The organism is Rhodococcus sp. A14 (genome assembly GCF_011603105.1).
GTDB lineage: Bacteria > Actinomycetota > Actinomycetes > Mycobacteriales > Mycobacteriaceae > Rhodococcus_F > Rhodococcus_F opacus.
The window spans coordinates 1-52,978 of record NZ_JAAOQS010000062.1; the positions used below are offsets into that span (position 1 = coordinate 1).

At 66.7% G+C, this 52,978-nt stretch carries 50 protein-coding genes and 9 pseudogenes; 37 read left to right on the forward strand and 22 right to left on the reverse strand.

Translation table 11 applies throughout. The features are described 5' to 3' along the window. Positions 1 to 224, forward strand: a 224-nt coding sequence (locus G9373_RS45940) for a hypothetical protein (protein ID WP_206032681.1), incomplete at its 5' end; no start/stop codon positions are given. A 402-nt stretch (positions 225 to 626) separates the two neighbouring features. Here G9373_RS45940 and G9373_RS27365 read toward each other — a convergent pair. Genes G9373_RS27365 through G9373_RS27375 form a run of 3 tightly spaced genes read right to left on the reverse strand, consistent with a single transcriptional unit; the run spans position 627 to position 3,495 of the window. After that, the gene (locus G9373_RS27365; protein ID WP_005568801.1) at positions 627 to 1,772 is read right to left on the reverse strand and encodes a hypothetical protein; all 1,146 of its coding nucleotides are present in this window, start codon (positions 1,770 to 1,772) and stop codon (positions 627 to 629) included. Beyond that, positions 1,769 to 2,119, reverse strand: coding sequence for a hypothetical protein (locus G9373_RS27370; RefSeq protein ID WP_167117755.1), 351 nt, complete (start codon positions 2,117 to 2,119; stop codon positions 1,769 to 1,771). The genes G9373_RS27365 and G9373_RS27370 overlap by 4 nt, the downstream gene beginning before the upstream one ends. An 11-nt stretch (positions 2,120 to 2,130) precedes the next feature. After that, positions 2,131 to 3,495 (reverse strand): plasmid pRiA4b ORF-3 family protein, encoded by a 1,365-nt coding sequence (locus G9373_RS27375; RefSeq protein ID WP_167117758.1) that lies wholly within the window; start codon positions 3,493 to 3,495, stop codon positions 2,131 to 2,133. 583 nt (positions 3,496 to 4,078) lie between these two features. Here G9373_RS27375 and G9373_RS27380 point away from each other — a divergent pair. From G9373_RS27380 to G9373_RS27390, 3 genes are all read left to right on the forward strand, one after another. Continuing rightward, the gene (locus G9373_RS27380) at positions 4,079 to 4,678 is read left to right on the forward strand and encodes a hypothetical protein (RefSeq protein ID WP_005568807.1); all 600 of its coding nucleotides are present in this window, start codon (positions 4,079 to 4,081) and stop codon (positions 4,676 to 4,678) included. Between the two features lie 9 nt (positions 4,679 to 4,687). Next, on the forward strand, positions 4,688 to 5,323 hold the full coding sequence (locus G9373_RS27385; protein WP_167117762.1) for an RES family NAD+ phosphorylase: 636 nt from the start codon (positions 4,688 to 4,690) through the stop codon (positions 5,321 to 5,323). 106 nt (positions 5,324 to 5,429) lie between these two features. Next, on the forward strand, positions 5,430 to 5,843 hold the full coding sequence (locus G9373_RS27390; protein ID WP_005568811.1) for a helix-turn-helix domain-containing protein: 414 nt from the start codon (positions 5,430 to 5,432) through the stop codon (positions 5,841 to 5,843). Positions 5,844 to 5,888: 45 nt separating this feature from the next. On the opposite strand, the gene G9373_RS46710 is transcribed toward G9373_RS27390, so the two are convergent. Together G9373_RS46710 and G9373_RS27400 are read right to left on the reverse strand one after the other, a co-directional pair. After that, positions 5,889 to 6,719, reverse strand: a complete 831-nt coding sequence (locus tag G9373_RS46710; RefSeq protein ID WP_346842852.1) for an RES family NAD+ phosphorylase — start codon at positions 6,717 to 6,719, stop codon at positions 5,889 to 5,891. Positions 6,720 to 7,263: 544 nt separating this feature from the next. Continuing rightward, positions 7,264 to 8,116: pseudogene (locus G9373_RS27400) on the reverse strand (ATP-dependent DNA ligase). 306 nt (positions 8,117 to 8,422) lie between these two features. Here G9373_RS27400 and G9373_RS27405 point away from each other — a divergent pair. From G9373_RS27405 to G9373_RS27425, 5 genes are all read left to right on the forward strand, one after another. Beyond that, positions 8,423 to 10,261 (forward strand): AMP-dependent synthetase/ligase, encoded by a 1,839-nt coding sequence (locus G9373_RS27405; protein ID WP_005568814.1) that lies wholly within the window; start codon positions 8,423 to 8,425, stop codon positions 10,259 to 10,261. 95 nt (positions 10,262 to 10,356) lie between these two features. Beyond that, on the forward strand, positions 10,357 to 11,457 hold the full coding sequence (locus tag G9373_RS27410) for a patatin-like phospholipase family protein (RefSeq protein ID WP_043790750.1): 1,101 nt from the start codon (positions 10,357 to 10,359) through the stop codon (positions 11,455 to 11,457). A gap of 139 nt (positions 11,458 to 11,596) precedes the next feature. Then, the gene (locus G9373_RS27415; RefSeq protein WP_005568816.1) at positions 11,597 to 12,991 is read left to right on the forward strand and encodes a wax ester/triacylglycerol synthase domain-containing protein; all 1,395 of its coding nucleotides are present in this window, start codon (positions 11,597 to 11,599) and stop codon (positions 12,989 to 12,991) included. Positions 12,992 to 13,030: 39 nt separating this feature from the next. Then, a complete protein-coding gene (locus tag G9373_RS27420) occupies positions 13,031 to 13,216 on the forward strand; it encodes a hypothetical protein (protein ID WP_005568817.1) in 186 nt (61 codons plus the stop codon). Positions 13,217 to 13,542: 326 nt separating this feature from the next. Further along, positions 13,543 to 13,926: a hypothetical protein gene (locus G9373_RS27425; RefSeq protein ID WP_005568818.1), complete on the forward strand. Its 384-nt coding sequence runs from the start codon at positions 13,543 to 13,545 to the stop codon at positions 13,924 to 13,926. 141 nt (positions 13,927 to 14,067) lie between these two features. Here G9373_RS27425 and G9373_RS47770 read toward each other — a convergent pair whose 3' ends face one another. Further along, entirely contained in the window at positions 14,068 to 14,199 is a 132-nt protein-coding gene (locus G9373_RS47770) for a hypothetical protein (protein WP_257237487.1), read from the reverse strand. Between the two features lie 210 nt (positions 14,200 to 14,409). Here G9373_RS47770 and G9373_RS27430 point away from each other — a divergent pair, with 210 nt between their 5' ends. From G9373_RS27430 to G9373_RS27435, 3 genes are all read left to right on the forward strand, one after another. Further along, positions 14,410 to 16,767, forward strand: coding sequence for an arylsulfatase (locus G9373_RS27430; RefSeq protein WP_167117765.1), 2,358 nt, complete (start codon positions 14,410 to 14,412; stop codon positions 16,765 to 16,767). 335 nt (positions 16,768 to 17,102) lie between these two features. Next, positions 17,103 to 17,225 (forward strand): hypothetical protein, encoded by a 123-nt coding sequence (locus tag G9373_RS47775; protein ID WP_257237486.1) that lies wholly within the window; start codon positions 17,103 to 17,105, stop codon positions 17,223 to 17,225. A gap of 16 nt (positions 17,226 to 17,241) precedes the next feature. Then, positions 17,242 to 17,688, forward strand: a complete 447-nt coding sequence (locus G9373_RS27435) for a DUF6325 family protein (RefSeq protein ID WP_133984042.1) — start codon at positions 17,242 to 17,244, stop codon at positions 17,686 to 17,688. Positions 17,689 to 17,992: 304 nt separating this feature from the next. Here G9373_RS27435 and G9373_RS27440 read toward each other — a convergent pair whose 3' ends face one another. Next, positions 17,993 to 18,172 carry a hypothetical protein gene (locus tag G9373_RS27440; RefSeq protein ID WP_155756154.1) on the reverse strand — a complete coding sequence of 60 codons (180 nt, stop codon included), beginning with the start codon at positions 18,170 to 18,172 and terminating at the stop codon, positions 17,993 to 17,995. 844 nt (positions 18,173 to 19,016) lie between these two features. On the opposite strand from G9373_RS27440, the gene G9373_RS27445 reads away from it, so the two are divergent. From G9373_RS27445 to G9373_RS46715, 4 genes and pseudogenes are all read left to right on the forward strand, one after another. Further along, the gene (locus G9373_RS27445) at positions 19,017 to 19,304 is read left to right on the forward strand and encodes a hypothetical protein (RefSeq protein ID WP_246859945.1); all 288 of its coding nucleotides are present in this window, start codon (positions 19,017 to 19,019) and stop codon (positions 19,302 to 19,304) included. Positions 19,305 to 19,529: 225 nt separating this feature from the next. Then, positions 19,530 to 20,188, forward strand: a pseudogene (locus tag G9373_RS27450) (ScbR family autoregulator-binding transcription factor). 284 nt (positions 20,189 to 20,472) lie between these two features. Further along, positions 20,473 to 20,628, forward strand: a complete 156-nt coding sequence (locus G9373_RS27455) for a hypothetical protein (protein WP_005568823.1) — start codon at positions 20,473 to 20,475, stop codon at positions 20,626 to 20,628. A gap of 10 nt (positions 20,629 to 20,638) precedes the next feature. Then, positions 20,639 to 20,771, forward strand: a pseudogene (locus G9373_RS46715) (xanthine dehydrogenase family protein subunit M); the annotation flags it as partial. Between the two features lie 408 nt (positions 20,772 to 21,179). Here G9373_RS46715 and G9373_RS27460 read toward each other — a convergent pair. Beyond that, positions 21,180 to 21,329: a hypothetical protein gene (locus G9373_RS27460; protein ID WP_164709532.1), complete on the reverse strand. Its 150-nt coding sequence runs from the start codon at positions 21,327 to 21,329 to the stop codon at positions 21,180 to 21,182. A 345-nt stretch (positions 21,330 to 21,674) separates the two neighbouring features. Between G9373_RS27460 and G9373_RS27465 the strand changes: the two genes are divergently transcribed. Next, positions 21,675 to 22,559 (forward strand): class I SAM-dependent methyltransferase, encoded by an 885-nt coding sequence (locus G9373_RS27465; protein ID WP_054246522.1) that lies wholly within the window; start codon positions 21,675 to 21,677, stop codon positions 22,557 to 22,559. A 269-nt stretch (positions 22,560 to 22,828) separates the two neighbouring features. Here G9373_RS27465 and G9373_RS27470 read toward each other — a convergent pair whose 3' ends face one another. Genes G9373_RS27470 through G9373_RS27480 form a run of 3 tightly spaced genes read right to left on the reverse strand, consistent with a single transcriptional unit; the run spans position 22,829 to position 25,005 of the window. Further along, a complete protein-coding gene (locus G9373_RS27470) occupies positions 22,829 to 23,458 on the reverse strand; it encodes a cytochrome b (protein WP_167117768.1) in 630 nt (209 codons plus the stop codon). Then, the gene (locus tag G9373_RS27475) at positions 23,448 to 24,554 is read right to left on the reverse strand and encodes a catalase family peroxidase (RefSeq protein ID WP_167117771.1); all 1,107 of its coding nucleotides are present in this window, start codon (positions 24,552 to 24,554) and stop codon (positions 23,448 to 23,450) included. The genes G9373_RS27470 and G9373_RS27475 overlap by 11 nt, the downstream gene beginning before the upstream one ends. Continuing rightward, positions 24,547 to 25,005 (reverse strand): hypothetical protein, encoded by a 459-nt coding sequence (locus G9373_RS27480; protein WP_120661054.1) that lies wholly within the window; start codon positions 25,003 to 25,005, stop codon positions 24,547 to 24,549. Before G9373_RS27480 ends, G9373_RS27475 begins: the two co-directional genes overlap by 8 nt. 209 nt (positions 25,006 to 25,214) lie before the next feature. On the opposite strand from G9373_RS27480, the gene G9373_RS27485 reads away from it, so the two are divergent. Together G9373_RS27485 and G9373_RS27490 are read left to right on the forward strand one after the other, a co-directional pair. After that, complete coding sequence (locus tag G9373_RS27485; RefSeq protein ID WP_169695577.1) at positions 25,215 to 25,772, forward strand: sigma-70 family RNA polymerase sigma factor; 558 nt, start codon at positions 25,215 to 25,217, stop codon at positions 25,770 to 25,772. After that, positions 25,759 to 26,427, forward strand: a complete 669-nt coding sequence (locus G9373_RS27490; RefSeq protein WP_005575345.1) for an anti-sigma factor — start codon at positions 25,759 to 25,761, stop codon at positions 26,425 to 26,427. The genes G9373_RS27485 and G9373_RS27490 overlap by 14 nt, the downstream gene beginning before the upstream one ends. Positions 26,428 to 26,451: 24 nt before the next feature. Here the strand turns inward: G9373_RS27490 and G9373_RS27495 are convergent, their stop codons facing one another. Next, on the reverse strand, positions 26,452 to 27,150 hold the full coding sequence (locus G9373_RS27495; RefSeq protein WP_240960761.1) for an amidohydrolase family protein: 699 nt from the start codon (positions 27,148 to 27,150) through the stop codon (positions 26,452 to 26,454). Between G9373_RS27495 and G9373_RS48265 the strand changes: the two genes are divergently transcribed. Next, positions 27,088 to 27,285 (forward strand): FCD domain-containing protein, encoded by a 198-nt coding sequence (locus tag G9373_RS48265; RefSeq protein ID WP_005575342.1) that lies wholly within the window; start codon positions 27,088 to 27,090, stop codon positions 27,283 to 27,285. The genes G9373_RS27495 and G9373_RS48265 overlap by 63 nt on opposite strands. A gap of 179 nt (positions 27,286 to 27,464) precedes the next feature. On the opposite strand, the gene G9373_RS27505 is transcribed toward G9373_RS48265, so the two are convergent. Continuing rightward, entirely contained in the window at positions 27,465 to 27,740 is a 276-nt protein-coding gene (locus G9373_RS27505; RefSeq protein WP_043794386.1) for a WhiB family transcriptional regulator, read from the reverse strand. A gap of 217 nt (positions 27,741 to 27,957) precedes the next feature. On the opposite strand from G9373_RS27505, the pseudogene G9373_RS27510 reads away from it, so the two are divergent. Both G9373_RS27510 and G9373_RS27515 read left to right on the forward strand, forming a co-directional pair. Next, positions 27,958 to 28,293, forward strand: a pseudogene (locus G9373_RS27510) (pyridoxal-phosphate dependent enzyme); the annotation flags it as partial. Between the two features lie 29 nt (positions 28,294 to 28,322). Next, positions 28,323 to 29,088, forward strand: a pseudogene (locus G9373_RS27515) (LLM class flavin-dependent oxidoreductase); the annotation flags it as partial. A gap of 162 nt (positions 29,089 to 29,250) precedes the next feature. Here the strand turns inward: G9373_RS27515 and G9373_RS27520 are convergent. After that, positions 29,251 to 29,611 (reverse strand): annotated as a pseudogene (locus G9373_RS27520) (aldo/keto reductase); the annotation flags it as partial. Positions 29,612 to 29,862: 251 nt separating this feature from the next. On the opposite strand from G9373_RS27520, the gene G9373_RS27525 reads away from it, so the two are divergent. Together G9373_RS27525 and G9373_RS27530 are read left to right on the forward strand one after the other, a co-directional pair. Then, positions 29,863 to 30,735 (forward strand): methyltransferase, encoded by an 873-nt coding sequence (locus G9373_RS27525; RefSeq protein ID WP_259465744.1) that lies wholly within the window; start codon positions 29,863 to 29,865, stop codon positions 30,733 to 30,735. Positions 30,736 to 30,892: 157 nt separating this feature from the next. After that, positions 30,893 to 31,096, forward strand: coding sequence for a cold-shock protein (locus G9373_RS27530; RefSeq protein ID WP_005242781.1), 204 nt, complete (start codon positions 30,893 to 30,895; stop codon positions 31,094 to 31,096). A 123-nt stretch (positions 31,097 to 31,219) separates the two neighbouring features. Here G9373_RS27530 and G9373_RS27535 read toward each other — a convergent pair whose 3' ends face one another. Then, the gene (locus G9373_RS27535) at positions 31,220 to 32,563 is read right to left on the reverse strand and encodes an NAD-dependent succinate-semialdehyde dehydrogenase (RefSeq protein WP_167117774.1); all 1,344 of its coding nucleotides are present in this window, start codon (positions 32,561 to 32,563) and stop codon (positions 31,220 to 31,222) included. Between the two features lie 503 nt (positions 32,564 to 33,066). Here G9373_RS27535 and G9373_RS27540 point away from each other — a divergent pair. Continuing rightward, on the forward strand, positions 33,067 to 33,225 hold the full coding sequence (locus G9373_RS27540) for a hypothetical protein (RefSeq protein WP_164709533.1): 159 nt from the start codon (positions 33,067 to 33,069) through the stop codon (positions 33,223 to 33,225). A 144-nt stretch (positions 33,226 to 33,369) separates the two neighbouring features. Here G9373_RS27540 and G9373_RS27545 read toward each other — a convergent pair whose 3' ends face one another. After that, positions 33,370 to 33,729 carry a hypothetical protein gene (locus tag G9373_RS27545; protein ID WP_005575325.1) on the reverse strand — a complete coding sequence of 120 codons (360 nt, stop codon included), beginning with the start codon at positions 33,727 to 33,729 and terminating at the stop codon, positions 33,370 to 33,372. 221 nt (positions 33,730 to 33,950) lie between these two features. On the opposite strand from G9373_RS27545, the gene G9373_RS27550 reads away from it, so the two are divergent. Continuing rightward, a complete protein-coding gene (locus G9373_RS27550) occupies positions 33,951 to 35,597 on the forward strand; it encodes an alpha/beta fold hydrolase (RefSeq protein WP_005575324.1) in 1,647 nt (548 codons plus the stop codon). A 118-nt stretch (positions 35,598 to 35,715) separates the two neighbouring features. Further along, positions 35,716 to 37,008, forward strand: coding sequence for a wax ester/triacylglycerol synthase domain-containing protein (locus G9373_RS27555; RefSeq protein WP_167117777.1), 1,293 nt, complete (start codon positions 35,716 to 35,718; stop codon positions 37,006 to 37,008). Positions 37,009 to 37,061: 53 nt separating this feature from the next. Here the strand turns inward: G9373_RS27555 and G9373_RS27560 are convergent, their stop codons facing one another. Further along, a complete protein-coding gene (locus G9373_RS27560; RefSeq protein WP_005575322.1) occupies positions 37,062 to 37,505 on the reverse strand; it encodes a DoxX family protein in 444 nt (147 codons plus the stop codon). A gap of 290 nt (positions 37,506 to 37,795) precedes the next feature. Here G9373_RS27560 and G9373_RS27565 point away from each other — a divergent pair. Then, positions 37,796 to 38,284 (forward strand): annotated as a pseudogene (locus G9373_RS27565) (GvpL/GvpF family gas vesicle protein); the annotation flags it as partial. Between the two features lie 86 nt (positions 38,285 to 38,370). Here G9373_RS27565 and G9373_RS27570 read toward each other — a convergent pair. Continuing rightward, on the reverse strand, positions 38,371 to 38,733 hold the full coding sequence (locus G9373_RS27570) for a cupin domain-containing protein (protein WP_005261941.1): 363 nt from the start codon (positions 38,731 to 38,733) through the stop codon (positions 38,371 to 38,373). A gap of 472 nt (positions 38,734 to 39,205) precedes the next feature. Continuing rightward, a complete protein-coding gene (locus tag G9373_RS27575; protein WP_167117780.1) occupies positions 39,206 to 40,699 on the reverse strand; it encodes a wax ester/triacylglycerol synthase family O-acyltransferase in 1,494 nt (497 codons plus the stop codon). A gap of 951 nt (positions 40,700 to 41,650) precedes the next feature. Between G9373_RS27575 and G9373_RS27580 the strand changes: the two genes are divergently transcribed. After that, on the forward strand, positions 41,651 to 41,914 hold the full coding sequence (locus G9373_RS27580) for a hypothetical protein (RefSeq protein ID WP_005572293.1): 264 nt from the start codon (positions 41,651 to 41,653) through the stop codon (positions 41,912 to 41,914). A gap of 205 nt (positions 41,915 to 42,119) precedes the next feature. Next, on the forward strand, positions 42,120 to 45,092 hold the full coding sequence (locus tag G9373_RS27585; RefSeq protein WP_183102259.1) for a UPF0182 family protein: 2,973 nt from the start codon (positions 42,120 to 42,122) through the stop codon (positions 45,090 to 45,092). 303 nt (positions 45,093 to 45,395) lie between these two features. Here the strand turns inward: G9373_RS27585 and G9373_RS27590 are convergent, their stop codons facing one another. Together G9373_RS27590 and G9373_RS27595 are read right to left on the reverse strand one after the other, a co-directional pair. Beyond that, a complete protein-coding gene (locus G9373_RS27590; protein WP_054246910.1) occupies positions 45,396 to 45,572 on the reverse strand; it encodes an enoyl-CoA hydratase-related protein in 177 nt (58 codons plus the stop codon). A 26-nt stretch (positions 45,573 to 45,598) separates the two neighbouring features. Beyond that, positions 45,599 to 45,691 (reverse strand): annotated as a pseudogene (locus G9373_RS27595) (LysR family transcriptional regulator); the annotation flags it as partial. Positions 45,692 to 45,938: 247 nt separating this feature from the next. On the opposite strand from G9373_RS27595, the gene G9373_RS27600 reads away from it, so the two are divergent. From G9373_RS27600 to G9373_RS27630, 7 genes are all read left to right on the forward strand, one after another. Continuing rightward, the gene (locus G9373_RS27600; RefSeq protein WP_167117783.1) at positions 45,939 to 47,285 is read left to right on the forward strand and encodes an MFS transporter; all 1,347 of its coding nucleotides are present in this window, start codon (positions 45,939 to 45,941) and stop codon (positions 47,283 to 47,285) included. A 5-nt stretch (positions 47,286 to 47,290) separates the two neighbouring features. Continuing rightward, positions 47,291 to 48,484, forward strand: coding sequence for a CoA transferase (locus G9373_RS27605; protein WP_206032684.1), 1,194 nt, complete (start codon positions 47,291 to 47,293; stop codon positions 48,482 to 48,484). Positions 48,485 to 48,508: 24 nt separating this feature from the next. Continuing rightward, positions 48,509 to 49,702, forward strand: a complete 1,194-nt coding sequence (locus G9373_RS27610) for an acyl-CoA dehydrogenase family protein (protein ID WP_167117789.1) — start codon at positions 48,509 to 48,511, stop codon at positions 49,700 to 49,702. Between the two features lie 46 nt (positions 49,703 to 49,748). Then, complete coding sequence (locus tag G9373_RS27615; protein WP_054246917.1) at positions 49,749 to 50,744, forward strand: LysR family transcriptional regulator; 996 nt, start codon at positions 49,749 to 49,751, stop codon at positions 50,742 to 50,744. Then, entirely contained in the window at positions 50,744 to 51,097 is a 354-nt protein-coding gene (locus G9373_RS27620; RefSeq protein WP_005261932.1) for a DUF202 domain-containing protein, read from the forward strand. Before G9373_RS27615 ends, G9373_RS27620 begins: the two co-directional genes overlap by 1 nt. Continuing rightward, a complete protein-coding gene (locus G9373_RS27625; protein ID WP_167117792.1) occupies positions 51,098 to 51,418 on the forward strand; it encodes a DUF202 domain-containing protein in 321 nt (106 codons plus the stop codon). A gap of 118 nt (positions 51,419 to 51,536) precedes the next feature. Further along, positions 51,537 to 52,361 (forward strand): bifunctional allantoicase/(S)-ureidoglycine aminohydrolase, encoded by an 825-nt coding sequence (locus G9373_RS27630; RefSeq protein ID WP_167117795.1) that lies wholly within the window; start codon positions 51,537 to 51,539, stop codon positions 52,359 to 52,361. 73 nt (positions 52,362 to 52,434) lie between these two features. Here the strand turns inward: G9373_RS27630 and G9373_RS27635 are convergent. Then, positions 52,435 to 52,978 (reverse strand): annotated as a pseudogene (locus G9373_RS27635) (hypothetical protein); the annotation flags it as partial.

The window sequence follows — 52,978 nt, forward strand, 5'->3', positions numbered from 1 at the left end:
ATCAGTTCCTCGTCACACTGACGGTGCAGACCACCAAGATCAACCCCACACTCACGCCGCCACCCAGATCGGCAACGTCACTGACGAACACCTACCCGCTGCTCGGCACCCCGAGCGACGCTCAACAACCACCTCGCGGCGAAGGAACTGTGGAAGTTCTGCTGTTCCGGCTCCGGCGCCCAGATCGAGTTCACCGCGCGTGCGTTGGAAAGACTCGTGGCTGACGGCGAGACGATCGACTGGTGGGAACGCGCCACGCCTCGCCGCCGGGAGTAGCACGTGTCCGCGGCGCTCCGCGCGTCGACGTGAGGGTCGGGGACGGTGAAGGCCTGCCGCCGTAGTGTGGTCAGCGCCGCTCGCTCCCGTTCTCGGGCGGCCTCGACGTCCGTCGGCCGTATCTGATCGACGCCCGCATCGCACGGTGGCGGTCACCACGATCTGCCACCGCGCGGATGCTTATCGATCCGCTTCCTGGCTGCAGGGTTCGACCGGATCCCGGCGAAAGTCGGCCGGAGCGCGAGTCACGATCCCGCGGCGGCGTGTGCCGCTCCGGCTTTTCGGTGGCACTACTGCAGGTCGCTGGTGACCAGGCAATTCCTTACAACACCCATCACTGGATCTGCGGTTCACACGCCTGCCCGGTCGAGGCGTTCGATGAGGCGTGGTTTGCGCGCGTGCGTGTGACGTAGTGCCAGGCAGCGCTGGGTGAAGGCGTCACGTCGGCCGTCGCGTTCGGCGAGCGTCTGCAGTTCGGTGAGCAGTGCGGCGGCGGCGTCATACTCGCGGGGTTTGCGGGTGGCGATCATCGCGTCGATCTGCGACCACGTGGCCTCCTCGTCGCGGGCCAGCTCGTCGATTCGTTTCTCGCGGGCGAGGGAACGGTCCTGCTGCCGTCGGGCTTGCTGCTCGGCACGCCGGGCGGCCATCCGGCGCTCGCGGTCGCCCCGGCGACGGCGTGCGGCGTCGAGAAGATCGGCCACGGTTCGGCGAGGTGGGGATGCGATGGGTGTGCTGTGTTCGTTGTGGAACCTGCGCAGCATCTCCGCCCGTACGGTCACGGCGTGGTCTTCGGCGACCCGCAGCAGGAGCCGGTTCTTCTCGGCAACGGGCAGGTCCTGCACCCAGGCGGCGAGGTGGCCGGGGACGTCGGTGGTCTCGGCGAGTGGTGCGCTGGTCTGGGCCGCGATGGCGAGCAGGTCGTCGTCGACGCGGAGGAAGTCGGCCAGGGCGCGCTGCGCCGCGGTGAGCGCGGCCAAACCGGGCGGCACGGGTGGCTCCAGATCCTGATCGGCGTATTCGTCTGTTTCCGCGGTGCCGTGGCCGGCCAGCCAGGCGAGGTGGAGCGGCCGGAGATCGCCCGCGGCGAGTTCGGCGCGGACTCCGACGATGGCGGACAACGGTGGGCAGGCGTCAGGATCGAAGTCGCCGGCCTCGTCCTCGCTGGTCAGGTCGAGCACGAGGTATTCGCCTGTGGTCCAGGCCGTTACCTGGTCGCCGACGCAATAGTCCCGGGCGACGTCGATGTCGAGCAGGCCGCGCGGTAGGCGGAGCATGATCCGCTGTGTCCCCCAGTTCGCCAGATAGAGGTGTGCGTCGTAGTAGCGCTCCATCATCCGGTTCGGGTCGCCCCGAAAGTTGCCCCAGTGGTACTCGTTGACGAAGCTGGTGGCCGTGATCCGCGCGCGGGTGGACAGTGAACGGACTTCGGCCCGTTGGCGATCGTCCAGCGGCCGGTCGATGGCGAGGAATTCGTAGTACTGGTACTCACTCATCGCCCATCCAATTGATCGGCGCGGTCAAACGGTTTCGCCCGGAAGCCGGAGTCGTCTCCCCGATGGATGAATAGGTGTCCCTCGAGCGTTGCGTCGCCCACCAGAACGGCCCAGCCGCGCCCGCTGACCTGGTCGCCTTCGTCGTCGCCGTCCCAGCTGAACTCCACGGTGGTGCGGCCGTCGTGTTCGGTGGTCCGGCAATCCATCCAGCCGCGGACGGCGATGAAGCCGAACTGGCCGGTCCCGTCGCCGGCGAACTCGATGAAGCCAGGTTCGACGAGGTCGATGGCGTCGCGGTCCCACATGTCCATCTGCACGATCCGCCATCGACCGGTCAGGCGCCGCATGGGTCCTCCCATCATCTGTCGGCATACACGGTGTCAGGGTAGCCACCGCAGGGGTCGGTGTGCTGCATCGGGGCTGCGCCGACCGGTGGCGCACTACTTGCCAGCCCGCTCGGCGCAGGGCAAGCGTCACGCCGTTGGTGTGCACCGAAAGCCACGGACCAACGCGCCCCGCCGACGATGCTGCTGTGATCGCAGCCCGCACGCACCGGTCCTTCCGAGGTGCGTGACCGGGATGTCCTGTTTCCGTGTGCTTTCGGTGGTGGTCCTGGGAGTTGCTGGGGGTGGGGTGTGCGGCTACGACGGCGCGGCGGGACCGGTGTCGGGTGCGTATCGCCCTGACGCCCACCACGGCGGTGTGGGCAGGGCGCGGCCAGGTAGCGGCGGAGCGACTCCGGGTCGTCGCGGAGGGCGGCCCCATTCTTGGTGAGCAACAGCTGCCCGCGGTATCTGCGCAGCAGTCTCAGCTGCGCAGCGGTTTCGCGGAGGTCGAAAACCGGTGCGGTGGTGTCCTCCCGGGTGCAGGTGCCGATCCACTGTTCACGCCACCGCAGTTCGTCCATCGCCGCGGTCCCCACCGTCGGCGGGAGAAACCCGGCGGCGGTCAGCCGGATGCCTGGCGCGCCTACCCGGTTGGGCAGCCACCCCACCGCCGTTGCCGCGGGCTGGAAGTGCCGGTCACCGCCCTCGGGATTCGGCACCGGGAGTGCCGCGAGATCACGCAGGCCGGCGTTGGTCTCCTCAACAGAGAAGTAGGTGGGGTCGAAATCGTCGGGCACCGCCTCGTGGGCGATCGTCGGGTCCTGCAGGAGGTTGAGGTATCCCCAGATACCGCCGCAGTCCTCCGGTGGGCAGGCGCGGGCACCGCCGACGCAGAGCGCGGGCGGGTCGTCGCCGATCTGGGACAGCGCCTTCTCCACGACGAGGGTGTGTTCCCATCCGTCACCGAAGTCGGACCGGTAGAACAGCCGGTCCGTCGGTTTCGCGAGAAGTTCATCGAGGCGCACCCGGTTCTCCAGGACCCCGTCGGCGCCGTCGTCGAGCATGAACTTCATGTGGAACTGCTCGGCGAATCGGTCCATCTTGTTCTCCCCGACCAGGAATTGGTGCAGATGGCTGTCGGTCCATCCCATGGCCTGCTGCGGTACGGCGTGCAGCTCGTCGAGCATCAACTCCGAGGACAGCAGCAGTCGCCGCCAGATCGGTGGCTTCGCGTCTTCCAGATCGACCCTGACCTGGTAGGTGACCGGCTGGGACTGCCGAGCGCGTGCACGAGTGGATCTGGCCAGGCCGGTCAAGGCTAGTACGGCACCGTCGCAGGGGACGGGCGATGCGGCCGTGCACAGCATCGACGAGGTCGTCGCCGGTGGCCGGATCATCGACCGCGTCCCCCGAATCCGGAAAGGTCGCCAACCGGGTCCACGCAGACGTGGCTGTGGCCCTTCTCTCGGCATCTCCGACGGAATCCTCAACGCCATGACGTTGGCCACCTCGACCGAGCCGCACGGATTCGCGGTGACCCCCTATTCTGGCGCTGCGCACGGGAATACGACGGAAATCACCGCCATATACACCGGTTACCGAACCCGCGCAGTGGCGGGGCACGTTGGCGTGTGCCGTGTCCACGGGCCGCGGGCTGGCGTGGGCGGCTGCGACGTCGTCACCGTGGCAGTCCGAGTGATCGCGGGATTCGGAAGCCGGTCGTGTGCCCATTCGCTGCACTCACCTGACCTCGGCCGCGTCGCTTGGGGATGCTCTCGTTCCCGGCCGGCCGTGTTCTGGGTGGGCGGGGTGGCGCCGCCACTGAGCCTGCAGCCTCCCGCTGCGAAGCCTCCGCGGCGGGTAGTGGCGCTTCACCTTCGGGATCTCACGCTCGCGGATGCGCCGACGCAGTGGTCGGTTACCCTCGTCAGTCAGCTAACAGTAAGGTAGTCTGTTAGTTACTGTTAGGAGGTGTTGGTGGTGGGCACGATCGATGACCGTTACCTCGCCGGTGACGTCGACTTCGAGGCCGCGGTGGGGGAGGCGCTCGGCACCCCGGTCTCGCGGGAAACCATGCTGCCGCTGCTGCATGCGCTGGCCCGCGGGGCGCACCCGAACGCCCAGCTCAGCGACCACGACGCCGCCTTGTATGACGCTGCCGGGTTCACCGAGGACCCACTCGCCCCGGCCGCTGCGGCCGCCGAGCGGGAACAACGCATGCGCGGGCTCACCGCGACCGCCAAGACGGTCGAGGAGGCGGCCGGTCTGCTCGGGGTGTCGACCTCCCGGATCCGCCAGCGCGCAGCGGCGGGCAGTGTGTGGTCGATCAAGGTCGGCAACAAACTGCTGCTACCCGCGGTGCAGTTCAACGGTGAGGAGATGGTGCCGAACCTCGACCGCATCCTGACGATGCTCCCGGACGGGTTGCATCCCCTTGCGCTCGAGCGAGCCCTGACCGACCCTCGTGCCGATCTGATGCTGGACGCAAGCCCGGTGTCGGTCATCGACTGGCTCACCAGCGGCGGCGACGTCAAAACCGCACTAGAAGTGATCACCCAAATCAAATGGGAGGCAGCGTAAGTGGCGCGGATGCTCCCGCACCCTCCGACCGTCGACGGCCTTTCCCACCACGGCATCCGCGACAACGAATACGCCATCGTCCCCACCACCGACATCCTCTGGCGGGTGCACCGCACCACCAGCAGCCACGCGCTCGCCTGGAACGAGCTCCGCACGTATGGCCCGGTGCTGCGCTTCGACCCGCACCCACTCCCGCGCGGTGACCACCCGGGGCACGGGGTCTGGTACGGGGCCACCGATGTGCACGGTGCGCTCGCGGAAGCATTCCAGGCCACCCGCACGATCGACCGGGTGCAGGAGATGCCGTATCTGACCGGGCTTCATCCGGCGCGGGAACTGCGGCTCCTCGACGTCGGCGGGTTCGGGGCCGGCCGCTGGCCGACCCCGGTCGGTGGCACCTTCGCCCTCGATTCCGCGGCGCACGGCATCACCCAGCGATGGGCCCGCACCATTGCGGCCGCGCACCCCGGGCTCGATGGACTGCTGTACCGGGGTCGATTTTCCGGGGGCCCGTGCGCAGCGCTGTTCCCCCCGGCCGCCGACGCCTTCCCCGTGCGGCCGGCGACGTCGAACCCGCTCGCGCATCCCGGCCTGCAACGCCGTCTCGCCGCGGCCGCGGAGGCGCTCGGCTACACCCTCGTCTGAGGTGCGCCGTGGGGTGATCCTGGAAAGTGGGTGGCGTCGTTGACGACGCCAGGCCTCCGTTGCGGTTGTTTCGTTTGTTGCGTATATCTCGTTTGGGAGGTGCGCGATGTCCGCAGCACATGATCAGCCGACCGTGGTCGAGCAGGAGCAGGCCCGGCAGGCTCTGCAGTTGCTTCGTGATGTCGGGCCGGCGGGGGACACCCTCGATGTGACCGTGGCAGGTACCGCGGAGTCGGTGCATCTTCCTCGGGCGGTGCTCGATCTGATCCGCGAGGTGTTGGCGAATATGGCCGCGGGGCAGGGGGTCACCGTCGTCCCGGCGCACGCGGAGCTGACGACCCAGCAGGCCGCGCAGATGCTCAATGTCTCGCGCCCGCATGTGATCAAGCTCCTCGACGAGGGGCATATCGAGTACCGAATGGTCGGCCGGCATCGCCGGATCCTCGGATCCTCTCTGCTCGCCTATCAGCGGACGCAGCTGGGGCCTCGCGTGACGCCGCGGAGGAGCTGGCGGCCCTGACGGAAGACCTCGGGCTGTACTGAGGTGACCTTCACCGAGCTTCTGCTACGCGAACTTGTTGTACCCGAATATTTTACGAGATTTCCTTATTCGGATCTCAGACCGCGTTGTGCATGCCCCGGTGGACGGAACGCGTCCGCGGGCGAGGTGTTTGAGAACGTGGTGGATTGCCCGGACCTCCGGGCGGGGATGTTGGAGAAGCTGCGGGAGTTGATGAATGCCGGCGGTGCCGGATTCTCCTGGCCACCGGAGGCGTGCCGCCGGGTGTTGCGGCACGTCGGACGTAGGTCGGGTGGGGGAGAGGAGGGCGCTGTGGTCGGCAATGATGCGGGCGACGAGGTCGCGGCCGGGGCCGTGGTCGAGCGGCAGGGGCGTGGTGGTGGGGTCGATTGCCAGGTCGACGTGGGGTGTGATCGCGGGGTCGGTGGTGAGGATCCAGGCGAGGGTGTCTTCGTTGTGCCGGGGCCGGTAGGCGAGTCCGTCGATGTCGTTGTCGGCGGCGCGGATGGTGTGGGCCCACCGTCTTGTCGTGACGTAGTGCCGGGCTTCGCATTTGGTGAGCCAGAGGTCTTGTCCGACCGAGGCCAGGTGCGGGCCGTGGAGTGTGGCCGTGGTGAGGGTGCGGGTGACGGTGAGGGCGGTCAGGGTGCGGCCGGTCACGGTGGAGGCGGGCACGATCCGGGCGATCGAAGGGTCGAGTGGCAGGTCCCGGCAAATGGTTTCGGCGATCGCACCGTCGGGGCTGTCGGCGAGGTAGAGGTAGGCGTGGCTGCCGTCGAGGGAGTCGAATCGGCCGCCGGCGAGTTCGTCGGGTTGGGCGGTCGGGTTCAGGGCGTGTGGGGCGCGGTGGCCAAGCGGTGCGCGCCGCGCAATCAGGGCGGCTTCGCCGGTTGTTTTCGCCCCTGCTGCTCGGAGCCTTCGCGTAGTCGCGGTGGGAGTCGACCAGACGGCCCTTTCCCGGGGGCGGCCAGTATGGCGTACTGAATATCAACGACGACGGGATCAACGTCACGGCGACGATGACGGGAAAGCGCTGGGACGGTGAGCAGATCATCCGTTACGAATACACAGTGCCGGGCTGACAGTGCACACCTCCGTTGCCGACGTCGGTACGACGCGCCTCACCCAGGGCCTCCCGAAGGGTATCCTCCGACGTCACCGAGCCCGTCCGACCGCAGTGCCAGCACGAATAGAACGCGGATTCTGCGTTCACGCTCCCGCTGCGCACCTCGTGCCCGCCGCGACTTGGACGTGCGTCGATTCGCTGGTGAGCACCGATTCGTCGAACACGTCCAGCGGCAGGGTGATCACGCACCCGCTAACACGTGCAAGCCGCTACGCCGTCGCAAACAGAGCGTCGGCAGGTACCTCGACCACAAGCAGCCCGAGAGGGATGTCCGAACGGCCATTGCCACACGCTTCAATGCCGCCCCGGCAAGTCGACTTCGCTGGCCGCCTTGTCGTCACGGAGGCCTTTCCAGCTCGGGTGACGCAGCCCCCCGCTGGTGTGTTCGCGGTACTCGACATCGCCGACCAACCGTGGTTCGACCCAGCGCGCACCCTTCGTGTGTCCCGCGCAGGTGGCGGTGAATCGAGGGGAGTCGTGGGTCGTTCTATCGCCGCGAGCTGCCCTCGTAGTGATTTCCGTGTCGCGGTGGTGAATCCGGTGCCGACATGTCCGATGTAGACCAGTCGGTGGTTGTCGTCGTATGCGGCGAGGAGGAGTGATCCGATGCCGTCGCGGGCGGCTCCGGTGCCATCGACCCAGCCGACGATGATCCCTTCGGTGTTGGCGCGTAGTGGTTGTTTGATCCAGGCGGGGGAGCGGCGACCGGGTTGATACGTCGAGTGGACGCGTTGTGCGACTGCTCCCTCGAGGTGATGTCTACGGGCGAGATCGAGCATCTGCTCGCCGTCGACGTCGGTCCAGTACGGCGGCACCTGCAGGCGGGGCCCGGACAGCGCGAGGTCGTCGAGTTCGGTCCGTCGCCGCAGGTAGGGCAGCCCGGTCGTGGACTTGCCATCGAGGGCCAGGACGTCGAATACGTAGTACGTGACGGGCGCCTCGTTGCGGAGCTGTGTGGTGGGGGACAGCACGGAAAGGTGGCAGTGATGTCATTTCCGTTGCGGCTGAACATCCGGGCTACACCGTTGTCGACGGTGGTGACGGCGCGTTGACCGTCCCACTTCATTTCGAACGCCCACCCCGCGCCGCCGGGAAGTTGGCCGAGTGTGGCCAGCATCGGAGACGGGACCGTCGACGAGGAAGGCATCCACCGAGTGTGCGCGAAATGCTCGGGCCGTGGGCGGGAACGTAGCGGCTGACGATGCTGGGCCCAGATCAACGAAGGCAGCGGACTCACCGAGCCGTGTCCGCGCACTGCGACCGCGAGGAGCGAACTCAGCGGGCAGGACGGCGAAGGTGACGGAGGTAGTCCGCGTGCGCGAACGCGCTGTCAGCGGGTCGGACGAGAGTATCGCGCTGGTGCCGGAGAACATCACCGTCACCATCGTCCCACGCTCGATTGGGGGCCTGGTAGACAGGCGACGCAGCCGCACGAGACCCCTAGACTGGGTATATGGCTGCGCTGAGCCCCGCGGACGAAGTCGTCGATCAAGCGAAGATCGACCATCGAGCCCCGTCGGTTGCCCGCCTTTTCCTCGATCGTGTCGGCACCACCCCGCAGGCGGAGGCCTTCCGGTTCCTGTCCGGTGGCGGCTGGACGAGTGTCACCTGGGGGCAGGTGGGTGAGCGGGTCCGTTTACTCGCCGCCGGGTTGATCGCGCTTGGTGTCGAATCGGAAGACCCGGTCGCGGTGGCGGTGTCGACGCGATACGAATGGGTGCTCGTCGACTTCGCCGTGATGTGCGCCGGGGCTGCGACGACCACGGTCTACCCCACCACGAAGGCCCCCGACGTCGCTTTCATCGTGTCGAACTCGGGCAGCCGCGTCGTGTTCGCCGAGGACCAGACCCAGGTCGACAAGCTCCGACAGCATCGCGCCGAGTTGCCCGGCGTCCGCACGGTGGTGATCATCGACGGCGAGGGCGACGGCGACTGGGTGCTGACGCTTGCCGACGTCGAGGAGCGCGGCCGGCGGCTTGTCGCACAATCCCCCGACGTCGTGACCGAGCGCGCGTATGCGATCCGTCCCGAACACGTGGCGAGCATCATCTACACGTCCGGCACCACGGGTAAGCCGAAAGGTGTGATCCTGCCCCATTCGGCATGGACGTATACCGCGGCCGCCGTCGATGCTCTTCACATCCTCGGTCCGGACGACCTGAATTATCTGTGGCTGCCCCTGGCCCACGCCTTCGGCAAGGTGATGCTGGCACTGCCGCTGCAGATCGGCTTCCCCACCGCCATCGACGGCAGGGTCGACAAGATCGTCGAGAACATCGCCGTGGTGCATCCCACCTTCATGGGTGCGGCTCCGCGCATCTTCGAGAAAGCCCGCGCGCGGATCGAGGGCATGGTGTCCGAGGAGGGCGGGCTGAAGAAGAGGGTCTTCGACTGGGCGATGGATGTCGGGCTGAGGGTATCGAAGGCGAAACAAGCAGGCGAGGAACCGTCGCGGCTGGATTCGCTGCGCTACAAGGTCGCCGACCGGCTGGTGTTCTCCACCATCCGGGAGCGGTTCGGCGGTCGGCTGCGCTTCTTCGTCTCGGCGGCGGCAGCGCTGGATCGGGAGGTCGCGCAGTGGTTCGATGCCGTCGGCATCATCGTGCTCGAGGGTTACGGTCTCACCGAAACCGCGGCAGCGTCCAGTATCAACCGTCCGGAGGCCTATCGATTCGGAACCGTCGGCTGGCCTTTCCCCGGCACCGAGGTCAAGATCGCGGACGACGGCGAGATCCTGCTGAAAGGCCCCGGCGTGATGACCGGCTACCACGACCGCCCCGACGCCACCGCGGAGGCGCTCGAGCCGGACGGCTGGTTCCACACCGGCGACATCGGCGAGATCGACGCCGACGGCTATCTGCGCATCACCGACCGCAAGAAGGACATGTTCAAGACGTCGCAGGGCAAGTACGTCGCGCCGTCCGCGATCGCGGCGACGTTCAAGGGCATCTGCCCGTACGTCGGGGAGATCATCGTGCACGGCGAGAGCCGGCCCTACTGCGTCGCGCTGATCAGCCTCGATGCCGAGGCCGTCACCGAATGGGCAGGCAAGAACGGGCTGGGCGGCAAGTCGTTCACCGAGATCGCACGGCACGACAAAACGCACGAACTGATCGGCGGCTACATCGACGAACTCAACCGGCGACTGAACCGCTGGGAGCAGATCAAGAGATTCGGCGTCATCGACCGAGAGCTGTCCATCGACGCCGGCGACTTGACACCGAGCATGAAGCTGCGCCGCACGATTGTCGTCGACAGCTTCGCCGACAGCATCGACACGCTCTACGTCTGACCGATCCCGTCGTGCCGCGCGTTTCGCGACGATAGCGTGATTCTAGGGACCGACGACTCTGGCCTGGAACAGCCGTGAACGCACACAGTGAGTACATGCTCAGCGCTGTGCTCGATGTCTTCCGGCTCCGGCAGTACTTCAATGTCATCACCCGCACGCGCGAGTTGCTGGAGGGGGTACGCGAAGATGCCGGGTTCCTCGCCGATGCCGGTCGGGCGGTGCTCCCACTGCCCGACGCGACACGCGGACAGCACTTCCGGCCCTTTCCGCCGTTCTCGCCGTACCCCACCACGGTGGCGAAGGGTCAACGGGTGGCGCTGGTCGCGACAGGAGGAAGTGGTGCGCTCGCGTCCGTGGTGGGGGTGGCGCGGGCCTTCGAGGAGGGCGGCGTCCGTCCCGCCGTCATCTCGCTGTGCTCTGGGTCGGCGATGTTCGGTTTCCCGGTCGCCGCCGGATTCTCCGCCGAGGAAGTCGCCGCGTTCGTCCTCGGACTGCGGCCCGACGACTATCTCGATGTCGGCTGGCGCGAGCTGCTCAGCGTGGCACCGACAGCCGGCAGGGGATTCGCCGGCATCCTGCGGGGTGAGGCGATCGAGAACGTCTATCGGAGTCTCCTCGGTGACATGACGCTCGGCGAGATGCCCATTCCGGCGTATGCGCCGATCTGGAACGTCGAGCAGAATCGTCTCGTGTATCTCGGGTCTGGTACCTATCCCGATCTACCGGTGGCGCGCGCCGTGCGCATGGCCGTCGCGTTGCCGCTGTTCATTCAGCCGGTCGAGTTCGGGGGCTTCCACTGGTGCGACGGTGGGATCGTCGATATCTTCCCGGTCCATCCCGTTCTCGACATCGAGGAACCCTGCGACCTCACCCTGGCAGTCAACGGCTTCTACCCGCCCGGGTTCGAGGGCGAAGACGCCACCGGGTGGGAGGATCGGCGGGCGAGCATCCTGTACGTCGCGAGCCAGGTGCGCACATGCCAGCAGATCGAGCTGGCACGGGAAAACCTGTCCCGGCTTCGGTCGGCCTCTACGGTGACGATGATCGAGCCCGTTCCCTACGAGACCGTGCGTGGCGTCGGCTTCTACCGACAGTTTCTGAGCACCCGGAACTGGGCCCAGTTCATGCTGGCGGGCTACCGTGATGGCCGGCAGGCACTGGCAACGCCCCGGAACACTGTCGGCGCGGAGACGTAAACACAGGGGATCTTCGCCGGCAATGAGCGGACGAACGACTCTAGTGGAGTCCAGTCGTGAATCACTAGCGTCGGGGTTGAAGCACTATCACGCACAGGCGCAAGGGCGGATCTTCATGGCGGGCAATCGCGAATCGCATATGACCCAGCCGGATTTCTTTTCCTGGAACATGGAACGGGACCCGATCCTGCGGTCCACGATAGTGGCCGTCGTCGTCTTCGACACCACACCGGACTGGGACCGTTTCGTCGACATGATCGACCGAGCCACCCGGGTGGTCCCGAATTTCCGGCACAAGCTCGTTCCGGCTTGGTTGGGGTTGGCACCACCGCACTGGGTGGTGGATCCGGACTTCGATTTGTCGTGGCATCTGCGCCGCTTGGTGCTTCCCGACCCCGCCGACATCAGGACGGTCCTCGATGTCGCGCGGCGATCGGGAATGGAGTCGTTCGACCGCGACCGTCCGTTGTGGCAGTTCACGCTGCTGAGCGGCCTCGACGACGGCCGGGCCGCGCTGGTTCTGAAGGTTCATCATTCGTTGACCGACGGCCTCGGCGGTATCCAGATCGCAGACCAGATAGTTGATTTCGCCCGCGGGGGGACGGATCGAGGCCCGCTGCCGGATGCTCCCGTGCCGACGGAGACAAGCGCTCTCGCGGACACGGTGGAATGGGAGGTGGCGACGGGTTTCGAGCTGGCGCGGAAGGCCGTCGGTGCCGCCTTGCCATCGGTGCGCCGCGCGCTCGTCAATCCCATCCGCGCGGTGCAATCCGCCGCCACGACGGCCGCCGCGGTCGTTCGCTTCGCGCGTCCCATCCCGGACACCCTTTCCCCCGTCATGACCGAACGCAGCCTCAGGCGGAGGTTCGCGGTGATCGACGTTCCGGTCGAACCGTTGCATCAGGCGTCGAAGCGCGCCGACGGTTCACTCAATGACGCGTTCATCGCTTCGATCCTGCTCGGGCTGCGGAAATATCACACCCTGCACGGTGCTGACGTCGAATACTTGAGGGCGACCGTGCCGGTCAGCCTGCGCACCGAAGCCGACCCGTTGGGCGGCAATCGCATCACGCTGGTCCGGCTCGCGCTGCCCGCGAACGTGGCCGACCCAGCCGAACTGATGCATCGGATCCACGAGATCGTCGGCGCATCGCGCCACGACCCCGCGGTCCCGCTGTCGGGCGCCATCGCCGGCGCACTCAACCTGCTTCCGTCCAGTTATCTGGCCTCGGTCTTCAAGCACGTCGACTTCCTCGCATCCGACGTGCCGGGTTCCCCGATCCCGATGTATGTCGCCGGCGCCGAGATCGAGCGGTACTACGCCTTCGGACCCACGCTCGGCACCGCCCTCAACGTCACCCTCATGTCCCACACCAACACCTGTTGCGTGGGAATCAACGCCGACACGGCATCGGTCCCGGACCTCAAGGTCATGACCGACTGCATCGTGGACGGTTTCCATGCGGTTCTCGGCGTGGGCGCAGCGCAACCGCCCGCCGCGACGGTCCTCACGCCGTCGTGGGTCAGTGTCTGAGATTGTTATCTCGGGCCGTCAGAGCATCGGTGGAGAAGGGTGGAGTACGACCTGCGGCGATGTAACCTCGCCAGCCCAGTCGCCGACGTTCGGGGCCCGGCCGGGCGTACCCGAGCCATCGCCGCCGCGATCCGGACCGGTCTCGCCCGCGGCGACGATCCCGACAACATCGAGGAGCTGATCCGGTGTGCCGAAGCAGCCGGCCTGCCCCTCACCCTCTGGTAACCGCCCGCAGTGGCAACGACTGCCCAGGCGCGGGCGAATCCCGGTCCGGCCGGGTTCAGCCCAGGTCGAGTTCGGTTGCGGCGGGCAGGTCTTGGACGACACCCCTGGTCCGTCCCCCGCGCACCCGGCAGACCGCGACTCAGCCGAGTCGATCGATATCTGCAAGCGCCCACGTCTTGTCAAACAGTAGGTTGTCGAGACACTCTGGGTGTGCCGCAAGACGTCCCCCGCTCTCTATCGGTCGTCTTGCTTTGGGCGTTCGCACGTGAAGAGCGCAAGGGCGATTGCTATGGCGTCGAGGCTGGGAGCGCGAGAGGAGGCGACCGGTGGAGCTTCTTGTACGACTCTTCCTCGGCGTGCTCCTCGTTGCGCACGGCCTGGTCCACCTGATGTGGTTCGCACCCAACGACGATCCGGCGTGGCCGTTCCGACTCGACCGGTCATGGCTGATCTCGGAAACGACCCGGAAACCGGTCGCGATTGCCCTCGTCTCGCTAACCGTCGCGGGGTTCGCGCTGCTCGCCCTCGCCGTATGGGGAGTACCGGGTTTGGCATCGATCTGGCCAGGGCTGGCGATCGGGTCCGCCGTCGCGTCACTCATCGCCCTGGTGCTCTTCTGGGATCGTCAGCTCCTGTGGGGCGTTGCGATTGACGTCGCCCTCATCGTCGTGGCGTTGTGGCGTCCCGGCTGGACGGATCGCCTCGGATAGGCACGTCCGCGAGGCGTCCGGGCCGCGAGGATGCGTAACTCCGCCACTCCGGCCGGTTCGCCGATGTCTGGGGGGCCACTCCGGCGCCGCGTCCGTCGGGGAAGCAGTCCGCCGACGCCGCGGTGCATCCGGCAGCGGTTGTCAGCGCGCCCAGGACTCGTCGGGCAGGGACAGGATGCGCAGGGCGAGGCCGGTCAACACGATGGCGAGCAAGGCTCCTCCCCGTGGACGATCCAGCCCTCCGATGGTTACCTCGTCCTCGACATCGAGCACGTCACCGGACGACGCTGACCCTGCCCCGGCTGGCAGGCGACCAACGATAAGACGACGCCCAAGTCATGGGCGTCGTCGGATAGCTGGCTGCAATGGTCCTCTCAGGTCGCCCGTTCCGGGATGAAGCTGCACTGCCGTTCGGCCCTAGCCATCGTCGGGGCTGGAGTGCTGTGGTGAGAAGGAGGGCCAACCCGATCAAGGAGCCAAATCATGGCTGTACCGTTCCGCGGAATCGTCAACGTCGACATTCGGGATTCGGTTCCGGATTGGGGTCCGTACGAGCAGCCGAAAGCTGCTCCGGGTTCGCCGAACGTGCTGTACATCGTGCTCGACGACGTGGGTTTCGGTGCGCTGGGGTGTTATGGCGGGCCGATCGAGACCCCGAACATCGACCGGATCGCCGCGAACGGGCTGCGGTACGGGCAGTGGCACACCACCGCCCTGTGCTCCCCGACGCGATCCTGCCTGCTGACGGGACGTAACCACACCACCAACGGGATGGCGTGCATCAGTGAGGCGGCGGTCGGGTTCCCGGGCGCGAACGGGCACATTCCCCCGGAATGCGCGACGCTCGCCGAGATCCTGGTCGAGCAGGGATTTTCCACCGCGATGGTCGGCAAGTGGCATCTGTGCGCCGAGGACGAGATGAACCTGGCCTCCACGAAGCGGAACTGGCCTATCGGCCGGGGTTTCGAGCGCTTCTACGGATTCCTCGGGGCCGAGACCAGCCAGTGGTATCCGGACCTGGTGCACGACAATCACCCGGTCGAGCAACCGGCCACCCCGGAGGAGGGTTACCACTTCGGTGTCGACATCACTGACCGGGCGCTCGAGTACTTCGGCGATGTCAAGGCAATCGCCCCGGACCGGCCGGTGTTCCTCTACTACGCCCCCGGATGTGCGCACGCTCCGCACCAGGCGCCGAAGGAGTGGACCGACCGGTATCGGGGCAGGTTCGACGCTGGGTACGAGGCGATGCGCGCGGAGATCCTGGCCCGCCAGAAGGAGATGGGTCTGATACCGCCCGGCACCGAATTGCCCGCGCTCAATCCGATCGGCGGCCCAGAAACTCGCAGCGGCCCTGAAGGAAAGCCGTTCCCTCTGATGGACTACACCCGCCCGTGGGAGAGCCTGTCCGGCGATGAGAAGCGGTTGTTCGCCCGGATGGCGGAGGTGTACGCGGGGTTCGTCTCGCACTGCGACGATCAGATCGGCCGATTGCTCGCGTACCTCGAGGAGATCGAGCAACTCGACAACACCATCATCGTGCTGGTTTCCGACAACGGGGCCAGTGGCGAGGGCGGACCCAACGGTTCGGTGAATGAGAACAAGCTGTTCAACGGTGTCCCGGACGATCTCGCCGAAAACCTGTCCCTGCTCGACGATTTGGGCACCACCCGAACCTACAACCATTACCCGAACGGGTGGGCGATGGCGTTCAACGCCCCGTTCAAGATGTGGAAACGTTACTCGTTCAACGGAGGCACCTGCGACCCGTGCATCATCTCCTGGCCGGCCGGCATCACCGCGCGCGGCGAAATCCGCGATCAGTACCACCACGCCACCGATGTGGTGCCGACGCTGCTCGACTGCCTCGGGATCGAACTCCCCGACACAGTCAAGGGATATACGCAGCACCCGATCCAGGGTGTCAGCATGCGCTACAGCTTCGACGCCGCCACCATTCCGACCGCGAAGCACACCCAGTTCTATTCGATGCTCGGCACCCGCGGGATCTGGCACGACGGCTGGAAAGCGGTCACCACACACCCGGCGATCAGTGGGTGGAGCCACTTCCCGGAAGACGCCTGGGAGCTCTACCACACCGAGACCGACCGATCCGAACTCCACGACCGCGCCGCCGAGGAACCCGGCAGACTCGCCGAACTGGTCGGACTGTGGTTCCACGAGGCCGGCGCGAACCAGGCGTTGCCGCTCGATGACCGCTTGCCCATCGAAGTCCTGCTGACCCCTCGACCGCAGCTGACGCCGCCACGCAACCGCTACGTCTACCGGCCGGGCGGGGCAGAGGTGCCCGAATCCGTGGCGGTCAGCGTCCGCAACCGCTCGTACTCGATCGGAGCGCTCGTCGACATCCCCGGCCCGGGGGCGGCCGGAGTGTTGTTCTCGCACGGCGGACGTTTCGGTGGGCACGCTCTGTATGTCAAAGACAACCGGCTGCACTACGTGTACAACTTCCTCGGCAGCGAACAGCAGCTGATCCGAGCGGACGAGGAGTTGCCGACCGGTGAGAACCTGATCCTGGCGGCGTCCTTCGACAAGGACGGTGAGGACCCACCCGGCCACGCTCACGGGGTCCTGAGTCTCTACTACGGTGACCGCAAGGTGGCCGAGGGCCGGATCCACACCCAGGCAGGAAAATTCGGGATCGGCGGCGAGGGACTCAACGCCGGACACGACGCCGGCGAACCCGTCACCGACGACTATCCGGGTACCGCCCCGTGGGCGTTCACCGGCGGCACCTTGAACAGGGTCGCCGTCGACGTCAGCGGTGAGCCGTTCGTCGACCTCGAGCGCGAAGCAGCCGCCATGCTTTCCCGCGAGTAACTGCGGCGAACCGACGCGATGGGGTTTCGCGGCGAGCAGGAGAGAAACAGTCAACTGCCCCGGTCGACGGCCCATCGTGTCCGGCCACGGCATCGTCGACGAGGTTCGCCACTGGCGGAGTCACCAATCGACCGAATCCGTCTCCCACCGTGTGTCGTGCGCCCCGCCATGCACGATGCCCGACGTCAAGGGGTCATTCAGCCCTATCGGTCACCGAGGTGATCCTGCTGAAGTAAAGAGCAGGCACCACACACGTCCGAGGGGTCGGGTGTGGCCAAGCACCCGCTCGTGGTCGTGCCGCACACGCGCGTGAAGCCATCGCCACGATGACTCTCGTGTTCTGGAGGTACCCGTCAGGCCTGGTCGTGATGGTCACCGTGGTGGCGCTGTTCCTGGTGGAACTGGTGGCCCGGCCTGCCCTGCTCACACATGGCACCCCACAAGAATCGACAACATGAGGAGGATGTGGCGAACATGACCGAAGAAATTGACGAGCTCGGTCCAGTCGACTGGATCGTGGTGGAGTTCCCCGGCGGCAAGTTCAACGGGGAAATCGCACCCGCACTCGGTGACCTCGTCGAACGCGGAATAGTCCGTGTCCTGGATCTTCTACTTCTGAGGAAGGACATGGACGGGTCACTCGAAGCGTATGAGCTAACCGACCTCGACGACAGTGAGATCGGCGAGTTGCGGTCCTACGAGACCGAGTTGGCGATGCTCCTCAGCGAGGACGACGTCGACGCGGTCGCTGCGGCGATCGACCCCGGAAGTACAGCGGCCGTGCTGGTATGGGAGAACACGTGGGCCGCACCGTTCGCGTCGGCCACACGCCGCGCCGGTGGACAACTCGTGGCAAGTGGGCGCATCCCGGTGCAGGCCCTGCTGGCCGCAATCGAAACAGACGAGGAAGTTGGTGCCTGACATGCCTTTAGCAGCCAGACGTTTGCGCCGAGCAGCGGTGATCGGACCCGCCCCGGTCGCGCGTACCGCCACCACGGTCGCCACGGCGGCGGTGGTGGCACATGGAGTCCGACGCCGCGCCGATCGGCGAGACGATCGGCGGGACGACCGCAGCGACCGGCGGCGCTGAAAACTCAGGGCACCGGATGTGCTCACAGCGAATGAGTTCAACTCCGAGAAGGTCAGGATCCCGGCGTCCGAGAAGGTCAGGATCCCGGCGTCGCAGCCGCGGCGTGCAACATCGGTCACACGCAGTATGGCTTTGTCAGAAGCACCAATTGAGGCTGGCCGATCCCAGCGGTACACCGAAGCAGATCGTCACCGACCCGGCGGCGGGAGTCGCGGCGGGTACTGCCGGTGCGGCCGAAGCTGTGGGCGCGGTGAGGGCGCCGAGGGACAGGGTGATGGCAACCGCGGAGAGCGCGGCGGCAATTCGAGTAGACATTTTCAGGGTCCTTGGTGTGGTTGATGAATGAAACACAGTGTGCACCGGTCAGATCGGCACCCATCGAGAACAGCTGTTCACCGGTCCTGTGCGGGTACCCGCACCGCGCCCGATCAACGTGATCGGTCCTGCTGGTTCTCCGGCTCCTCCCGATCGGCGAACATCGCCTCGATACGGCTCTTGTTTTTCGGACATGCTGAACGATTCCCGGATGGGTACCGAGGAAGTCGGTCCGCCGTGGAGATGATCTGACGTCTCTTGTATGCGTCAACTTTCGACCGAAATGGGATGACATCGGGTCGTGGAGCGAGCGCGACGCCGGTCCCGGTAGCTTCGAGCGTCTCATGTGCAGGAGCGACTGTTGTAGAGCAGAAGGTCATCAACAGCGCCAGTGGGTGCGAAACAACGCTAGCGGCATCCCGTTTCCGTCCCTGCCCATTCACAGTCCTGATCCCGGGCAAGCCCGACGATGAGAGCCCTCGGACAGCCTAGCGCCGACGCGGAGATACCCGGACCACGGTGCGTCACGAGGACGAGACACGATCGGCTGTGGGCGTTGGGGATCAGAGGATCAGGCCGAAGTTGTCCTTCTCTCCTAGCGAGGGAGTTCACCGCCGGACGAGCATCGAAGGCGCGTCTCGATAGCGTCCCCTCGACCGGGGCACCCTGACCAGAACGAACCCGGTAGCCCCCGGTGGCATTCCCGTTCCAGGGGCGCTAAATATCGCGCATTCGAGTGCGGGCGTTGGTTCTGGCAGAGCCGATTCGGCGGCGGACCGATCGACTCGCCTGGTACCGATCCTCCCGAACTCCACCCGCCCGGGCGCAGAGAGATCGGCGGCGTGTGGTGCACAGCGCCCGGTGGTGGGTGCGGGTGTTCGAGGTCGGACTGGCCGGTCTGTTCCTCGGGTCAGTGCGATGTGTTGCGGTCGAATTGGGGGGCATGGGGTCGCTGGTGGGTGAGCAGCTGTGGCAGACGTTGTCGGATTCCGGGTTGGCGTCGGTGTGCGTCCGCGGGCCGCAGTGCCGATGGGCGGATCTGCTCTTGCTCGGGGATGGATCGGTGGGGGAGCTGACCTGGCTGGCACGGGACGCCGACGAGATCGCCGAGCAGTACCGTGACCGCCGATAGCGACACACCCGAGCCGCCACGGCGCTGGAGCTGACCGGGGGGAGCCCACCGAAGAAGCGGCACGGTGGTCTGTTTTTCGTGTGAGCGGGTATCGGCGGCTGTGCAGGTGGACGCGGGCTTTCCCGGTGAGGCGCACCGGTGCCCGGTGGTAGCTTCGCGCAGGCTGCGCCGGTGCGATCGAAAGTCACCGGCCTGCAGCCGCGAAGGGCACGGAAGGTGCGGTACATGGTGCAACAGCAACGGGCGGCGGTGACCCGGGCGCAGATCGTCCGCGGGGCAGCGGAAATGAGTCCGGGTTCGAGGGCGCCAGTCTCGCCGAGATCCTGGAGGCGGCGGGCATGACGAAGGGGGCGTTGTACTTTCACCTGCGGTCCAAGAAGGACTTGGCCCGGCACATCATCGCCGAGCAACACCAGATCTCCATCGCCGCGGTGCACGCCATCGCCGCGCAGGAGGCGTCGGCGACCGAGCAGATCGTGATGCTCTGCCACGAGATGGCCCGGCAGATCGTGTAGGACCCGATCGTGCGGGCCGGGATCCGCATCACCCTCGAGCTCAGCGCCGACGACCGTGGCCCCGCGGGCCCCTACTTGGATTGGATCGCCGCCTGTCAAGCGTTGGCGGCCCGTGCGGTCGACGAGGGCGACCTTGTCGACACCATCGACCCACCGACGTTCGCGCGGTTCGTCATCGGCGCGTTCACCGGAGTCCAGACCGTGTCCCAGGTCCTGACTCATCGCGTGGATCTCGAGCAGCGGGTCGACGAGATGTGGGGGTTCCTGCTGCCGGGGTTCATCCCGACCACCCGGCACTCCGCCATGATGCGGATCCGGGCTGCCCGCACCGACGTTCCCGTCACCGGATCGTCAGTCCATCCGGGTTAGTCCGCTCAGCGCGCCGAAACGACTGCACATGGTCGCCGCAGACCGATAAGTGCGCCATCCGCACGCCTCCGGCGACCGCGATCGGCGCAGCAGCGGGGTGAGTCCGGCCGGTGACCGGACTGCTCCAGAGCACACCGGTGCGGGTGTGTGAGCCGCGGTCTCGTCGGGTCGGGTCGGGATGCCGGTGCCGGGCAGCCGGCCGGGCACCGGAATCGGGCCCGCCAGGGGGCGTTCTGTGCCGCGGTGATGGGGCGGAGATCGCCTCCTTTGCACCGCACTCGCTGATGTATTCCAAGCGTGCGGTGCAGGCGCTGACCGAACCCGACAGCTGGGACGACCGGCTCGATGCCGAGTTCGATCAGTGCTGGACCAGGCCGGACTTCGCTGAGAGGCAGCTCGCCCGAGCCGAGAACCGTGTGCCGAAATTCGTGGGAAAGTGAGGATGCACCCATGAAGGCTGCACCATTCCTACAGCCGTCCCTCCAGCATCGCCGAGGCCGTCAAGACTCTGGAGTCCGCGGGCGGCGACGGCAAGGTCCTGGCCGGGGGACAGAGTCTCGTCCAGGTCCTGGCGATGCGCCTCGGGCGTGTGAACTTACCTGATGGATTCGATGAGATCGATGCCGAAGTGCTCGAAAACTCTCGTTTCTTCCCCTGTCCTGCGGACTGGGCTTCATAAGGCGCCGGGTCCGGACCCCTGCAGCAGCCGGATTGCATTCCGGATCGTCGCAGCTCGTCGAGATCACCATGCTGCTCGGTCAACGTGAGCGGCTCGAGACCACAGTCGTCGATTTCGATCGAGCGGTTCAATTGATCCGCGAGACTGTCGGCGCACTGTTGGACATCGTTTATCCGTAACCTGCCGGTTGTCATCCCGAGATGCGGGGCGTCTCTGCTTGTGCTGCAACGGTTTCGAGTGCGACGCGCGGCGGGGGAGCGGACGGACACGTCACGCGGTGTTCCATCCGATTCCCTCGTCGGGGCGATTTCGTCAGTTCGTGACCGCGGGGCGGGTGGGCCTGCGGTCGTCGGCGAACATGGCCTCGATCCTCGACTTGATCTCCGCGGTGCTCATCGTGCCGCTGTGCCGGGGCGTCTGCCGTCCGGTGGGAGTCGTCGGGGCAATCGAGGTTGTCGCCATGTGTCCTGCTTTCGTCGGTTACCGATATGTGTGCCTCACGGTCACGGTTGTGATCTGGTTCACATCGTGGCCGACTATGTTGTACACCACATGTTCGGTCCTGTGCCACTCGGCCTGGTCGCGTCGGTCTTGTCCGAGGATGGGACAAAGCGGGTGCTGGTCGGCGAATCGGCTCCGGCTGATTGCGATGGCCCCGAGCGTAGAATTGCGCGGGTTCGGTCGATCACGCTGGGCCCGGATTTCGGTGAGGCCTCGCCGAACTTCTCTGGCCTCGTCGCCGCTCCGCTCTGCCCTGCTCGATCGTCGGCTCCGGTTCTGCGACGAGTTCGGGAGGGTGCTTCAGCGATGCGAACGGATGGAGACAGTTGGGACATCGTCAGTAGCGTGGGCCTGACCGCGTTGGGAGTGGCGACCTTCCGGGCGTTGGAGACAGTTCGCCCCGACGCGTTGATCCAGGACGACTTCGCGCGGTGGTTCGTCGAAGCGGCGGGTGAACCGCATTTCACCGGGCTGTTGGCCGACCCGTCGTCACTCGGGGACATGCCGGTCTCGGGTTTCATGGGTAGTCGGACCAAATTCTTCGACGAGTTCTTCTCGACCGCTACGAGCGCGGGCGTGTCGCAGGCGGTGATCCTCGCGGCCGGGTTGGACGCACGGGCGTATCGCTTGGACTGGCCGACCGGCACGACGGTCTTCGAGGTCGACCAAACGCAGGTGCTGGAATTCAAGGAGGAGGTCCTCGCCGATCATGGGGCCAGAGCGAAGGCAGATCGTCGCCCGGTGGCCGTCGATCTGCGAGACGACTGGCCTGCCGCGCTCCACGCTGCAGGCTTCGACCCTGGTAAGCCGACCGCCTGGTCGGTGGAGGGACTGCTGGCGTACCTCCCGGGGGCGGCGCACGACGCGCTGTTCGAGCGGATCGACCAACTGTCCAGCCCCGGCAGCCACCTTGCCGTGGACAACTTCGCGGCGGGAACCGACCTGCAACGCTTCGATGCCATCAGAGCGAAGTATTTCGCCAATAATCCGTTCGGCGACATCGACATCTCCGAGCTGTTCTACGGTGACGAGCGGGCCGATCCGGTGCAGTGGTTGACCGGGCACGGCTGGTCGGTGCGGCGGTCCAATTCGCTCGAGCTCGCGGCTGCCTACGGGCGGCCGGTTCGGGACCTCCCCGAAGAACTTGTCGATCTCTCGAAGCGATCGACGTACCTGACGGCGGTCAAGTAGCCCACTGCCCAGCTCGCAGCGATGAACCGCAGAGGCGAGGCATTGCGGTGGACCGCTATCCGCGCGTACATTGGTAGTTGCGGATCGAGAGAGTAATCGGCAACGGTGAAACACTCGAGAAGCAGAGATCCGGCCGAGAATGTGAGAGCATTCCCGGCCGAACCCCTGTCTGGGGCATGTTCCCCGCTCATCGACTTGCCAAACTGGTGCTCCATTGCGCTACCGGCACGAGTCGCACGCCGGTCTCGGCCTCGATGCTGCGGGCATTACTATTCTCGATCCTGCTCTGCTGCAATATCATCGACGATCCTCGCACGTGCCGGTCGGGACGCGGTAGGCGAGGACTCTCGGCGAGTGCGCCACGGTGCCATCCGGTCGAGGAGCCTGTCGTTCAGGACCAGCACATGAAAGAGGACGGCGGACATGTGTGCGGTGAAGGTGAAGAACAGCAGGTAGGCGAATGAGGTGTGAGCTTGTCTCAACAACCCGTAGACGCTGGGATCGGGCGCAAGCAGCGGGGGCAAGTGCAGATGCTGGTAGAGGATGATCGGGTAGCCGCCGGCCGAGAGCATGGCCCACCCGGTGAGTGGCTGGATCACAAGCAGCGCATAGAGCAGGTACTCCGACGCGGTTGCGACCCGGCGCTCGACTGGTCTCATGGTGGCGGGTGGTGCGGGCGTGCGGCACACCAGCCGATTGCCGATTCGGACGATCACCAGGGCGAGGATCGCGGCGCCCAACGGGACGTGCACCGAGCGCAGCAGATGGTAGTGGTCGAGGGTCGTCACCATGACGGCGCCGACGAGCAGTTGTGCGATCACCATGACCGCCATCGCCCAATGCAGCAACCGGACGGTCGGCGCGAACCGGAGCGGGCGGTCGGTCGGGTCAGCGGTCATCGCGCACCCCATCCACATCGACGAGGGCCGGTGTTGTGGGCTCCCCGGACCGGCGGGTGAACGATTCGGTGTAGACCGCGGACCGGGCGCTGAGCAGGAGATCGTCCGAGGGCGCAATGCCCGTTGGGAGGATGAGCGGGTCGAAGTTGAGGTCCCGCGCGGTGTGCGGCGCTTCGGTCTGGACCTCGTCGATGGTCACGGTGCCGACGTCGAGGACCTGCCGGGTCGGCGGCCACGGCCGGGTAGCGTCGTCGGTCCGATCGCCGGGTTGACCGATCGTGAGCAACATCCGCCACCGCAACGGCCCACGCGAGACTGCCGCGGTGAGTGTGTCGAAGAGGTAATCGCGCCCCGGCAGCGGCGGCAGGCCGGGGGAGCGGGCCGGTTGCTCAGGGACCAGTGCCCATCGCACCGGAACCGTGACCCCGGTGTCGTTGGTGCAGTGGAAGGCGTTGAGACCATAGAAGGTGCTGTCGTCGAACCCGGAGGTCGGTGGATGCTGTCGGATGAGGTTCATCGCCGCCGCGGTCTCGGGATGGCGGGAGAGAAACGCCGCCATGCGATCCGGATCGGGCTTGCCGGTGGCCGAGTCCGTTTTCGATGCGAGCAACCGCTCGTAGAAGCCGTCTGGTGTCCGGTCGGGGAACACTGGGGTGTTGACCATCGCGGCGCGCCACTGCTCGCCATCGGGGAGGTCGAACGCCAACCCCAGCCCGCGGACCGTGGCGTCGGCGTCCGGAGTGGACGGATTCCCGCCCGAGAGTGAGAACCGGCCGGTCACCGGGATCCGGCCGACCCGGAAAACGCTGGCCGTGGAGACCGCGGACCCGGCGCCGGTGGCGGTGAAGTATCCAGTCGCGCCGACTCCTTTGGCGTGATTGCGCCGGAACCCGTCGTGGTGCCCGGCGACCTCCTCTAACCGGTCGGTCAGCCGTGCCGGGGTCAAAGCGTCGGTGTCCAGAGTCCCCGCCGCACAGACGAACCCGCCGACGTCCACTGCCGCGATCGCGCCGACCGCGGCCAGGCCGAGCAGCGCACTGCGCCGACTGACCGCCGGGCGTGGCGCCCCAACTGGGGGTGCGGTGGCGTCATCCATGGGCGGAGTCGACCGTCACCACGTGCCAGGTTCCCTTGATGCCGTCGCCGCGCGTCTGCCCGGGGGCGGTGTCTTTCGCGAACCGGTAGAGCGGGTGGCTGTCGTAGGTGTTTTGGACGGTTCCGTCCGGCCGCGTCGTGGCACCCGTGCGGGCGGCGAGGGTGGCGTCGGGCCGGGGTGCTCCGAGCGAGGGCGGCCAGATCTCGGCGCAGGGGCCGGTGCACCGGATGGAGCCGGGGGTGTCCTCATCGAATCGGTAGAGCGCCAAACCGTCTCCGTCGGTGAGCACCGTGCCGACGGCGGTCTCCCGGGTGCCGAGCTCCACCTGCCCGGCGGCAGCCGGGGTCGCCGACGGCTGAGTCTGGGCGTCGTCAGTGGCGGTGCCGCACGCCGACATCAGCGCGATCGCGGTGCCGGCGCCGGCCGCCGCAAGGATCGATTTCTTCAGCATCTTCGGAGGTCTCCATTCGTTCGTTCCCGTGTGCCGGATCGTTCGGCGCTGGGGAGTACGGATGGTCGGCGATCCGCGTTCACCTGCCGGAGCCGCCTCCGCGCACCGGAGTGGCAGGATTCGAGATGAACGCCGCGCCGCCCGCGCCCGTACTCCTCGGTGGGTGTCGGGTGAGCCGACGCCGTATCCGGTGTTTCGGGAGGTGAGTGGTGCGGCTTCGTATCGTGCGCACACGCGGGGACCAGTCCGAGGGTGGTTTGGATGACGAAACGGTGTTGCGGGCCGCCTACGACGAACACGGGAGGGAACTGTTCGCCCTCGCCTACCGCTCCCTCGGAGACCGGGGTCGCGCGGAGGAGGCGGTACAGGAGACGTTTCTTCGGGCGTGGCGGCGCGCGGACCGGTTCGACCCGCGACGCGCTACGCTCCGGACCTGGCTGTATGCGATCTGCCGCAACGTGGTGATCGACGCGATCCGGGCTCGTGCCGCCCGACCCGAGCTGGCCGACGCTGCACCACCCGAGCTGCCCGCACCCGAGCGTCCCCTCGAACAACTGCTGGTGGGGCTCGAGATGGAGGAGGCGCTGCGGCGGCTGTCCGATCAGCACCGCTGCGTCCTGGTCGAGATTCACCTGCGTGACCGGCCCGCCGCCGAGGTGGCCGCACAGCTCGGCATTCCCGTGGGCACCGTCCGCAGTCGTGTGTACTACGCGCTGAAAGCTCTCCGGCTCGTACTCGAAGAAATGGGGTGGCATGGTGACCACTGACCGCTGCCAGCAGATGCGCACCATGTTGGGGATGTACGCGCTCGGTCGCCTCGACGACCGCGAGACGATCACCCTTCGCGCCCACCTCGACGGCTGCCCGGACTGCCGCACCGAGTTGCGTCTGCTGACGCCGGTCGCGGCCGCCCTGTCTGCGGCGGACCCGGACCGGCTCACCGAACCTGCGCCCCGGCCGTCGTCGACGCTGCCCGACGCGATCTTCGGGGCCGTAGACCGCGAACGCGGACGGAAGCGGTACCACCGGATCGTAGTCGCCGCCGCGGCCGTCGTGATCGCCGTCGGCCTGGTGACCGGCGGGTTCTTCCTGCGCGGGGGCACCTCGACTGCCCCGCCCGGGCAGCCGGTGGCGTTCACGGTGCTCGCCGCAGGTGTGGACGCCTCCGCGCGGGTGGAGAACCGGGCGTGGGGAACCGGAATCAGCCTGGACGTCGCCGGACTCCCGCAGGGCCGCACCTACAACGTCTGGCTCCAACGCTCCGACGGAAGTCGCATGAATGCCGGCAGTTTCATCGCCGGCGGCGACAAGACGATGTCGATGCAGTTGGCGGTGGGGCTGCCGATGTCGGATGCGACGATGCTCGGGGTGAGCGCCCCGGGCGACGACCGGACCCTGCTGCAAGCGCCTCTGCGGTCCTGACCGACACCAATCCTCGTGGACGACTCAGAGGAGCCGGCCGTCGCGGGCGACGACCCGTCCGGCCCGCACCACCGTGTCCCGACGGGGGAGTCGACGACGATCTGCCGGCACGCATTCTCCGTCCCGCAACATGAAGTCGGCGGGTGAACCCGGTTGCAGGTCGACCCGCGGTAGCCCCATGACGGCAGCACCGCCGTCGGCGGCGAGCTCGAAACACGGCTCGAGATCCTCGTCGAGGCTTGCGTCGAGTGCCCGGCCGAGCAGCCATGCGCGGTGGAGCATGTCCGCGTTACCGAATGGGCTCCAGTTGTTGCGAACGCCATCCGACCCGAGCCCGACCCGGACACCTCGCTGCGCCAGGCGCCGGAAGGGCAAGACCGTTGTTGCCGACAGCGCGGCCGTCGTCAGTGCGATGTCCGCCTCCGCCAGCAGGTCCGCTGCCGAATCCACGGCTTGGCAGGACAACTCAGCTACGGCGAAGGCGTGGCTGGCCGTGACCCGGCCGTGTAAGCCAGGCGGCTCTGGTTCGCTCGGCGATGTCGGTGAGAGTCGCGGTACCCGTCTCGCCGGTGTCGTGGATGTCGATCGGCAATCCGTGTCTTTCGGCGATCCCGAAGACCGTGTCGAGTCGGCGGGGCCTCCTCCTGTTCCACCGGGGGTGTGGTCGAATCCGGCCGGGTCGATCCCTCCGATCACGTCGACCAAGCCGCCGTCGGCGGCCATGTCGAGCACGAGCAGCTGTACCAGGCGCTCCGAGCTCGCGACGCCGACGGAGCAGAAGGACTGGCCCGCCGACACGTCGTGGGTACCCGGGTTGAAGCTCTCCGACCCCTGGCCGCCGAGACCGAGACGACCTGAGGCGCCCCGCGTAGCACGCGGGCAACCGCGGCCTCTCCTACGACTGCGAGATTCGAACGCACCTGGCTACCCGATCAGGACCACGAAATCTACTCGCCGCGAATATAACCCGGCTGACGGATCCGGCAGGACGGTCGAGCCGAGCCGCTCGCGTGAGAATGCCCGGCGCGGGCGTTCGCTCACCGGCCCAGTCGTGCGAGCCGTTCGCCCGGTGTCGTCGCACCCCAGACGCCGTGCTGTTGGCCGGTGTTGAGGGCATACTCGAGGCATTCCTCGATCTCCGGGCAGCCGCGGCAGAACTCCTTGGCGAGATCTTCGCGCTCGGAGCGGGCGTTTCTTCGTTCGGCGTCCGCCGGGAAGAAGATCTCCGCGTCCGCTTCATGGCAACGCGCAGCCAATCGCCACTGCCACAACTCGGTGTCGTGAGGATGCAGTGTCATAACCGGTGTCGACATCTTTCGACTACCCCCTTCGCTCTCGGTCGCCCCGAATTACAGCGCATTCGGCAACACACGAGAACAATTCGGATCTCCAGGATTTCGGGGTGAACGCGCTGCGCCGTTCGTGGTGAGCCACTGAAGATCTGATCGGCGTGACGCGAATCCTGTTGTTCGACGACTGCTCTTGTGATGCTGACCGGGTGACACCCGGGCGGCCTCGAAAGGCAGACGCATGACCATCTTCGATCCCCCCACAGTCGACGCTGCGAGCCTCGGAGTCTACGACTCGATCACCGACGCCATCGGCAACACACCCCTCGTCCGGTTGAACCGGGTAACCGGAAGTATCTCCGCGACGGTGTATGCCAAGCTCGAGTTCCTCAACCCCGGCGGAAGTGTGAAGGATCGCGCCGCCCTGGCCATGATCCACGCGGCCGAGGAATCCGGGGAGCTCCTGCCCGGAGGCACCGTCGTGGAAGGCACATCGGGCAACACCGGAGTCGGGTTGACGTTGGTCGCCGCCGCTCGGGGATACCGTTCCGTAGTCGTGGTACCCGACAAAACGACGCCGGTCAGATGGTCGAGAGTAGCGACGGCGGAGGCCGGGTCCGGATCAACATCGTGTCCGGGAAAGGCAACCTCGGAGCTTACGGCGAACACGAGAGCGACCAGGCCCACCGTTACGCCCGCACCAAGGAGTTCCTCCAGCTCGTCCGCAAGCTGTGGACGGAGGAGAACGTCACCTACCGGGGTGAGCACTTCCAGGTCACCGATTCCACAGTGCTGCCCCGGATCTCACCACGGGGAGATCGGACCCACCCGAAACTCTATTTCGGTGGAGCGTCCGAGGCCGCCGAGCGTGTTGCGGCGACCGAGGCCGACGTTCAGCTCTTCTGGGGTGAGCCGCTCGCGGGGGTGCAGGAGCGGATCGAACGGTTGCGGTCATTGAGCGAGGAACTCGGCCGAGCGCATGCGCCGCTCGAGTTCGGCCTGCGGATCACCACCTTCGTCCGGGACACGACCGAGCAGGCCTGGGCCGAGGCAGAGGCGAAGGTAGCGGAGATGGCGAAGAATCAGGGTGCGCCTCCACAGAATCCGCATCGCCAGACCGCCGTGGGACAGCAGCGACTCCTCGACCTGGCGACCCGCGGCGACGTGCTCGACGACAACCTGTACACCGCACCCGGGAAGGTCGGTGGCGGCGGCGCGGGCACCACCTGGCTCGTCGGCTCCCCGGAGGACGTCGCGAAGTCGCTGCAAGTACCAGGACCTCGGCATCACCCACTTCGTGCTCTCCGACACCCCGTATGTGCCGGAGATCGAGCGTCAGGGCAACCAGCTGCTGCCGTTACTGCGCGAATGAGCCGGGGAGCGCTACTTGCGCTTCCCGCAACAGGTTTGCGCAAACGGTGACAGTCACCCGCCCGCGCTGTCGGCGCGAGCGGGTGACTGGTTGTCATCGGCTGGTGGCTCTGTCACACAACTAATCCCCGGCGGACGAAGCACACCGGAATCTTCACGTCGGTCAGAGCCTGAGTCCGGTTCCGTGCACGCCGTGTTCCTCGATGAGGGCGAGTTCTTCGTCGGTGAGCGGCGGGAAGTTCAGGGCCGCGATATCGTGGTCGAGCTGCTCGGTCGAACTGGCTCCGATCAGCGCCGAGGTGACCTCCTGCCGCCGCAGTACCCACTGCAACGCGAGCTGTGCAAGTGACTGGCCACGGGCCTCGGCAATCTTGTTGAGCTCGGCGGTGCGCTGCCGGGTACGTTTCGTCGATCACATCAGCCGTCAGGAACGTGCTGTGCTGTGCTCGTGCGCGCTCGGGAATCGACTCCAGGTACTTGTCCGTCAGCAGACCCTGCGCCAGGGGTGAATACACGATCAGCCCGGTTGTTGCGGGGGTCGGTGGTGTATCTGGCCAGGCTGTCCGACCGGGGAATCGCCACGGTCCACCGAGTTGTAAAGAAGCCCGCCGCTCACTGCGTTTTGTGCATCGGTGACGGACTCGAATGAGTAAGTCGGTGACCGACGGATGTTTCGGTGTCGGCTCGGTACCGGGGCGACGGCGCGGCGACACGCGTGGTCGGATCGATGTGAACACTGTCACCGAACGGAGACGGAAAGGGAATCGTTCGGATCGTGCAGATTCTCTGGAAAGACTCCCCGCTGACGTCCTGCCGATCGTCGAGGACTTCGCGGCACTATCTTGGGGTGGTGGGCGACGATGACACCTGGGCCGGTTTGGCCGACCAGTTTGCCGACGAGGCGTATGCCTCGGTGAAGGGGCGCGTGCGAACCTATGTGCTGCACCAGCAGCTGCTGGAGCATTTGCCGGCCCCTCCAGCCCCTGTGCTCGATGTCGGCGGAGGCGCGGGCCATCAATCGTTCCCGCTGGCCCAAGCCGGTTACGACGTGACGTTGCTCGACCCGTCGTCGGCGATGCTGGACAAGGCTCGACAGCGGCTCCAGCGGCTGCCTGGAGAGGTCCAGCGACGGGTGACGCTCGTGGAGGCCGACGGCGAGAACGCCGATGAGGCGGTGAATGGTCAACGCTTTGCCGCCGTGTTGTGTCATGGCGTGCTCGGGTACCTGGAGCATCCGGAGCCGTTGGTCGACCAGCTGTGCAGGTGCGCTGCCGCGGGTGGCGTCGTCTCGATCATGACGGGCAACGCCAATGCGATGGCAGTGCGACCGGCCTTGGAACAACGGTGGGACGACGCTCTGGCATCGTTTGACGCGAGGGGCGAGATCGGGGTGCTGGGAGTGCCGACTCGTGCCCATACGGTGGAGGAACTCAGCGAAGTCGTGCAGAGCCGCGGCGTGGAGCCAGTGCGATGGTACGGGGTGTGGATGTTCGTCGACTGGCTCGATTTCAGTGGAGCGGGGTTGGACCCGAGCGATTCACAGCAGGTGGAGGCGGCGGCAGCAGTCGAACTCGAGGCCAGCCGACGAGACCCCTACCGCCAACTCAGCCGCGTCTTCCATCTCGTGGGACGCAAAAGTTTGAGCTGACGGGACAACGGCGCCATCGGTACGCCACCACAAAGTCATCGCCGATGCATGCAAATCCGGTGCGCGGTCTTCGTGTCGACATCGAGATGGCAGGATCAAGTCATCGAGATCGGAACCTCGATGTGAGGGTCCGGATCGAGATCGAGGGAGTATCGGCATGGCACAGGGCATTGTGAAGTGGTTCAACGGTGAGAAGGGCTTCGGTTTCATCGCACCCGACGACGGAACTCCGGACGTTTTCGTGCATTACTCGGAAATCTCGGGCAGCGGTTTCAAGTCGCTCGATGAGAACCAGCGCGTGGAGTTCGAGGTCGGCCAGGGGCAGAAGGGCCCGCAGGCCACGAACGTGCGCTCTGTCTGACCAGTGCTACGTGGGGACCGCATCCGATGGATGCGGTCCCCGCTTCTGTCGCCGGATGGGCATCCGGTCAAGGCCCCGATATCGAACTGCACGCCGAGGGCGCTGAATTCCGGAGTCGATGGTTCAGCTGACGCGGATGAGTTTCTTGTTCACGAATTCGTCGATTCCGTATTTGCCGAGTTCACGACCGAAACCGGAGCGCTTCACGCCGCCGAACGGCAGCTCAACTCCCTCGGCGCCAACGGCATTGACGAACACCATGCCGGCCTCCAGTGAGTCGGCGACGCGGTAGGCCTGATCAGGGTCGGTGGTGAAGACATACGAGCCGAGACCGAACGGGGTGTCGTTCGCCAGCTCGACGGCCTCGTCCTCGGAACGCACCTTGTAGACAGTCGCTACCGGCCCGAACAGTTCCTCCCGGTAGGTGCGTGAATCCCGTGACACATTCGTCAGCACGGCCGGTGGGAAGAAGGCGCCCTTCCGTTCGCCCTCCGACACCAGCGTGGCGCCCTCGGCGATCGCCTGCTGCACCTGCTCGGACAGTCGGTCGGCGGCGGCGAGCGACGACAGCGGCGCGAGTTCGTCTGCGGTGGCGAGCACCTCCGCGGTGAATCTGCCGACGAAGTCGTCGTAGAGGTCCTCGGCGATGATGAATCGCTTCGCGGCGTTGCACGCCTGCCCGGTGTTCTCGAAACGACCTTCTACTGCCGCTTTTACGGTGGCGTCGAGGTCATCGGAACTGAGCACGATGAACGGATCGGAACCGCCGAGTTCCAGTACCACCTTCTTGAGGTTGCGGCCGGCGATCTCGGCGACCGCTGCGCCCGCACGCTCGGACCCGGTCAATGACACGCCCTGGACCCGCGGGTCGGCGATCGCGTCGGCGATCTGCTCGTTGGTGGCGTAGACGTTGACGTAGGCGCCCTCCGGATATCCGGCGTCGGTGAAGATCTGGTGAAGTGCCGCCGCCGATTCCGGACACTGCGGTGCGTGTTTGAGCACGATAGTGTTGCCCAGTGCCAGATTCGGACCCGCGAACCGGGCGACCTGGTAGTAGGGGTAGTTCCACGGCATGATACCGATCAGCACACCGATCGAGTTGCGGCGAATCAACGCGGTACCCGCACCCTCGACCAGGTCGATCGGCTCGTCGGCCAGGAACTTCTCGGCGTTGTCGGCGTAGTACTGGTAGATCGCGGCGCTGAAGTCGACTTCCCCCAACGACTGGTCCAGCGGCTTGCCCATCTCCCGCTGGATGATCTTGGCCAGCTCGTCGCGGCGTTCGGTGTGTAACTCGGCGACCTTGCTGAGCAGTCCGGCGCGCTCAACCACCGTCGAGCCGCGCGACCACTCACGGTGCGCCTTCTCCGCCGCGGACAACGCCGCCTGCATCTGCTCGTCGGTCGCGGTCGGATATTCGCGCACCGTTTTTCCGGTGGCGGGGTCCACAACTGCGTACAGGCTCATGTTCACGTCTCCTCGAAGGGTCGGGCATTCCAGTATCGCTTGCGATGGGTGCCCGGGGGTGGACCTCGAGTCGCGAGGTGGGGGGTGGCGCCGCCTCAGCACAGGTCGCTTGTTCGCGTCTGCCGCGCAGTGAGATCGTTCACTGTTCAGCGGTCGGATGGCATCGGGGTATAGGCTTGGTACACCGGAATGGTTGCCGCGTCGAGCGAGTCGGCTCAGGCCATCCCGATTCGAAAGAATGCCGGCCGGTTCGCGGCCGATGCAAGGAGCGTCCATGGATGCCAATGGCTACAGGCACGCCGAGGCGCCGCGCAGATCCGCACCGCGCGACCATCTCCCGGGGCGGGCGCGCCGTCTCGGATTCGATGCTGACACCACGCCTGATGGCGAGCCGAAAGAGCCGCCTACGACATCATGCGGACCTCGCCACATATCGACAATGATCTACCCGGTCGCCATCACCCCAACCGGCCGCGCCACATACACCTGAATCAAGGAACAGAATGACCATCGATCATGACAAAACCGAACTCCCGCTCTTCTCTGCGCAGCGAACACTGACCCACAGGACCCAGGAGCCCGTCACCGACGCGCCGCGCACCGACGATTCACCCACGCAAACATCCGCCGAGATCCATCGTTCACTCTTCAGCGACGAGTGAACGGCGTGCTCGGCCGCGAAGGCTGTGACCGCTCCGGTCGAGTGGGGTAACGACTTCGTCGATGCGCCGTAGTGGTGGCAGGAACGCAACGGTGCCCGCCACCAGGGCTAGGGGATCGGGCTGGTCGTGACTGGCGATCAGTGTTCAGGCCCATGACGCCGCCTCGAGGAACCGGTCCCGGTCGACGATCGCCCGGTCGATCTCGCCCGACGCGACAACCTTCCCCGAGCTGTCGGTCGCCCGCACGGTGAAGGTGAGACGGTGGCCGACTGCGGCGGCTGGTGGCTCGACGGCGATCTCGATGCTGGCACCGACCGGTGTCGGGCCGCGGTGCTCGATTCGGACAGCGGTCCCGACGGTCGTCTGACCCGCACCGATGAACGATGCAGCGCATGCGACGGTGGCCGCCTCCATCCAGGCAATCAGCCGTGGGGTCGCGAGCACGGGAACGTCACCGCTGCCCAACGCGGTCGCGGTATCGGACTCGACTACCTCGTAGCGCACGCCAATACCGTACGCCGGGCGCGGCTTGGCGGGAGTGATGCGCGTTGCTGCACGATGACGTTGCGCCGCAAAGGCGTGTGCACCCGGACATTTCGTGCCGACATCTTGCGATTCCGGGTTGCCGATCGTCGCGATGGTGCGTCTGAGACACTGGCTGCTGAGCGATAGCGTGCGCCGCCACTATCGTCACGACACGGGACTTACGAGGGGGATCGCGACGTATGCCGGGGATCGATGGGCACTTGGACTCGAGGCGGCGCGCGGGCGCGCGGTCCTCATGGCGCACTCGATGTGTCGCCCTCGTCGTCGGCCTCACCGCCACGGTCGCCCTGGGGACGGTACCGCCCGCCGCCGCGCAGCCGGCACCGGGTGCCGATCTTCGCTGGGGGCCCTGCCCGGCCGAATACGAGCTGGATCCGGCGTCCGATCAGTGCGCGTCGGTCACTGTTCCCCGCAACTACGCGGACCCCGCCGCCGGCACGATCGACGTTCTCGTCACCCGACACCGCGCCGAGGATCCCGGCTCGCGCCGCGGCGTGCTGTTCACCAATCCCGGCGGGCCCGGCGGAGACGCGATCGGCTCGAACAGCATGTTCGTCGAGATCCTGCCCGATGCGGTCCGCGCACAGTGGGACGTGATCGGTGTCCAACCGCGCGGGCTTCCGTACGCAGGCGCCGTCGAGTGCGTGCTGGCCCCTGAACAAACGATGGCGATGAGCCTCGGCTTCGGCGGTGCCGCGACGCGTACGGCATGCGAGTCCGCTGCGCCGGGCACCACGGCGCACCTGACGACCGAGTACACCGCGAAGGACTGGGAGCAGGTCAGGCTCGCACTCGGCGAGGACGTGATCGACATCTACGGCCTCTCGTACGGCACGATCCTCGGATCCACCTACGCGACGCTATTCCCTCAGCACACTGGTCGCATGGTCCTCGATTCCGCGGTGGACCAGAAGTGGCTGTGGAACGACGTGTTGTGGCAGCAGAACGACGGCTACAAGGATCGCTTCTACGACCTCATGGACTGGATCGCCGCCCACGACGACACGTATGGGCTCGGTGACACGCCATTGAAGGTGTATCAGCGGTGGTCGGACCGGATCGTCGAGGAAGCCGGCGGTAACCCGACGCTCGCGCCGCCGCCCGCCCAGATCGGTGACGTACCGCCGGGCCTGGAAGCCGTTGCCGATGCCTACCGCGGTGGGGTCGATCTCACCGGACCGGCACGCGTTCAGTTCGAGGCCTTCGTCCGTCGCCTCGCCGACCCGTCGCACACCCAGATGTCGTCCAGCATCTACGTGATGACGCGGCAGGTGCTTCCCGCCCGCAACAGCTGGCCGCTCATGGCCCGGGTGATCCGGGACGGGCGAGACGCGATTCCCGACGGCACCGCGATGGACGACCTGACGGAGCAAGAGTACGAGCGGATCGCCCAGGCCCAGGTGATGCAGTCACTGGTCCTGTGCAACGAGAACAATGTCGCCGCTCGGCCGGACCGCATTCCGGGTTGGCTCTTCTCCACCTTCGTCACCGGAGATCTCTTCGACCTCATCGGGTACAGCTACAGCGCCGGGCCCGAATGTGCCGGTGCGCCGCCCGTTGCCGCGCTGCCGACGTTGAGCAATCGGGGACTGGCGACGGCCCCGCTCGTCCTGCAGGGAATGCGCGACCCGCAGACCCCTTATCAGGGCGGAGTTCAGCTCGCCCACGACATGGCGGCGCACCTCGTCACCGTCGAGGGAGGAGATCACGGTGCGGGGATCCAGGGTGGCAACGCCGTCGTCGACCAGGCCCTCACCGAGTACCTCGAGACCGGGCGCACCACCGTCACGCACGCCCCTGAGGCGCCGATCACCGCACCGCTGTGAAGTCCGGGGACGGGCCCGCGGACGAAGAGATATAGGCAAGCAGCACCCTGAGTCGTGCTGAGCTGCGAGACGGGCGTTCCTGGTTCGAAAAGGTGCAGACCCGAATAGACTTGCCGAGGTGAGCCGCGAGGATCCCGATCGGCTGTCCGCCGACGACGCACATATCCTGGGGCTCGAATCAGCGGTGATAACCGGCCACACGCTCAAGCTGGTCGTTATCGAGCCGGCCACCTCCCCGCTCGACGTCGAGGCTCTGCGAACTGCGGTGTCGGAGCGGCTTTCGAGCCAGCCGCGAGCGACGCAACGGATCGACACGTCGGGGCCGGAGCCGCGCTGGGTCGACGCGACCGCGTTCGAGATCAGTGACCACGTCCGGCGCCGGGAAGAGCCCGGGTGTGCCTCGCGCGACGATCTGTGGCGGGCCGTCAGCAAGCTGATGTCCGAGCACCTCGACCACGAGCGTCCCCTGTGGACGTTCGATCTGATCGGGCCACTCGGCGACGGGCGCGAAGCGATCGCGGTCCGGATCCATCACGCGATGGCCGACGGGATCAGCGCGGTTCGCTTCCTGGACGACGTGCTCTGGGATCAGCACCTCGAACCGCCCCCGCGAGAACCGCGACCGGGCCTTCGCGCCGCTTCGTCGCAGCGTTCGCGGGTCGACGAGGCGCTGCGGATGCCCGCGGCTGTGCGTCGTGAGCTCGGCCATCGCGGGTCGCACTCGCCCTTCGACCGCCCGATCAGTGCCGCCCGCGAGCTCGCCTTCACCGTCGCCCCGCTCCCGGAGCTGAAGGCAATCGGCGCCTCACGCCCCACCCGCGCAACCGTCAACGACGTACTCCTCGCGATCGTCGCCGGCGGCCTGCGCAGCTGGCTCAGCGCCGGAGCGACGGCCCTGCCGCGGCTTCGTGCTCAAGTTCCGGTCAGCCTGCACCACCGGGATGAGGGAGCGGGCGAACTCGGAAACCGTGATTCCTTCCTGAACGTCGATCTGCCGCTCGCCGAGGCTGATCCGTTGACCCGACTCGACCGGATCAACGCCGAGACCAGCAAGCGCAAGCGCCTCGACGACGCCGAAGAGCTGTTCGATCTCTTCCACGCACTCGGACGCGTGAAGCGCGTCGAGGAAGCCGCAAAGCGACTCGCCGGCAGCGCGCGCGAGTTCAGCCTTTCGATCTCTAACGTTCCCGGCCCGCCCGCGCCGGTCAGCGTTTCCGGACGCCGGGTCGAGCGGCTGTTCTCCTCCTCCGAGCCCGCCGCTCACCACGCGCTGCGGATCTCGGCGATCTCCTGCGCCGGGATCATCGGTATCGGGCTCTGCACAGACCCCGAGGCGCTGCCCGACGTTGCCCGGCTGGCGGTGGCGATGGAAGATTCATACGCCGAATTGCGTGACGCCGCGATCACATGACGTCGATCCCGCTCGGTGTCCATGGCATTCGATGCCGGGCGGGGGTGGGTGGTTCAGGCGCGTCGGACAGGCACGATCGATCGAACCCGCGCGTCACGCAGGAATAAACCGCCCCACACGAAGATGCCGACATAGATCGGGAACAGGGTGGTGCTGATGATGGGCTGCTCGGTGAGCATGTTGGTCGCGACCGCTCCACCGAGGTATCCGGTCAGCAGCACCGCGCCCAGGATGGACGTGGCGGGCACGAGGTACAGAATCAGGCACACCAGCAGAACGACCCCGATGACACGGTTGAGGTTCTCGGCAAAGCCCAGCTCGGCCATCGCCTCGCGCACCATTTGGGTGTTCGCGATGTGGATGAGCGAGTCGAACAGGAGAAACAACACCACGAGGGCGCTGACGACAAGTCCGGCAACTCTGGCCTTCTTCGTGGTTTCGCCTGTCGGCGCCGGTGCCGCGTTGGAGGTTCCCGTGGAGGGTGGTGTCGATGTCATGAGACTTTCTCCTTGTTGTTCATGAAGCTGCACACCGCGTCTGCACGCTTCGTGTCTACTCACACCAGTACAGACCAGAGGCGACGGGAAAACTCACCGCGGGGAGGTCGTGAGCGAAAGGGGAATCAGGTTTGCGTCGGGCACGACCTCGAGTCGGTAAACGCCGGTGACGTAGCGGCCTGAGAGTTCGGGCCCGCGGCGAACGAGTGCGGTGGGCGAGGTCAATGCCATTGCGCGATACCGATTCATTGCGCCGGTCAGCCACCTGTGTCGAGTACCTCGCGGCGCAGGCGGTGGTCAGCGACGCGGATTCGGCGAAGGACGAGTTACTGTCGGCGCCCGCGGACGAATTCGCCGCCGCGTTGTAACAACTGGAGGGGCCAAGGCCCGGTACGTCGTCAGGGGCCGCTACGTCGAGAAGGCGATCTGCGAACGAGCAGGCGGCGAGACTGCGCGACGAGATCCGCGACAAGCGGAGGATGCCGACCGCGACGCTCGCATAGCGCTCGGGGAACTCGTGAGAAACGCGATCGCCGCCAAGTGAGACGAGGACACCCGGATGGTGGTCGAAGTCCTCACGAGCTCGCTCACACCCTCGATGTGCGTGAACCCACGCATGAGGAGGGGGCCGTGCAAGTCGCGGTCCTGACCGGCAGGACGAACTCGAGCAGACCGTGGGTGAATTCGCCCGGGACTGGGACGGCCGGATCGAGATGCGCCTGCTCGGGCCGCTCGCCGCGTACGACTTCGCCGGGACACAGAAGCCGGAGCAGAGCTGATTGACGGGTCTACTTCTGCGTTGTCATTCGTCGCGGCGGGGTCTCCGGCGCAGGTTCGCGGTATGCAGGTTGCGGCAGCGGAGGGTCTACCGCTTGGCGTAGTCGGCGACGCCGGTCCAGTCGATGACCACGCAGGGCTCGTCGCCGAGAATCCAGGCGTCGTGTCCGGGCGGGCAGATCATGAGATCACCGGGGCCGAACTCCATGTCCTCCCCGTCGTCCATGACGATCTTCATACGACCCGAGATGACGTAACCCATGTGAGCCGCTTGGCAGCTGTCTGTCTTGGCGATCGGTTTGACGTGCTTGGACCACTGCCAGCCGGGCTGGAAGGTCGCCCTCCCCACCGCGCCGGAAGTGACATTGACGAGCTCGAGCTTGCCCATGTCGTCCTCGAAGGGGCGGGTTTCCTCGGGTGAATCGAGACTCTTGCGGATGAGACCGGACATCGGTTGTCCTCCCACGTCGTTGTGGCGGCACCCACAGATGCGACGGACCTTCGACCGGCAAATAGGGAACCGCGGGCTGAAGCGAATTCCTGGCTCTTCGATTCTGGGCTGGCACCCTGGTTTGCCGCAATATCGAGCGGCGGCCCGTGGGTGGGGACAGCGGCGCTCTGGCGAACAACTCCGCACTGAGGCCGACAGATCCTCAGTCGAGATGGATGGCCGAGATGCAGGCCGATCCTCGCGGCGGAATGACCATCGACGACGCCTTCTTCCCGCACGATGAGGACTTTCGGGGTCTGCGGGGATTCCTATACAGCGAGTCGATCGCTCAGTTCCATGTCCTCGCGGCGATGGCCGGATCCGCCCCACAGGACTGCCTCCACGCAATATCGCGTCCGGATAGACGTCCGGATAGAGCCGTGACTGTCTACGGATTCGGGTCGGTAAATGGTGGTGCCGATGTCGAGAGCGGTTACCTCGACTCCGGGGGCCGGCGGGGGCGCAGGTATCGGACGTTGCGGGTACACGCGGTCAATTCGGAGAGGGCCTGGTGTAGCTGCCCGGTCACGTCCCACACATCGGGGACGAGGTTTCGGCAGGCGATGATGCCGATGTCGAGGTGCCGGCCGTAGGACATGGCGGCGATGGTGATGCCGCCTGCGACGTCGCTGACGGCGGAGACGGGAAAGTTCCCGGTTACTTCGATGCCTGCGGCATACAGCGGCCGAGCAGGGCCGGCGGCGTGGGAGATGATCAGGTTGACCGGTGGCGTGGGCATGGTCAGCGTCCGCAGCGGTGTGCGCGAGAGCAGACCGCGCAGCGCCCGCGGCAGCGCGGCGCCGAAGTCGCGGACGAGCGTGGCGGGTGCGGCGCGGAAACGTTGGGGTGCCGCCGTGAGCGAGGTGTGCACCTTTTGCAGCCGGCGAGCCGGGTCGGATTCGTTGATCGGAAGGGCGATGGGCAGGAGGGAGAGCCGATGGCCGGCGGCCGCGAACTGTGCGTCGGTGCGCCCCGCGATCGGCATGGCGGCGGCCATGGCCGTGTCGGGCAGGGTATCGTGGTCGATGAGCCAGCGACGCAGCACGGTGGTGCACAGCGCCGTCACCACGTCGTCGACGGTGAACCCCATCGCGGTCCTGACCGCCTCGACCTCGCCGAGCGGCAACGAGGTGAACGCGAAGCGTCGGTGCGCGGTGGCGGGGCCGGTGAATGGGGTGCCGGGCGGTGTCAATGCCTCGGCCGTCGGCTCGTCAGCCGACCACCGCCAGGCGCGCGGGGTCAGCCGGCGGGCGAGTGTGCCCAGCAGGTCCGCGCCGGGGACGGTGAGGGTGCGGGCGAGCTCGGGCAGGTGCGGTGCCAGCCGGAGCGAGGACCACATCAGCCGTGCGGGCAACAGTGCGAGATGCCAGGCGCTGTTGCCGAGCATCCCCAGGGCGCCGGCCGCCTGGTACTGCTCGTCGCTGAGCCGGTGCGGCACCGTGCGGGGTCGCGGGGTGGTGTCCATCAGCACGGCGAGGGCCTGCGCCGCGGTCAGACCGTCGATCACCGCGGGGTGCACCTTGGTGTAGATCGCCTGCCGGCCACCGGTGAGCCCGTTCACCAGATAGCACTCCCACAGAGGCCGGTTGCGGTTCAGTGGACGTGCCGAGAGAACGGAAATCTGCTCGGCGAGCTGTTCGTCGGTGCCGGGACCGGTCAGAGCGACCTCCCGGATGTGATAGCCGAGGTCGAGGAACTCTGAGTCCACCCAGTAGGGCCGGTCGAGCCCGAGGGGTACCTCCTGTAGCCGCCACCGCAGTGGCCCCACCAGGTGTAATCGACCCTCTGCGAGCGTCCGGAGGTCCTGCACCGTGAGCCCGCCACCTGGCGCCGTGGGGCCGAGGACACTCAGTACCCCGACATGGGTGGAGGTGGTGGATGTCTCGGCGTCGAGGAACTGCGCATCGAGTGAACTGAGCTGGTGCATAAGGTTTTTACCTGGATTGGGTGAGCCAACTTGCTGGGCGAGCCCACAAGGCGTCACCACAACGCTACCCCGCGACGCGTCCCCGTGGTGTCCCAAACAATTCGTTCACCGAATCCTCAATGAGCGTCGATCGAACCACTTCGAATTGGCGCACACCGAGTTTCGATTTGCGGCCGCCGGAACGGCCGCACGCGGGCAGCAGCGAGGGTTCGTGCGGATATCCGCCGGTCGGGGCGTTGAAGATCGTCGGCGGGGACGGCAGGCGCGCCTTCTCGCCGAAGGCCGGTCGGTGAAGCGCAACGTGGGTTCGGAAGGTGCCGTGGCCGTCGATCGCACCCTTCGAATGCCACGAAATCCAGTGGGTGCCATCAGGACGCCAGATTCGGTTGCCGCAGAACGCCAAGTCTCGATCGGGACAGAAAACTACGGGCGGCGAATGGTCGTAGCATACGTATCGGCGTTTCCTGCAACTCTCGGGTTCCGACTCGCGAGGTCCTGTTCAATCGGCGGCGTAACGTCCTGTCAGCCGCAGGGCAGAACGGTGCCCAGCAAGCTGGGGGCCGAGCTGCGCCGCAACCTGGCCGGCCAGCGACCCGTGCAGCCTGTGGGCCGTCGACGGCCCCCAATAATTCGCAGAAGTCCGATTCCGACGCCGCATCGTGGTTGCCGCCGAACAAGAGATGCCGGTGCATATGCGTCTCTCGGCGGTCGACGTGAAAGCCCCTTACCGGCTGTGCGTGACCGCGGCGGGGGCTCCCCGCTTCGAATCACGGAGTGTTCCGTCCGACCGGGCACCTTAGGCCGTTGATTCTTCGCCGCTTGTCGTGTTCGGCTCGGCCTGGTTCTCGCCTGGACACCGCTATCGCCCGAATCGACGAGATGACCTCCGCAGCGACATGGTCAAGCCGAGCGACGCGGACCTGGCCTGGCTGCGGCCAGGCGATCGCCACCATGACCGACCGCGACCTGCTGGCCCGTAGAACCGATCGGCAGCGGCTGCGGACGATCGGCCTCGACGACCTTCGAAGAATTTTGCACCGCGCGAACGCTGCGCGGCACGGACCATCACCTCGGCCGGCGAACAGCCTCCCCGCACCGATGCTCTCGCTGCAGCCGGCCGACAAGCATCGACGGGGTGTGCCGGTCGGCGGGTGCCAGGGTGCCCTTGACGGTCGTTTCCGCTGTTCCGCCGATCAGGTCACCGCGATGACCTGAGGGCGCAGTGTGTCACCGGACGAGGAGGCACCGGCGACGAGCTGCGCCATCGAACCCGGCGGCACTCGTTCCGGTGCCGAGTGCGCGCCGGCCAGGACGAGCCCGGCGCCGCCTAGAATGGGGTGATACGGACGCCTTCGCTGCATCGGGCGGGGTGGTCCGCGACGGCTGGACTCCTTGCGAGCCCGACCCGTGGGAGGTGGCCATGCAACCGTCCGACCGGATGCGGGCGCTGCCGCGGCGGGCCCGGGTCACGATCATGGTGACGGTGGCTCTCGTTGCGTTGCTGGTGATCGGGCCGCGTCTGGTCTTGGTGTATACCGATTGGCTGTGGTTCGGTGAGGTCGGCTACCGCCGCGTGTGGGGGACCGTGCTGGTCACCCGGCTGATCCTGTTCACGGCGGTGACGCTGCTGGTGGGTGCGATGATCTTCGCGGCCATGGTGTGGGCGTACCGGTCCCGCCCACTGTTCGCGGTCGAGGACTCGGCCGCGGCCGAGGCGAAGGATCCGCTCGAGCGGTATCGGACGGAGGTGCTGCGCCGCCCCCGGTCGTTCACGGTGGCGATCGCGCTGCTGCTGGCGCTGCCGTTCGGGCTGCACGCGCAGGCGAGTTGGGAGACGGTGCAACTGTTCTTGCACGGCGGCGGCTTCGGCACCGTGGACGCGGAGTTCGGGTACGACATCGGCTTCTACGTCTTCGACCTGCCGTTCTACCGCTTGATCCTGACGTGGCTGTTCATCGCGGTGTTCCTGGCGTTGCTGATCGGCCTGGGAACCCACTACCTGTTCGGCGGCGTCCGGCTGACACCGAGCAAGGACCACGTCATCGAGGTGTCCCGGCCGGCGCGCATCCAGCTCGCAGTGCTCGCGGGCACGTTCATCGCACTGAAGGCGGCCTCGTACTGGTTCGACCGGTACTCCTTGTTGTGGAGCGGCCGGAAGGAGCCCACCTTCACTGGGGCCGGATACACCGACATCAACGCGGTGCTGCCGGCCCGGTTGATCATGGTCGCGATCGCGGTGCTGTGCGCGGTGGCGTTCTTCGTCGCGATCGCGGTGCGGGACCTGCGGATCCCGGCGATGGCCACGGCACTGCTGGTGCTCTCGGCGATCCTGGTCGGCGGAATCTATCCGGCGCTGATCGAGCAGTTCTCGGTCCGCCCGAACGCCGCCGACCGGGAGAGCCCCTACATCGAACGCAACATCGCCGCGACCCGGCAGGCCTACGGACTCGGCCCGGACCGGGTCGACTACCTCGACTACCCCGGGGTGGGCACCCGACCGCCCCGGGACATTCCCGCCGACGTCACCACCATCGCCAACGCCCGCCTGCTGGACCCGACCGTGCTCTCGCGCACCTTCACCCAGCAGCAACAGCTGAAGAATTTCTACGGCTTCCCCGAGCACCTCAACATCGACCGCTACACCATCGACGGACAACTCGCCGACTACATCGTCGCCGCCCGCGAGCTCTCCCCGAACAGCCTCAGCGGCAACCAGACCCAGTGGATCAACCGGCACACCGTCTACACCCACGGCAACGGGTTCATCGCCGCCCCCGCCAACAGGGTCAACGCCGCCGTCCGCGATGTCGCCGGGCAGAGCGCGAGCAGCGACAGCGGGTACCCGATATACGCGGTCAGCGACATCGCCTCCCAGGCGGGCGGCGACCAGGTGATCCCGGTCGAGCAACCGCGCATCTACTTCGGTGAGGTGATCGCGCAGGCGGACCCGGACTACGCCATCGTCGGCGGCCCGGAGGGTGCGCCGCCGCGCGAGTACGACACCGACACCGCCCAGTACACCTACACCGGCACCGGTGGGGTGCCGGTGGGTAATTGGGTCAACCGGTTGGCGTTCGCCGCCCGGTACGCCGAACGCAACATCCTGTTCTCCGGCGCCATCGGGCCCGAGTCGAAGATCATCTTCAACCGGGACCCGGCCACCCGCGTCGAACACGTCGCTCCATGGCTGACCACCGACTCCAACCCGTATCCGGCGGTGGTCGGCGGCCGGATCGTGTGGATCGTCGACGGCTACACCACCGCCGCGCACTACCCGTACTCGCAGGTCGGTTCACTCACCGCGCCGGTCGTCACCGAGACCGGCCGCACCTCGCCCCCCGAGCACGTGTCCTATGTGCGGAACTCGGTGAAGGCCACCGTCGACGCCTACGACGGCACCGTCACCCTCTACCAGATCGACGAGAACGACCCGGTCCTGCGGGCGTGGATGAGCGTGTTCCCCGGCACCGTGCAGCCGCCGAAGGCAATCCCGACCGAGCTGCGCGCGCACTTCCGCTACCCCGAGGATTTGTTCCGCCTGCAGCGGGACCTGCTGGCGAAGTATCACGTCGATGATCCGCGGGAGTTCTTCACTACCAACGCGTTCTGGTCGGTGCCCAGCGATCCGACCGCAGACACCGGTGGGGAGCAGCCGCCGTACTACGTCCTGGTCGGCGACGCCGAGACCGCGGCCCCGTCCTTCCGGCTCACCAGCGCCATGGTCGGCTTCAACCGCGAATTCCTCTCCGCCTACCTCTCGGTGCACTCCGACCCCGAAAACTACGGCAGGATCGATATTCTGCGGTTGCCGACGGATACCCAGACCCAGGGCCCGCGGCAGACCCAGAACTCGATGATCTCCGACACTCGCGTCGCGTCCGAGCGCACCCTGCTCGAGCGGTCCAATCGGATCTACTACGCCAACCTGCTGACGCTGCCGATCGCCGACGGCGGCATCCTCTACGTCGAACCGGTTTTCACCGAACGTTTGACCAGCACGCCCAACGGTTCCACCTTCCCGCAGCTGGCCCGGGTGCTGGTCAGCTACCGCGAACCGGGCACGGGCGGAGTGCGGATCGGCTACGCCCCCACTCTCGCCGAGGCCCTCGACCAGGTCTTCGGCACCGGCACCGGCGCCGTCGCCACCGCACCCGGCGGCGACGCCACCACACCACCACCTACCGGCGGGCAACCGCCGCCGCCGCCTCCACCGGGCGCCCCGCCGCCGGCGGCATCGGACCAGCTGACCGCCGCGGTCCTCGAACTCAACGACGCCCTGGCCAACCTGCGCGAGGCGCAACGCACCGGCGACTTCACCGCCTACGGCGCGGCCCTGGACCGCCTTCAACAGGCCATCGACACCTATCTGGTCGCCGGCGGAACCCCGCGTTGACGCGTCCCCTCCGCACGCTCCGTTCAATGACGTTGTGCTGTAAAGAAAGTCACAGGTTCGACGACGTCGGGTAGGCCGGCCAGAACCACCCGCCGGCCGCGTACGTGCACCCCGGCCCGTCCCTTCGCCGCCCTCGACCCGATGGCGGCGTTGGACAAGGCGACTACCGAACGGCTCGAGGATTCCTGGAGGACCTCTAGCGTGAGGCAGTGCCACATTCGGGCACGGGGCACCCGTTCCTCATGTAAGACGCGCGGTTCGGGTTCGACCCGCACGGCAATCGGCGCGCAGCGCGTCAGGGAATCAGATGCCGGCGAGGTCGCCGGGAAAGCCGGCGGTCGGGAAGTCGGTGTTGAAAACGATACTGTCCGATGCGATTCGGAAGTCGGCTGCTGCTGCCATCGACAGACTGGAGTCTGCGCAGCCGCCGTTGATGGCGGCGATGGTCGGTTGCGGCATCAGGTACAGCCGCTGCGTCACCTGGCTTGGCAGCCGAAGACGCGAAACGACGGCTGGGCGACGTGCAAGGCCTCGGCCGCTCTGTTGATGCCGCCGTTGTCCACGACTGCAGGAAAATACTCCATCTGCCGCACGTCCATGCTGGCAACGTGACCCACTGGGGCACGCGTCCGCAGTGCCCCAGTCTGCCCGTCGTTGTGGCCCCGGTTCCGGCTCGCAGGACGTACCTGACCAGAACCTATAGGCAAAACCGTATGGTCCGACCGCGGATTGCCGGTTGATGCTGCGCCGCGACTCGGCTGTGCTGTTGGTACCGCTCCCGGGACCCATCGCATCTGCCGTCGGGGCCATCCACTGCCTGAGCGCTCACACTTCCGGAGGATATTCATGGTGACGATCGAAAGCAGTCCGGGCGACACCGGACAGCGGCGGCCGCGCCCGGCGAGCCGTCGTGCGTGGGGCATTGTCGTTCTGCTGTTCCTGTTCTTCACGCTGAACTTTGCCGACAAAGCCGCGATCGGACTGGCGAGCCACCAGATCCGTGACAACCTCGGAATCACCGCAGGTCAGTATGGGTTGCTCAGCAGTGCCTTCTTCTGGCTGTTCGCGGTCGGTGCGGTCACCCTCACCGCGGTACTCCGCAAGATCTCGTACACCTGGGGTGCCGGACTGCTGATGGTGACCTGGATTGTCAGCATGTTGCCCCTGACCGTTCAGACGTCGTTCGGTGTGCTCCTCGCGTGCCGAATTGCGTTGGGCTTCTTCGAAGGTCCCGCGCACGCGCTGTGTCAGTCGATCGTCGCCGACCGCTTTGCGCCGGACAAGAGGGCGACGGCCGGCGCCCTCGTCAACGCCGGCTCCTCGGTGGGCCCGCTGGTGGCCGCCCCCGTGCTGACCTGGGTGATCCTGACCTGGTCCTGGCACGCCGCGTTCGCTGTCCTCGTTGCCCTGGGTGTGCTGTGGGTGATCGGGTGGTTCTGGTACACCGAGAAGCTGCCGCTCAAGCGGACCGAGGCTGCGGTCGAGGGCGTCGCGAAGATCGACGACCCCAACGGCCACATCGTGGTTCCCTTCCGCCGCCTGCTGATGTTGCAGAGTTTCTGGGGCCTGGTCCTCCTCTCGTTCGCCGGTTACCTGATCTCCTCGCTCAAGGTGGCGTGGCTGCCGGCGTACATGAACGAGGGGCTCGGGTACTCGGCGAGCACCGTCGGCACGCTGGTGACACTGCCGTACATCGTCGCGGTTGCGGTCCTGCTCTCGGCGGGGCTGCTGTCCGGCCGGCTGCTCCGGAGGGGCTACAGCGCACGGGTCGCGCGCGGCTACCTCACCGGGGCGTATCTGCTGGTCGGAGGCATCTCGATGGTGATCTTCACCCAGCTCGCGCCGGGAGCGTTGCAGCTGATATTCGTGATTGCCGCGTTTGCGGTCAACAGTGTCGCGTTCTCCGTCGCCTTTGCCGGTGCGTCCGACTTCCTGCCGGCCCGGCAGCGGGTGGCGTTCTTCGGCTGCATCATCGCCGCCTACAGCGTCGCGGGCATCGTTGCCCCGTACGCCCTCGGACTGATCGTCGAGCATGCACCCAGCGCGGCGCAGGGCTACTCGACCGGTTTCATGTTCGTCGGCATCACGGTGTGCGTGCTCGGTGTCGTCGGTGGCGTGATGCTCAACCCCGAGAGGGCCAAGGCCAGGCTCGAGAATCTGACCGCCGAATACGCGGCGCGAGAGGCACGGTGAGCACCATGCGTGGACCCCTCACCGGCATCCGGGTACTCGACCTCGGCCAATACATCGCCGGACCCAGTGCCTGTCAGACCCTCGCGGATCTCGGCGCGGACGTCCTGAAAGTCGAGAGCTTGCGCGGCGATCAGGCTCGGAGTATCGGTACGTTCGGCGAAGCGATGGTGCAGGCCTACAACCGGGACAAACGCAGCATCGCCCTCGATTTGAGCCGAGAGGAAGCCCGGGTGATTCTCCACCGGTTGCTGGCCGAAGCCGATGTGCTGGTTCAGAATTTCCGCAACGGCTCCGCCGAACGTCTGGGAATCGGAGCGGACGAACTGAGCCGCCGTTACCCCCGGCTCGTGCACGGAAGCGTGACCGGATTCGGGGTCAACGGGCCCTCGAGCGCCCGTCCGGGACTCGACATCGCAGCGCAGGCGGAGTTCGGGCTGATGCATGCCACCGGGGAAGCGGACGGGGAGCCGCAACGGCTGGGGCTGCCCGCCGCCGACGTCACCGCGGCCAATGCGCTCGCCACCGGCATCCTCGCCGCGCTGTACCGGCGAACTTCGACCGGTCGAGGCGCGCACGTTCAGACATCGCTGATGGAGGCGACACTGGCGATGCAGGCGGCGAACTGGGGGGAGTACACGATCACCGGGCAGGCACCGCGGCGCAAGGGCAACGGCCAGGCACACGCCGCTCCGGCTGCAGACGTCGTCAGCCTGACGGACGGAAAGATCGTGCTCTCGGCCTACACGGACGAAAAGTGGTCTGCTCTGTGTCATCTCATCGATCGCCCGGACATGATCGACGATCCGCGGTTCGTCGACAACCCGGCGCGCGTCGCGCACCGGCACGCACTCTTGGCGACTCTGTCCGAAGCGTTCGGCGCGATGACGCGCGATCAGGCCGTCGAGCGGTTACTGTCCGCCCAGATAGTATGCGGCGCAATACGATCCTTCGACGACCTGGCCGAAGACAAGGACGTCGTGGCGTCCGGGGTTCTCGTCGACGTCGCCGGAGCCGACGGCACGTCGTTCACCAGTCCCGGGCTGGCATTCACGCTCGACGGCCGTCGCCGCACCACATCGGTCGCCGCACCGGCCACCGGTCAGCACACCTCGGCCGTCCTGCACGAACTCGGCTACACGGACGAGGAAGTGGCCGGACTGTTCGACAGCTGCGTTGTCGGCGACTCCGCACTCAACTGACACCCATTTCGAAAGGTTCCCTACATGATCGACCCAGAGGTCTTGGACAACGACTTCCCCACCTACCTGAAGGTGATCGCCGACTTCACCGAAAACGAACTCGTCCCAGCCGAGAACGAGATGGTCGAGGCGGGTGCGGTTCCCGCCCGAATCCTCGACCGGATGGCGGCACTCGGCCTGTTCGGCATCTCCATACCGCGCACGTACGGCGGCCTCGAATGGTCGATGGAGCAGCAGGTACGGCTCACCTTCGAATTCACCCGTGCGTCGTGCGTCTACCGCTCACGCTTCTCGACCGTGATCGGACTGTGCTCGCAGGCGATCCTCGATCACGGCACCGAGGAACAGCGCCTGCGGATGCTTCCCGCCATGGCCGCAGGCGAGTTGGTCACGGCATTCGCCCTCACCGAGGAAGCGGCAGGCTCGGATGCGGCCCACCTGCGCACCACCGCCGTGCGTCGAGGCGACGTGTACCTGCTCGACGGGAGCAAGCGCTACATCACGAACGCCGCCTGGGCGGACGCGTTCATCGTCTTCGCGCGGACCGACGAATCGGACGAGGGCGCCGGCGGGGTGTCTGCCCTCATCGTGGACGCCGACTCGCCCGGCGTGCGGACGGTCCTGCCCACGATCATGAACGGGCACGCCGAGGCGCCGGTCGGCGAGATCTACTTCGACGGTGTCGAGGTGCCTGCGGCGAACCTTCTCGGGGGCATCGAAGGCGCGGGGCTGACGATGGCACTGCGCGGCATCAATCACGCGCGTCTGCATGTCGCCGCGACCTGTGTCGGTCAGGCGACTCGCATGTTGGAAGAGGCGACTTCACATGTCAACGGCCGCAGACAGTTCGGTGCTCCGCTGGCGGATCTCGGCGCGGTTCAGGCGACGCTCGGAGCCGGCTTCGCCGAACTCGAGGCCGGACGTGCACTGACAGTGGAGAGTGCGCGAGCCTTCGACGAGGGTGACATCCCACGCCACCGCATCGCCGCCGCCAAGCTGTACAGCTCCGAGATGGCGAGCCGGGTCGCCGACCGTTGCGTTCAGCTTCTGGGCGGTGAGGGCATCGTCGGTTCACACCCCGTGCCGCGGATGTGGCGTGACGTTCGTGCGCTCCGCATCTACGAGGGATCCTCGCCGATCCACGAGCGGAACCTCGCCAAGGCCATGATCAGACAAGTCGGCGTCGACGGGACACTGCCCGACTCCTACCGCGCCTGACACGGAAGGAGTGCCGGTCCGCCGGGGCGGAGGGAAGGATGAGGCCATGGACATCCGACAACTCGAGTACTTCCTAGCCGTTGTCGAGCACCAGGGTGTGAACCGGGCGGCTCAACACCTGCACGTCGCGCAGGCATCGCTCTCACAGGGCATCCGTCAACTCGAACGTGAGCTGAAGCTGAGCCTGTTCCACCGGACCGGCCGAAATCTCGTGCTCAACCCCGCGGGCCAGCTGCTGGTGGAGCCTGCCCGCAAAGTGCTCGGCGACCTCGTCGCTGCGCAGGACATCATGCGCGGGGCTCGTGAACTGCAGGTCGGGTCTGTCACGATCGGCACGATGCCGGAGATGTCCAGCGAGGCGGTCGCCGCGTGGAGTGCCTCGTTCACGAGTCTCTACCCCGAGATCCGGATCGAACTGTTGGAGTTTCCCGGCGCCAGGGAACTCTGCGACGAGGTGCTTGCCGGGCACTGCGAGCTCGGCTTCACCACCTTTCCCGTTCCGACGGAGAACCTCGAGCGAGTGGAACTGGGGGACCAGAGGCTGTTGCTCGTGATGCCGCCCGGGACCGCCACCCCGGACGCGCCGTTCGAGCTGCGGCGGCTCGAGGGTGTGCCGCTCGTGGTGAGTAACTCGGCGCTACGCGAGAATGACATCGTCGCCTCGATGCTGCGACGAGAGTCGGTGATTCCATTGGTCCGGGCGCAGATGCCGAACCGGCACGCGCAGATGACGCTGGTCCTCAACGGTGCCGTCAGCGCATTGCTGCCGCTGCGGATGGCGACGGCCGCTCACCGATTGGGCGCGGTCGTCGTCGAAACCGATCCGGAGATCCGGACGCCGTTCGGCATCGTGCACCGCCCCGGGGCCCTGACCCCCGCCGCACGGAGCTTCGCCGTCCAGAGCCACGCGGACCTGGCACGGCGCAACGCCCGGATCGCCGAACTGGAGGAAGCAGGCGCGTCGCTTCTCGACGCCGCCCTGACGGAACAGACCGAAGGGGAAATGAACAGACACCGCACTCGGAAAGGACCTGGCACCTGATGCCGAACTGGACACCGTTTCGTTCCGGAAAGGACCCCGACCCACGCTTCACGCTCGCGAACGAACGCACCTACCTGGCCTGGATGCGCACGGCCACGGCATTCGTCGCCTCCGGGCTCGGGGTCGAGGCCTTCGGTGGCAGTCTGCTCCCGCCTGCCGTTCGTACGGGGCTGGCCGCACTGCTCCTCATTTCGGGTGCCGTCGTCGCGGTCGCGTCTTTCGTCCAGTGGATCAGTGCCGAGCGAGCACTGCGGACGGGCCGCACGCTGCCGGTTCCGGTAATGGCACCGGTCGTCGGTGTGGTGCTCGTCGTCTGCGCATCCGTCTTGGTCGTCGAAGTTCTGAGGTTCTGAATGGTCGCGACTCAGTCGACCGACGCCGGGCTTCAGCCCGAGCGCACCTCGCTGTCCTTCGCGCGGACGAGTGTGTCGATACTCGGATCGGTAGTGGCCTGCCTGCGTTGGCTTCCGCCCAGCAACTCCATAGCGCTGGTCGGACCGGTGATCGTGGGCGCACTCGTTTCCGGAGTCACGGTTCACGAGCATCGGTCACGGTCCCACCGAATGACGCGATGTGCGACAGAGTCCGCAACACCGGCACTCGGCGCCGGAGCTCTCCTGGCCGTGAGCATCGTCGTGCTGAGCCTCAGTGGACTGTGGGTTCTTGCGCACTGACGCCCGGACTCGGGTGCAGCCGGCACCCTCCCCACGAATATTCTCGTGTGAGACCCACAGGCGGAAGATCGACACCACCGGTGGCACGCCACTGTCCCGACAACCCGATTAGGAAAGCATGAACTACTACGTTCCGCGAGGCGGCCTGCCGCCGCAAACCGACCTGACCACCGACCGCGCGGTCTTCACGGAGTCTTACGCGGTCCTGCCGCGTCGCACGATGAGCGATATCACCGCCAGTCTGCTGCCGCACTGGAATGGGACCAGGGCGTGGGTGCTGGCGCGGCCGTTGTCCGGATTCGCGGAGACCTTCTCGCAGTACATCGTCGAGGTGTCGTCTGGTGGCGGCAGTGATCGTCCCGATGCCGATCCGGGCGCCGAGGCGGTCGTGTTCGTTGTCGACGGTGCGCTGACCCTCACACTCGACGGGGTCGAGCATGTGTTGGATGCGGGGGGCTACGCCTTCCTCGCTCCCGGCGCCCGGTGGACCTTGCACAACCACGGTCCAGCCACCGCGACGTTCCACTGGATCCGCAAGACCTATCAGCAGGTCGACGGCATCGAGGTGCCCGAGTCTTTCGTGACCCGGGAGCAAGATGTCGACGGCGTCGAGATGCCCGACACGAATGGGGCATGGAAGACCCAGCGGTTCGTCGATCCGACCGACATCCGTCACGACATGCACGTCAACATCGTGTCCTTCGAACCGGGAGGTGCGATCCCGTTCCCCGAGACGCACGTCATGGAACACGGTCTGTACATACTCGAGGGCAAGGCGGTGTATCTGCTCAACAAGGATTGGGTCGAAGTACAAGCGGGCGACTTCCTGTGGTTGCGTGCCTTCTGCCCCCAGGCGTGCTACGCGGGCGGGCCGAGTCGATTCCGCTATCTGCTCTACAAAGACACCAACCGGCACGCCGGCCTCCAACTCGGACTCTCCTGAATGTGATCATGATCCTGTGTGCCCCTGCCGTTGTCGCAAGGATGGCGGCATTCCGATCCGCTGTGCACAGGGATCACTGTGGTCTGCTGGGAGCGGTGTCTTCGGTGCCGAGTTGTTCCTGGCTGGCGGCCCAGGATGCGAGGAGTTTGAGGGCATCGGCGGTCGGTGTGCCGGCGGCTGCGGTGTAGATGTTCAGTTGTAGGCCGGGTTCGGAGGGAAGTTCGAGTGCTTCGAAGTCGAGGTCGAGTTGTCCGACGGCGGGGTGGCGCAGGCGTTTTCGCCCGCTGCGGTGGAAGCGGACGTCTTGTGACGCCCAGCGCTGGCGGAAGAGTTCGCTTTGGGTGGACAGTTCCCCGACCAGTGCGATGAGTGCTTTGTCGTGGGGGTTGCGGCCTGCTTCGAGTCGGAGCATGGCGGCGGCGTCCCTGGCAATGGTGTCGTAGTCGACGAAGAATTCTTCGGCCGCCTGGGGGTGGAGGTAGACGAAGCGGGTGGTGTTGGCGGGTCGGCGAGCACGGGGGAGTAGAGGGCGCGGGCGAGGTCGTTCATGGCGATGATGTCGTGGCGGCCGTTGCGGATCCAGGCCGGCGCGTCGGTGATGGCGTCGAGTACTTGCT

What these genes read in the sequence shown, in the direction of transcription:
- G9373_RS27365 (WP_005568801.1), bottom strand. Translation starts at nt 1,772, where the DNA reads ATGAGTGAGTACCAGTACTACGAATTCCTCGCCATCGACCGGCCGCTG.
- G9373_RS27370 (WP_167117755.1), bottom strand. Translation starts at nt 2,119, where the DNA reads ATGCGGCGCCTGACCGGTCGATGGCGGATCGTGCAGATGGACATGTGG.
- G9373_RS27375 (WP_167117758.1), bottom strand. Translation starts at nt 3,495, where the DNA reads ATGATCCGGCCACCGGCGACGACCTCGTCGATGCTGTGCACGGCCGCA.
- G9373_RS27385 (WP_167117762.1), top strand. Translation starts at nt 4,688, where the DNA reads ATGCTCCCGCACCCTCCGACCGTCGACGGCCTTTCCCACCACGGCATC.
- G9373_RS27390 (WP_005568811.1), top strand. Translation starts at nt 5,430, where the DNA reads ATGTCCGCAGCACATGATCAGCCGACCGTGGTCGAGCAGGAGCAGGCC.
- G9373_RS27405 (WP_005568814.1), top strand. Translation starts at nt 8,423, where the DNA reads ATGGCTGCGCTGAGCCCCGCGGACGAAGTCGTCGATCAAGCGAAGATC.
- G9373_RS27410 (WP_043790750.1), top strand. Translation starts at nt 10,357, where the DNA reads ATGCTCAGCGCTGTGCTCGATGTCTTCCGGCTCCGGCAGTACTTCAAT.
- G9373_RS27415 (WP_005568816.1), top strand. Translation starts at nt 11,597, where the DNA reads ATGACCCAGCCGGATTTCTTTTCCTGGAACATGGAACGGGACCCGATC.
- G9373_RS27430 (WP_167117765.1), top strand. Translation starts at nt 14,410, where the DNA reads ATGGCTGTACCGTTCCGCGGAATCGTCAACGTCGACATTCGGGATTCG.
- G9373_RS27435 (WP_133984042.1), top strand. Translation starts at nt 17,242, where the DNA reads ATGACCGAAGAAATTGACGAGCTCGGTCCAGTCGACTGGATCGTGGTG.
- G9373_RS27440 (WP_155756154.1), bottom strand. Translation starts at nt 18,172, where the DNA reads ATGTCTACTCGAATTGCCGCCGCGCTCTCCGCGGTTGCCATCACCCTG.
- G9373_RS27455 (WP_005568823.1), top strand. Translation starts at nt 20,473, where the DNA reads ATGTATTCCAAGCGTGCGGTGCAGGCGCTGACCGAACCCGACAGCTGG.
- G9373_RS27460 (WP_164709532.1), bottom strand. Translation starts at nt 21,329, where the DNA reads ATGGCGACAACCTCGATTGCCCCGACGACTCCCACCGGACGGCAGACG.
- G9373_RS27465 (WP_054246522.1), top strand. Translation starts at nt 21,675, where the DNA reads ATGCGAACGGATGGAGACAGTTGGGACATCGTCAGTAGCGTGGGCCTG.
- G9373_RS27470 (WP_167117768.1), bottom strand. Translation starts at nt 23,458, where the DNA reads ATGACCGCTGACCCGACCGACCGCCCGCTCCGGTTCGCGCCGACCGTC.
- G9373_RS27475 (WP_167117771.1), bottom strand. Translation starts at nt 24,554, where the DNA reads ATGGATGACGCCACCGCACCCCCAGTTGGGGCGCCACGCCCGGCGGTC.
- G9373_RS27480 (WP_120661054.1), bottom strand. Translation starts at nt 25,005, where the DNA reads ATGCTGAAGAAATCGATCCTTGCGGCGGCCGGCGCCGGCACCGCGATC.
- G9373_RS27490 (WP_005575345.1), top strand. Translation starts at nt 25,759, where the DNA reads ATGGTGACCACTGACCGCTGCCAGCAGATGCGCACCATGTTGGGGATG.
- G9373_RS27495 (WP_240960761.1), bottom strand. Translation starts at nt 27,150, where the DNA reads ATGGCCGCCGACGGCGGCTTGGTCGACGTGATCGGAGGGATCGACCCG.
- G9373_RS27505 (WP_043794386.1), bottom strand. Translation starts at nt 27,740, where the DNA reads ATGTCGACACCGGTTATGACACTGCATCCTCACGACACCGAGTTGTGG.
- G9373_RS27530 (WP_005242781.1), top strand. Translation starts at nt 30,893, where the DNA reads ATGGCACAGGGCATTGTGAAGTGGTTCAACGGTGAGAAGGGCTTCGGT.
- G9373_RS27535 (WP_167117774.1), bottom strand. Translation starts at nt 32,563, where the DNA reads ATGAGCCTGTACGCAGTTGTGGACCCCGCCACCGGAAAAACGGTGCGC.
- G9373_RS27540 (WP_164709533.1), top strand. Translation starts at nt 33,067, where the DNA reads ATGACCATCGATCATGACAAAACCGAACTCCCGCTCTTCTCTGCGCAG.
- G9373_RS27550 (WP_005575324.1), top strand. Translation starts at nt 33,951, where the DNA reads ATGCCGGGGATCGATGGGCACTTGGACTCGAGGCGGCGCGCGGGCGCG.
- G9373_RS27560 (WP_005575322.1), bottom strand. Translation starts at nt 37,505, where the DNA reads ATGACATCGACACCACCCTCCACGGGAACCTCCAACGCGGCACCGGCG.
- G9373_RS27570 (WP_005261941.1), bottom strand. Translation starts at nt 38,733, where the DNA reads ATGTCCGGTCTCATCCGCAAGAGTCTCGATTCACCCGAGGAAACCCGC.
- G9373_RS27575 (WP_167117780.1), bottom strand. Translation starts at nt 40,699, where the DNA reads ATGCACCAGCTCAGTTCACTCGATGCGCAGTTCCTCGACGCCGAGACA.
- G9373_RS27580 (WP_005572293.1), top strand. Translation starts at nt 41,651, where the DNA reads ATGACCGACCGCGACCTGCTGGCCCGTAGAACCGATCGGCAGCGGCTG.
- G9373_RS27585 (WP_183102259.1), top strand. Translation starts at nt 42,120, where the DNA reads ATGCAACCGTCCGACCGGATGCGGGCGCTGCCGCGGCGGGCCCGGGTC.
- G9373_RS27600 (WP_167117783.1), top strand. Translation starts at nt 45,939, where the DNA reads ATGGTGACGATCGAAAGCAGTCCGGGCGACACCGGACAGCGGCGGCCG.
- G9373_RS27605 (WP_206032684.1), top strand. Translation starts at nt 47,291, where the DNA reads ATGCGTGGACCCCTCACCGGCATCCGGGTACTCGACCTCGGCCAATAC.
- G9373_RS27610 (WP_167117789.1), top strand. Translation starts at nt 48,509, where the DNA reads ATGATCGACCCAGAGGTCTTGGACAACGACTTCCCCACCTACCTGAAG.
- G9373_RS27615 (WP_054246917.1), top strand. Translation starts at nt 49,749, where the DNA reads ATGGACATCCGACAACTCGAGTACTTCCTAGCCGTTGTCGAGCACCAG.
- G9373_RS27620 (WP_005261932.1), top strand. Translation starts at nt 50,744, where the DNA reads ATGCCGAACTGGACACCGTTTCGTTCCGGAAAGGACCCCGACCCACGC.
- G9373_RS27625 (WP_167117792.1), top strand. Translation starts at nt 51,098, where the DNA reads ATGGTCGCGACTCAGTCGACCGACGCCGGGCTTCAGCCCGAGCGCACC.
- G9373_RS27630 (WP_167117795.1), top strand. Translation starts at nt 51,537, where the DNA reads ATGAACTACTACGTTCCGCGAGGCGGCCTGCCGCCGCAAACCGACCTG.